Raw genomic sequence first — 56307 nt, 5'->3', positions numbered from 1 at the left:
CGCGGGCGTTGGCGAGGCCGTTGGCGCCGATCGGGCCGAGGTCGGGGAGCTGGAAGGGGGCGCCGTAGTTCTCGCACACATAGCCCCTGGCCGACTCGTCGAGCAGCTCCACACGGAAGCGCACCCCACGAGGGATCAGCGCCACCTGGCCCGGCTCCACATGGAGCAGCCCGAACTCCGTGCGCAGCAGCAGCCCGCCGCGCTCCGGGACGATCAGCAGCTCGCCGTCGGCGTCGCTGAAGACGCGGTCCATGGAGTCGGTGGCGTGGTAGAGGTGCACGGCCATGCCGGTGCGCTGGGTGACGTCGCCGTTGCCGCCGAGGGTCCACAGGCCGGCGAGGAAGTCGGTGCCCTCGACGGGCTCCGGCAGCGGGTCCCAGCGCAGCCGGTTGGGGTCCGGGACCGACTCGGTGAAGGGGGCCGTACGGATCCGGCCGTGGTGGGTGTGCGTGAACGCGGGGTGCGCGGCCGACGGGCGGATCCGGTACAGCCAGGAGCGGCGGTTGTGGGCGCGGGGCTCGGTGAAGGCCGTACCGCTGAGCTGCTCCGCGTAGAGGCCGAGGGGGGCGCGCTGCGGGGCGTTGCGGCCCTCCGGGAGGGCGCCCGGGACGGCCTCCGAGGCGTGTTCGTTGCCGAAGCCGGAGAGGTACACCAGGCCCTCGGCGGTCTTGCGTGCGTCGCCGCGTGTGCTCGCTGCGTCCCCGCTCTTCATGGTCGCTCCCTTGCGATCCGATTCCTATGGACTACCGTATGATTGCGGTTTCGGCGGCGCAAGAGGTCGTTCCGTGGAACCGATTTCCCCGCTCGTGACCTCCTCAGGGAGGAGGACGAGAACCAGACCACAGGGGGATTCGCGGTGTCGTACCCGTGTTCTAGGCTCCCGGGCATGTCGTGGACGCGGGGAATCCTTGCCGCGCTCGCGGTCTGTGTCGTACTGGTGACCGGATCCGTGAGTTGTGGCACCAGTGGGGCCAAGGGGCACAAGGACGGCCAGTCGGTCTCACCGGTGGGCAAGGTCCTCGACGACACCGACCAGGAGGGCCGGCACTACCGCGAGGTGGACAAGGACAACGCCCCCGAGGTCGCCATAGAGGTGCAGCCGGCCACCGACGACTGCTGGTCGGTGCGGCTGACCGTCGAGAACTTCGCCTTCTCGCCCAGCAACACCAAGGCCAAGGCGGTCTCCGGCCGGGGTGTGGCCGTCCTCTTCGTGGACGACCGCCCGGTCACCACCCTGCGCACCCCCACCTACCGGCTCGCGGCCGCGTACGTCCCGCAGGGCACCCACAAGGTCACCGCCCGCCTGTACGCCGACGACGGCACCGTGTGGGCCGTGGACGGCGACCCGGTGGAGAGCACGGCGGACGTCACGGCGTCGAAGCCGCAGCCGTCGACGAGCACGGGGAGCGGGACTCCCGGTGCGGAATCGACGGCGGGCGGGGACGGCACGGGGGCGGAGTCGGCGCCGAGCGCGGGTGACTCCGGGGTGCGGTTCGCGGCGATCACGGGCGGCGGCGCTTCCGGGCCGGCCTCCACGACGACGATCACCGGCGGAAGCGGCTCCGTGACGGCCCCCTACACGACCGTTCGCGGAAGCGGCTCCGGGGCGGCCTTCATAGCGACAATCACCGGCGGAAGCGGCTCCCCGGCCGCCGTCATCACGACGACCATCGGCGGCACCGGCTCCGGCACCGCCCCTGCCACGACCGCCGGCGGCACCGCCCCTGCCACGACCACCGACGGCACCGCCTCCGCCACCAAGCTCACAGCCGCTACCGACGACGCCCCCACCGGAACCCGACTCACGGCGACCGCCCTCGCCGACGCCCCCGCCACGCGCCTCGCGGCGATTGCCGGCGGTGGCCGGTGAGTGTCGTGGGCCCCCGGCCCCGTACCAGGTGGCGGGGTTCACCTGACCACGGCGGAAAGGCATCATGAAGCCCGTGCCCCAAGCGACCCCGCTTCGCCGCGCCCCCGTGCAGCGGCGCAGCGCCGAACGGCTGACCAGAATCCTCGACGCCTGTGCCGCCCTGCTCGACGAGGTCGGCTACGACGACCTGAGCACGCGCGCCGTCGCGCTGCGCGCCGGGGTTCCCATCGGCTCGGTGTACCGCTTCTTCGGCAACAAGCGGCAGATGGCCGACGCCCTCGCCCAGCGCAACCTCGAACGCTTCACGGAGCGGGTCACCGGCCGCCTCCAGAAGTCGGGCGAGGAGGGCGGCTGGCGTACGGCGATGGACGTCGTCCTGGACGAGTACCTCGCCATGAAACGCACCGCCCCCGGCTTCTCCCTCGTCGACTTCGGCAACCAGATCCCCGTCGGCGCCCGCCACGCCGAACCCAACCACCGCGTCGCCGACCGCCTCACCGACCTCCTGTCGGGCTACCTCGCCCGCGAACCCGACGACGACCTGCGCCGCACCTTCCTGATCGCCACGGAAACCGCGGACACCCTCGTCCACCTGGCGTTCCGGATGGCACCGGAGGGCGACGAGCGGATCATCCAGGAGGCCAGGGAGATGTTGCGGGCGTATCTGGCGCGCGTTCTGGACTGAGCCCCGGCACCCCCTCCCGTCCGTCCATACCGGTCGGTATGCTCACCGGGACAGGCACCGCTGCCCCCGGGAGGACCCGTGTCCCGCACCGCTCTCCGCATCTGCCCGCTGTGCGAGGCCACCTGCGGTCTCACGCTCACCGTCGAGGGGACCCGGGTGACCGGGGCCCGCGGGGACCGTGACGACGTGTTCAGCAAGGGGTTCATCTGCCCGAAGGGTGCCTCCTTCGGGGCCGTCGACGGGGACCCCGACCGGCTGCGCACCCCCCTCGTGCGGCGGGACGGGGAGCTGCGCGAGGCCACCTGGGCGGAGGCCTTCGACGCGGTCGCCGCCGGGATCCGGGGCGTGGTCGAGCGGTACGGGGCGAACTCGGTCGGGGTCGTCCTCGGCAACCCCAACGTGCACACCATGGCCGGCGCCCTCTACCCGCCGGTGCTGCTCGCCGGGCTCGGGACCCGGAGCGTCTTCACCGCCTCCACCGTCGACCAGATGCCCAAGCACGTCTCCAGCGGACTGCTGTACGGCGACGCCAACGCCATCCCGGTGCCCGACCTCGACCGCACCGACCATCTGCTCCTGCTCGGCGCCAACCCCCTGGAGTCCAACGGGAGTCTGTGCACCGCCCCCGACTTCCCCGGCAAGCTCAAGGCGCTCAAGGCCCGCGGCGGCACCCTCACCGTGGTCGACCCCCGCCGCACCCGCACCGCCCGGCTCGCCGACCGGCACATCGCCATCCGGCCGGGCACGGACGCGTTGCTCCTCGCCGCGATGGCGTACACGCTGTTCGAGGAAGAGTCGGTCGACACCGCGGAGTTGACCCCGCATCTGCAAGGGCTCGACGAACTCCGGGAAGCCGTACGGGACTTCACCCCCGAAGCCGTCGCCGGCGCCTGTGACGTCGACGCCGACACCATCCGCACCCTCGCCCGCGAACTCGCCGCCGCCCCGACGGCCGCCGTGTACGGCCGCATCGGCAGTTGCACGGTCCCGCACGGCACCCTCGCCAGCTGGCTCGTCGACGTGCTCAACATCCTCACCGGCAACCTCGACCGGCCCGGCGGCGCCCTCTTCCCGCAAGCGGCCACCGACCGCACCCCCCGGCCCGCAGGACCGAGCCACGGCTTCGCCCTCGGGCGCTGGCACTCCCGGGTCGGTCGACACCCCGAGGCCAAGGGGGAGTTGCCGCTCTCCGCGCTCGCCGAGGAGATCGACACCGCGACCGCGGAGGGCGAGCCGATCCGGGCCCTCGTCGCCGTCGCCGCCAATCCGGTCCTCTCCGCCCCCGATGGCGACCGGCTCGACAAGGCCCTCGGCTCCCTCGACTTCATGGTCAGCGTGGACCCGTATCTCAACGAGACCTCACGCCACGCCCACGTCGTACTGCCGCCGCCCCCGCCCTCCCAGAGCCCGCACCACGACTTCGCCTTCAACACCCTCGCCGTGCGCAACCAGGTCCGCTACACCCGCCCCGCGGTCCCGCTGGAGCCCGGCCGGATGGCGGAGACGGAGATCCTCGCCCGGCTGGTCCTCGCCGCCACCGGCATGCACGGCGCCGACCCCTCCGCCGTGGACGACCTGGTCATCGGCCAGACCCTCGGCAAGGCCGTCAAGGAGGCCCACTCGCCCGTGCACGGCCACGACCCGCAGGAACTCGCGGCCCTCCTCCATGGCGACACCGGCCCCGAGCGGCGGCTCGACATGATGCTGCGCCTCGGCCCCTACGGCGACGGTTTCGGCGTACGACCGGACGGGCTGAGCCTGACGAAGCTGCTCGCGCATCCGCACGGCATCGACCTCGGGCCGCTGACCTCCCGGCTGCCGCAGCCGCTGAAGACCCGCAGCGGCAAGATCGAGCTGCTGCCGGGGCCGATCGCGGACGACCTGCCCCGGTTGCGGGAGGCCCTGCGGCAGCGGGTCGACGGACTCGTCCTCATCGGCCGTCGGCATCTGCGCTCCAACAACAGCTGGATGCACAACGTCCCCGCCCTCACCGGTGGCACCAACCGCTGCACCCTGCACATCCACCCCGAGGACGCGCAGGGCCTCGGACTCGTCGACGGACAGCGGATCGGGATCAAGGGGGCCGGGGGAGCGGTGACCGCGCCCGTGGAGATCACGGACACGGTCCGGCGGGGTGTCGTGAGCCTCCCGCACGGCTGGGGCCACGACCGCCCCGGGACCCGTATGCGGCACGCGGCCCAGGACCCCGGCGTCAATGTGAACCAGCTGCTCGACGGCACTCTCCTGGACCCCCTGTCGGGCAACGCGGTGCTCAACGGAGTGCCCGTCGAACTGATCGCAAGTCCGTGACCTGGAGTTTTGCGCTTATTGCTCGCACGTCAACGTCTTGTTAACGCCAAACGAACGGACCTAACGTCAACGCACCGCCGGCCCTGGTGGGAGTTCAAGGGCGAACGTTAGGTATCCACTCATGTTGACCATCCTCGGCTTCGCCATGATCGCGACCTTCCTGGTCCTGATCATGATGAAGAAGATGTCGCCGATCGCGGCGCTCGTGCTGATCCCGGCACTGTTCTGTGTCTTCGTCGGCAAGGGCGCCAAGCTCGGCGACTACGTCATCGAAGGCGTCACCAGCCTCGCCCCCACCGCGGCGATGCTCATGTTCGCGATCGTCTACTTCGGTGTGATGATCGACGTCGGCCTCTTCGACCCCGTCGTGCGCGGGATCCTGAAGTTCTGCAAGGCCGACCCGATGCGGATCGTCGTCGGCACCGCGGTGCTCGCCGCGATCGTCTCGCTCGACGGCGACGGCTCGACCACCTTCATGATCACCGTCTCGGCGATGTACCCGCTGTACAAGCGCCTGAAGATGAGCCTGGTCGTGATGACCGGTGTCGCCGCCATGGCCAACGGCGTGATGAACACCCTGCCCTGGGGCGGTCCGACGGCCCGTGCGGCGACCGCGCTGAAGGTCGACGCCAGCGACATCTTCGTCCCGATGATCCCGGCCCTGGCCGTCGGTCTGCTGGGCGTCTTCGTCCTCTCGTACGTCCTCGGCATGCGCGAGCGCAAGCGGCTGGGCGTGCTCACGCTGGGCGATGTCCTCGTGGAGGAGAAGGTCGAGGAGAAGGAGACCGAGACGGTCCTGGTCGGCGCCGGTTCCGGCGGTTCCGGCGGCTCCGGCACGGGCAAGGCCGCGGTGGGCACCGGCGGTTCGGGCTCCGGCACCGACGCCGACGACGAGGCCGACGAGCAGAAGCGCTTCCAGGTCCTCGACCCCAACCGCCCCACCCTGCGCCCCAAGCTGTACTGGTTCAACGCGCTGCTCACGGTCGCCCTCCTCACCTGCATGATCATGGAGTGGCTGCCGATCCCGGTGCTGTTCCTGCTCGGCGCCGCGCTCGCGCTCACCGTCAACTTCCCGCACATCCCGGACCAGAAGGCCCGCCTCGCCGCCCACGCGGACAACGTCCTCAACGTCTCCGGCATGGTCTTCGCCGCCGCCGTCTTCACCGGCGTCCTCCAGGGCACCGGCATGGTCGACCACATGGCCCGCTGGATGGTGGACGTCATCCCCGAGGGCATGGGCCCGCACATGGCCCTGGTCACCGGCATCCTGAGCCTCCCGCTCACCTACTTCATGTCGAACGACGGCTTCTACTTCGGCGTCCTGCCGGTGCTCGCCGAGGCCGGCGCCGCGCACGGCGTCACCCCGCTGGAGATGGCCCGCGCCTCCCTCGTCGGCCAGCCCCTGCACATGTCGAGCCCGCTCGTCCCGGCCGTGTACGTCCTGGTCGGCATGGCCAAGGTGGAGTTCGGCGACCACACGAGGTTCGTGGTCAAGTGGGCCGCGCTCACATGCCTGTTGGTCCTCGGGGCAGGGATCCTCTTCGGCATCGTCTGACCGCTCCAGGAACGACTTCGGAACAACCCTTCGGAACAACCTTCCACGGAGGACTCGCACATGGCGCCCGGTGGGAACCGCGGCTGGCTGCTCCGCCTCGTCATCGCCTTCAGCTTCACGCAGGGGGCGGTGTCGATGGCACGGCCCGCCGTCTCCTACCGGGCCCTCGCGCTGGGCGCGGACGAACGCGCGATCGGTGTCATCGCCGGTGTGTACGCGCTGCTGCCGCTGTTCGCCGCCGTACCGCTGGGCCGCCGTACGGACCACGGGCGGTGCGCGCCGCTGCTGCCCGTCGGAGTGGTGCTCATCTCCGGCGGGTGCGCGCTGAGCGGGGCCGCGAACTCCCTGTGGACGATGGCGGTCTGGAGCGGGGTGATGGGGCTCGGCCACCTCTGCTTCGTCATCGGCTCCCAGTCCCTCGTCGCCCGCCAGTCCGCCCCGCACGAACAGGACCGCAACTTCGGCCACTTCACCATCGGCGTCTCCCTCGGCCAGCTGGTGGGTCCGGTCGCGGCAGGCGCGCTGATCGACGGTTCCGACCGGGCGGGCACCAGCGCACTCGCGCTGTTCGTGGCGGGTGCGGGGGCGGCGGTCGCGTTCACCTCGCTGTGGCGCATCGAGCACCGCGACCCGGCGGCCAAGTCCCGTACCGCGCCCGGCGACCGGGTCCCCGTCGGACGCATCCTGCGGTCCCGGGGCGTGCCCGGCGGCATCTTCGTGAGCCTGTCCGTGCTGTCCGCCACCGACATCCTGACCGCCTACCTTCCGGTGGTCGGCGAGCACCGGGGCATCGCCCCCTCGGTGGTGGGCCTGCTGCTGAGCCTGCGCGCGGCCGCCACCATCGCCTGCCGACTGGTGCTGACCCCGCTGCTACGGCTGCTGGGGCGCGCGCTGCTCCTCACCGTGACGTGTCTGCTGGGGGCCTTCCTGTGCGCGAGCATCGCGCTGCCGGTTCCGGTGTGGGTGCTGGCGGTGATGCTCGCCCTGCTCGGTTTCTGCCTCGGGGTCGGACAGCCGCTGTCCATGACGACGGTGGTCCAGGCCGCCCCCGACGGCGCCCGCTCCACCGCCCTCGCCCTGCGGCTGACCGGCAACCGCCTCGGTCAGGTCGCCGCCCCGGCCACCGCGGGACTGGTCGCGGGGGTCGCGGGAGTGGCGGCGCCGTTCGTGATGCTGGGCGGGCTGCTGCTGGTGTCGTCGGGGGTCGCGCTGCGGTCGTCGGCCCGGGGTGACGCCGGGGCCGTAGCGGCAACGGGGGAGCGGCCCAAGCGCACGGGATTGCGCCGCACGAGCGATATCTGACGGCGCGCCGGGCGTCGATGCGGCCGACCTTCGCACATATGAAGGAGAGTCCTCCCGAAAGAACGATTTGTATGAAAATCGTCTGAATCGGAGGAGCGCGCATGCCCAGCCTGACACTCCCACATGGTCTCCGCGCCCGCGCGGGTGCCACTGTCGTCCTCACCGCCCTCGCCGCGTCCGGCGCCTCATGGGTGATGGCGCCGACCGCGTCGGCCGCAGGTGAGAACGGCGACATCAGGATCCACCGCGTGGGCGTGCCCTACGGCGTCTCGAAGGACGACCCCAGGGTCTGCAAGTTCTACCTGGATGCCGTCAACTTCGACTCTCTCACCACCATCGCCTACACCATCACGCCGCAGCCTCCGCTGGCCTCGGCAGCGGTGGTGACCGGTGCCGTCCAGCTCGCCGGGGGTGCCGGCCACACCGACCCGCTGGGGGTGGCGGACGGACAGTACAAGGTCTCGTGGACCGTGACGGGTGTCACCAAGGACAAGATCTTCCGCGTCAACTGCCGCGACGAGAAGCGGGACGGGGGGCGTCGTCCGGGCGACCAGATCGAGGACCAGCAGCAGGCTGGCGGGGGTTGGGGGCAGAACGACCCCAACGGCCCGAAGGGCGGTGTGCACGCGGGCGGTGGCGGTCTGGTCGACACCGCGGCCGCGTACGCGCCGGTGGCGGGCGCCGCGGCGGTCGGGCTGGTGGCGGTCGGCGGCGTCGCGTACTTCCGGCAGAACCGCCGTCGGCCCCATGGCGCCGCGTAGGCGCAGACGCAGGCCCTGGTACCGGACCCGCGCCTACCGTCTCACCAGGACGGCTCTGCTCACGGTCGTCCTGGTGACGACGGGGGTGCGGTGCACGGCCGACGACGGGCCCACCCTGCCGGACCCGGTGGCGGCCGCGGGGCCGGACGCGGACGCGGGTGTGGCCGGTGGGTCGGATGCGGAGGTGGCGGCCGGCTCGGATGCGGAGGTGGCCGGTGGGGCGGGGGCGAAGGCGGCTGTCGGGTCGACCCCGTCCGCTGGCCGCCCGCCGCGGAGCACACCATCGCGCACGCGCACGCGCACGCTCACGTCCCCGCCCCGCCCGCTGCCCCGGTCCCGGCCGACGTCCTTGCGCATTCCGTCCCTGGGCATCGACGCCCCGATCATCGCCCTGGGGCTCATCAAGGGCCGGGAACTGGCGACGCCACCGGTCGACAAGCCGAAGCTGGTGGGCTGGTACCGGGGTGGCCCGACGCCCGGCGAGTCCGGCACGGCGATCGCCGTGGGCCACCGGGACACGATGACGGGCCCCGCCGTCTTCGCCGGGCTCGCCCAGGTGAAGCCGGGCAAGGTGATCGAGGCGCGGCGCGCGGACGGCCGTACCGCCGTGTACGCCGTGGACCGGGTGAAGATCTTCGACAAGGCGGGCTTCCCCGACAAGGAGGTCTACGGCCCGTCCCGGCGCCCCGAACTCCGCGTGATCACCTGCGGCGGCCTCTTCACCAGACGAACGGGCTACACCAGCAACGTCGTCGTCTTCGCCCACCTGGTCCGAACCCGCGAGCCCCAGCCCCGCTCGACCGTGACCTCCGGTCCCCAGAGTCCCGGCTCCCGTAGTCCGGAGCTCCAGACCCCCGAGCCGCGGAATCGCGGGCCTCAGTCTCCGGGGCCCCAGACACCCGGGCCGCAGACTCCAGAGCCTCAAACCCCCGGGCCGCAGACACCCGCGTCCCAGGCCCCCGTGCCTCCGGCCCCCGAACCCCAGGCCCGCGAGCCCTAACGCACGGGCCGCAGACTCCGGAGCCCCGGCCCCCGGGTTCGAGAGCCCCGAGCTCGAGAGCCCGGGGCTCCCACCCATAGAGGATCACAACCGCTCGCTGAATCTGATCGTCCGCTTTCTCATTGACTGGACGGGAACGCCGGATCCCGCCCAGTCTCTTCCCCCCGCCGGGTGCATTCCGTTAACTTCCGTGACGCACAGCCCCGTGCGAGTCGGCCGGGGTCATTCGATCGCGGAGCACCAACGCCTGAATCAGCCCCCGGGGGCACTGCCATGACACGCGCCATCTCCCTGCACGACGTGAGCAAGACCTACACCCGAGGCACCCGGGTGGTGGACCGTCTCTCGCTGGACGTCGCGCCCGGCGAGTTCCTCGTCCTGCTCGGCCCCTCCGGTTGCGGCAAGTCCACCGTGCTGCGCATGATCGCCGGCCTGGAGGAGATCACCGAGGGCGAGCTCAGGCTCGACGGCGAGTACGCCAACGACCTCGGGCCCGCCGAGCGGCGCATGGCCATGGTGTTCCAGAACTTCGCCCTCTACCCGACCATGACGAGCCGCGCCAACATCGGCTTCCCGCTCCGCATCGAGGCCCCCGGAGAGGACCCGAGCGCCCGCGTGGACGCCACCGCCCGCATGCTCGGCATCGAGGACCTCCTCGACCGCTACCCGGGCCAGCTCTCCGGCGGTGAACGCCAGCGCGTGGCGATGGGCCGGGCCATCTCCCGCCACCCCTCCGCCTTCCTGATGGACGAACCGCTGTCCAACCTCGACGCCAAGCTCCGCAACCACCTGCGCGCCGAGATAGCGAGCCTCACCCGCGAGCTGGGTGTCACCACGGTCTACGTCACCCACGACCAGGCCGAGGCCATGTCGCTCGGCGACCGGGTCGCCGTCCTGCGCGGCGGCGTCCTCCAGCAGGTCGGCTCCCCGCGCTCGGTGTACGCCCTGCCCCGCAACGTCTTCGTGGCCGCCTTCATCGGCACCCCGCGCATCAACCTCCTGCGCGGCCTGGTCCGGGCCCCGCTGGACGGCGCCATGACCATCAGCCTCGGCAAGCAGTACCTGCGCCTGCCCGAACCGCTGTCCCTGGACCACCAGTTGCTCCGCGTGCAGCAGGGACGCGAGGTGATCGTGGGTCTGCGCTCGGAGGCCATCCGCATCGCCCACCCCGCCTCCGCCCGCCCGGGCGAGATGCCGATCACCGGCCTGGTGGAGCACGTGGAGTTCCAGGGGCACGAGATCCTCGTGCACTTCAACACCGGCTCCCGCCCGGCCGTCGTCCCCGACCTGGAGGCCGCCCGCCCCGCCGCGCGCCCTGCCGTCCGGCGCCGCCGCGACGGCAGGGTCCTGGACCGCCTCAGAGAACGCGCGGGCTCTCTGCGAGCAGGCCCGGTCGTGGTCCTGGAGGACGCTCCGGACCCCGAGCCCGCCCCGGCCGACCCCCGCCTCCCCGGCGACCTGGTCGTCCGCACCACCCCGGACATCGACCTCCGCCGCGGCATGCAGGTCCCCCTCCTCGTCGACATCTCCCACCTGTTCGTCTTCGACCAGCACGGCGAACGCATCTGCCCGTCCCCGGACCACCTGCCGGACCTGGACGAGTGAACTGCACGCGCGTCGACGGGACTTGGTGCCGGGCGCCCGCTAGGCAGAACCCATGGAACCGCACCGCACCCGCAGCACGGGACCGCACCACACCCGCACCATGGCACAGCACCACACCCGCACCGGAGAACCGCACCGCACCCGCACCAGGTCCACCCTGACCGTCGCCGCCCTCCTGATCGCCGCCGCCGCACCCACCGCCCACGCCGGCCTCGCCGAGGCCGACAACGCGGCGCCGGAGCGAGGGGCGCCGTACATCGAGACGCAGTTGTTCTTCGGCACCGAGCGCCCCGACGGCGGGCCGGCCGTCACCGACGCTCAGTTCACGGCCTTCGTCGACACGGAGGTCACCCCGGAGTTCCCCGACGGGCTCACCGTGCAGAACGGGCGCGGGCAGTGGCGGGACGTGAGCGGGGAAATCGAGAAAGAGCGGTCGTACGAGCTGATCCTGCTGTATCCGGTGGCGCGGGCCGCGCAGAGCGACCGGAGGATCGAGGAGATCCGGCGGGCGTACGAGAAGGCGTTCGGGCAGGAGGCCGTGGCGAGGGTGGACGAGCGAGCCCGCGTCGACTTCTGAGGTCCCTGGAAGGTCCGGTTGTGATGTCCCTGGAAGGTCCGGTTGTGATGTCCCTGGAAGGTCCGGTTGTGATGTTCGTCGGCAGCCCGGCCCCGCCCTGGCGCCGAAAAACTATCGCCGCTAGTTTGTGAGCCGGACTTCGTCAGGCACTTTGGCAGCTGGACTTTGTGATCCGGACGACGACACGGCCCAGCCCGGGAGGACGCACCATGAAGGCGCACGACGGCATGTACATCGACGGCGAGTGGCGACCGGCCACCGGCCCGGACGTGATCGAGGTCGTGAATCCGGCCGACGAACAGGTCGTCGGACGGGTCCCGGCGGGCACCGCCGAGGACGTCGACCTCGCCGTACGGGCCGCCCGCGCCGCCCTCCCGGCCTGGGCCGCGACCCCTCCGGCCGAGCGGGCCGCCCGGCTGGCCGCCCTCCGGGACGTGCTGGCCGCCCGCAAGGACGAGATCGCCGAGACGGTGACCGCCGAACTCGGCTCGCCCCTGAAGTTCTCGCAGAACGTGCACGCGGCCGTCCCCGTCGCGGTCGCCGGCTCCTACGCCGAGCTGGCCGCGACCCACCCCTTCGAGGAGAAGGTCGGCAACTCCACCGTCCACCAGGAGCCGGTCGGTGTGGTGGCCGCGATCACCCCCTGGAACTACCCGCTGCACCAGATCGTCGCCAAGGTCGCCCCGGCGCTCGCCGCGGGCTGCACGGTCGTCCTCAAGCCCGCCGAGGACACCCCGCTGGTCGCCCAGCTCTTCGCCGAGGCCGTCCATGAGGCGGGCGTCCCGGCCGGTGTCTTCAACCTCGTCACCGGCCTCGGCCCGGTCGCCGGCCAGGCCCTCGCCGAGCACCCGGACGTCGACCTGGTGTCCTTCACCGGCTCCACCGCGGTCGGGCGGCAGATCGGCGCGACCGCGGGTGCCGCGCTGAAGAAGGTCGCCCTGGAGCTCGGCGGCAAGTCCGCCAACGTCATCCTGCCCAGCGCCGACCTCGCCAAGGCGGTCAACGTCGGCGTCGCCAACGTGATGTCCAACTCCGGCCAGACGTGCAGCGCCTGGACCCGGATGCTGGTCCACCGGGACCAGTACGACGAGGCGGTCGAGCTCGCCGCCGCCGCTGCCGCGAAGTACGGCGAGCGCATCGGCCCCGTCGTCAACGCCAAGCAGCAGGCACGGGTGCGCGGTTACATCGAGAAGGGCGTGGCGGAGGGGGCCCGGCTGGTCGCCGGTGGTCCCGAATCCCCGCGCGAGCAGGGCTACTTCGTCGCGCCGACCGTCTTCGCCGACGTGACGCCCGAGATGACCATCGCCCAGGAGGAGATCTTCGGCCCGGTCCTGTCGATCCTGCGCTACGAGGACGAGGAGGACGCCCTGCGCATCGCCAACGGCACGGTCTACGGCCTCGCGGGCGCCGTCTGGGCCGGCGAGGAGCCGGAGGCGGTGGCCTTCGCCCGCCGGATGGACACCGGGCAGGTCGACATCAACGGCGGCCGCTTCAACCCCCTTGCCCCGTTCGGCGGTTACAAGCAGTCCGGCGTGGGCCGCGAGCTCGGCTCGCACGGTCTCGCCGAGTACCTCCAGACCAAGTCCCTTCAGTTCTAGGAGCCTTCCCGTGGTTCGTGCCGCCGTCCTTCCCGCCGTGGGCGCTCCCCTGGAGGTCACCGACATCGACCTCCCGGACCCCGGCCCCGGTCAGGTCCGGGTCCGGCTCGCCGCCGCCGGGGTCTGCCACTCCGACCTGTCCCTGTCCAACGGCACCATGCGTGTCCCCGTCCCGGCCGTCCTGGGCCACGAGGGCGCGGGCACGGTCGTCGCCGTGGGGGAGGGGGTCACCGGGGTGCTGCCCGGCGCCGGAGTCGTCCTCAACTGGGCCCCCTCCTGCGGCAGTTGTCACACCTGCTCGCTCGGCGAGGTCTGGCTGTGCGCCAACGCCCTCAACGGCGCCGCCGACGTCTACGCCCGCACCGCCGACGGCACCGACCTCCACCCCGGCCTGAACGTCGCCGCGTTCGCCGAGGAGACGGTCGTCCCCGCCTCCTGTCTGCTGCCCCTCCCCGACGGCATCCCGCTCACCGACGCGGCCCTCCTCGGCTGCGCGGTCCTCACCGGCTACGGCGCCGTCCACCACTCGGCGCGGGTCCGCGGGGGCGAGACGGTCGCGGTGTACGGCGTCGGGGGAGTGGGCCTGGCCGCGCTCCAGGCGGCCCGGATCGCGGGCGCGTCGAAGATCGTCGCGGTCGATGTCTCCCCGGAGAAGGAGGAGTTGGCCCGCGCCGCCGGAGCCACCGACTACGTGATCGCCGCCGAGAACACCGCCCGCGAGATCCGGGGCCTCACCGGCAGGCAGGGCGTCGACGTCGCCGTCGAGTGCGTCGGCCGCGCCTCGACCATCCGCACCGCCTGGGACTCCACCCGCCGCGGTGGCCGTACGACGGTCGTCGGCATCGGCGGCAAGGACCAGCAGGTCACCTTCAACGCCCTGGAGATCTTCCACTGGGGCCGCACCCTCGCGGGCTGTGTCTACGGCGACTCCAACCCCGCCGAGGACCTCCCGGTGCTGGCCGAGCACGTCCGGGCGGGCCGCCTCGACCTCGGGATGCTGGTGACCGAGCGGATCGCGCTGGACGGGATCCCGGCGGCCTTCGACAACATGCTGGCCGGCAAGGGCGGCAGGGCATTGGTGGTGTTCTGACCCGCGGGTTGCCCGGGGCCCCTCTCGGGTGCTTCGGGCAACCTTCCCGCACACCCGTTGACCCCATACCGTCCGGTCAGTATGTTCAGCCGCCAACGTCCCCACGCACCCATCGGAGTGTGCACTGCATGGACACGGCCCCTTCCGCTCAGCCCACGTCCGTCACCGCGCCGGCGACTCCCCACCGCCGTCGCGTCGCCACCGCGGCCGCGCTCGCCTCCGCCGTCGAGTGGTACGACTACTTCGTCTTCGGCATAGCCGCCGCCCTGGTCCTGGGCGATCTCTACTTCCCGGCCGGTGACTCCACCGCCGGCGTCCTCGCCGCCTTCGCCACCTTCGCCGTCGGCTTCCTCGCCCGCCCGATCGGCGGCATCGTCGCCGGCCAGCTCGGCGACAAGCGCGGCCGCAAGCCCATGCTGGTCCTCGCGCTCACCCTCATGGGCCTCGCCACCACGGGCATCGGCCTCCTGCCGACCTACGACACGATCGGCGTCGCCGCCCCGATCCTGCTCGTCCTCCTGCGCGTCGTGCAGGGCGTCGCGGTCGGCGCGCAGTGGGGCGGCGCGATGCTGCTGGCCACCGAGTACGCCCCCGAGGGCAAGCGCGGCCTCTACGGCAGTGTCGTCCAACTCGGTGTCCCCATCGGCGTGGTGACCGCCAACACGGTCTTCCTGCTGGCCGGGGCGTTCACCTCGGACAGCGCCTTCGCGGCCTGGGGCTGGCGGATCCCGTTCCTGATCGGCCTGTTCGTCCTCGCGCTCGCCTGGTACATCCACACCAAGGTCGAGGAGACCCCCGCATTCCGGCAGGCGGAGCGGGAGTTGGCCGAGAAGGAGAAGACCGAGCAGAACTCCCCGCTGCGCACGATCCTGCGCCACCATCTCGGCACGGTCCTGCTGGCCGGTGGCTCCTTCGCCGTGAACACCGCGACCTTCTACATCCTGATCACCGGAGTCCTCGACTACACGACCCGCGAGCTCGGCATGAAGAAGAGCGCGGTCCTGATGGTCTCGCTCTGCGTCAGCCTCACCCAGCTGGTGCTGATCCCGGCCGCCGCCGCGCTCTCCGACCGCCTCGGCCGCATCCGGATCTACGCCCTCGGCGCGGCCGGCATCGCCCTGTGGGCCGTACCGATGTTCCTGCTCATCGACACCGGATCTCTGCTGTGGCTGGCGGTCGGCACCTTCGTCGCCGGATGCTTCCTGAGCATCATGTACGGCCCTCAAGCCGCCCTGTTCGCCGAGCTGTTCACCCCGGAGATGCGCTACACCGGGGCTTCGCTCGGCTACCAGATCGCCGCCGTGCTCGGCGGTGGGCTCGCGCCCTTCCTCATGGTGCTGCTGCTGGAGGCCACGGGGACGTCGATGGCGGTGTCCGGATACATCATCGGGCTCTCGGTGATCGCGCTCCTGTGCATCAAGGTCCTTGCGGGCAGGGCCCGTTCACGCGGGATCTGAGGCCTTCTCGGGCCGCGGTTCCGGTGCCGTCACCGGGACCGCGGCCGTTCGCGCGCGGGAGCGCGACCGCGACACCGCGACGCCCGCCAGGCACAGCGCCCCGCCCGCGAGGGTGAGCAGCCCCGGCACCTCGCCGAGCGCCAGCCAGGACATCAGGACGACCAGGGCGGGCACGGCGTACGTGGTCGCGCCCATGCGGCTGGCCGTCGTACGGGCGAGGGCGTAGGCCCAGGTGGTGAAGGCCAGGGCGGTCGGGAAGACGCCCAGGTAGACCATGTTGAGGGTCGTGGAGGCCGGGGCGTCGGCCGCCTCCGACACCAGCTGCCCGGCGAAGGGCAGGCAGGCGACGGCTCCGACCAGGCAGCCGAAGGTCGTGACCTGCAAGGGGCTCGCCGACCCGAGGGCGGGCTTCTGGGCGACGACTCCGCCGGCGTAGGCGATCGCCGCGAGCAGGCACAGGACCACGCCGAGCACCGAGGAGCCGCCGTCGTCCGACATCGACAGGCCCACGGTGACCGCGCCCGCGAAGGACACCGCCATGCCGGCCAGCAGGCGGGGCGGCATCGCGTCCCCGAGGAGACGGGCGCCGAGCAAAGCGATCAGGATCGGGCCGATGTTCACCACCAGCGCCGCGGTGCCGGCGTCGACCTGCTGTTCGCCCCAGTTCAGGACGACCATGTAGAAGCCGAACCAGAGGACGCCGGAGATCGCGATGCCGCGCCAGGCTTCGCGCGGGGGGCGTCCTTCTCGCCGTATGAGACAGATCGCGCCCAGGGCGAGTGCGCCGGAGAGGAGGCGGCCGAGGGCCAGGGCGCCGGGGGAGTAGGCCTCGCCCGCGCTGCGGATGGAGACGAAGGCGGAGGCCCAGAGGATCACGGTCACCGTGGCTGCGGCGGCGGCGAGGAGGTCGGTGCGGCGGGGGTTCATCATGCTCCTGAGGGTAGGAAGGTGCGTGTGCGGAAGCTCGCGGATTTCGGACGGGTGCGTTGCCGTCTGCGGGTTCGTCGTGGCTGGTCGCGCCCCGCGGCGGAGCCGCACATCGGACACAGTCCCGCGCCCCTATAGGGCGCGTTCAACGCAATGTGGATTCATCGATTCCCAAGAGCTCCTTCAGCGCCTGTTCGCCTGTTGCCGTCACCTTCACCGCTCGTTCCGAGCCGATACGGATGCACCAGCCCTCTGTGAGGGCGTGGTGGCACAGTGCCGCTCCCGCGACCCCCGCCAGATGCGGGCGGCGTTCCGTCCAGTCGAGGCAGGCTCGGGCCAAGGGGCGGCGGCCGGTGCGGTGGAGAGGGATGCCGTTGGCCTCGAACCACCTGAGGCCGGCCTCCGTGAGGGCGAAACTGGTGTCCTGGCTGAGTAGTTGACGGTATGTCAGGGCGTCCGTCACCGCGATGCCCACGCGTCCCGCCAAGTGGTCGTAGCACGTGCGCCCCCTCGCCATCGCCGAGCCCGCGCTCGACTCCCGCAGGCTCCGCGGGGGTTGGACGGTGTCCGGGGAGATCTGGGCCGCCAGGTCCTCCACCAGGTGGGCCACCCTCGCGTCGGCCAGGCGTACGTACCGGTGGCGGCCCTGGCGCTCCTGCGTCAGCAGACCGCCCGCGACCAGCTTGCCGAGGTGCTCGCTGACGGTCGACGCGGCGACGCCCGCGCGGCGGGCCAGCTCGCCCGCCGTCCAGGCCCGGCCGTCCAGCAGGGCCAGCAGACAGGCGGCCCGGGTCTCGTCGGCGATGAGGGCGGCGAGCCTCGCCAGCTGGGGTGCCTGCGGGTCCTTGGACATGCGTCCAGCATGCGGGAGGGATGCTTCGGCGCCCACCGAAATATGGCTACACGGGGCGTCCGACCTGCTCGTATTGCTGTGCGAGACCGTCCAGCAGGGCCCCCAGACCCGTCTCGAAGGCCCGCTCGTCGATCTTCTCCTGCTGTTCGGCGAGGAGGTGGGCCTGACCGAGGTGGGGATAGTCGGCCGGGTCGTACGCGCTCGCGTCGTCGACGAAGCCGCCCGCGAAGGAGCCGAGCGCCGAGCCCATGATGAAGTAGCGCATCAGCGCGCCGATGGAGGTGGCCTGCGCCGGGGGCCAGCCCGCGTGGACCATCGCGCCGTAGACCGCGTCGGCGAGCCGGAGCCCCGCGGGGCGGCGGCCGGGGCCCTGGGCCAGGACCGGCACGATGTTCGGGTGGTCGCGCAGGGCCGCGCGGTAGGAGACGGCCCAGTCGTGCAGCGCGGTCCGCCACGGGCGGCCGTCCTCGAACATCGACAGGTCGACCTGGGCGCTGACCGAGTCGGCGACCGCCTCCAGGATCTCGTCCTTGGTGCGGAAGTGGTTGTAGAGGGACGGGCCGCTGACCCCGAGCTCCGCGGCGAGTCGGCGCGTGGACAGGCCCGCCAGGCCCTCCGAGTCCACGAGCGCGCGGGCCGTCTCGACGATCCGGTCGGTGCTGAGGAGGGGCTTGCGCGGTCGGGCCATGGCGCACATAGTAGGGCTGCGCATGGCAAACTAGCAGTGCTAATTTAACGTCGTAACTCTCTTAGTGGGGTGATCCCGTGGTCGACCTGGGGCTCAGCGAGGAGCAGACCGCCGTCCGGCGGCTGGCGCGGGACTTCGTGGACCGTGAGATCGCTCCCCATGTCGTGGCCTGGGACCGCGCCGAGGAAGTGGACCGTTCGATCGTCAAGAAACTCGGTGAGGTGGGGTTCCTCGGGCTGACGATCGACGAGGAGTACGGCGGCTCGGGCGGCGACCATCTCGCGTACTGCCTGGTCACCGAGGAGCTCGGGCGGGGTGACTCCTCGGTGCGCGGGATCGTGTCCGTGTCGCTGGGGCTGGTGGCCAAGACGATCGCGGCCTGGGGGAGCGAGGAGCAGAAGCGGCGCTGGCTGCCCGGGCTCACCTCCGGGGAGTACGTGGGCTGCTTCGGTCTCACCGAGCCGGGGACCGGCTCCGACGCGGGCAACCTCGCCACGCGTGCGGTGCGGGACGGCGACGAGTACGTCATCGACGGCACCAAGATGTTCATCACGAACGGCACGTGGGCCGACGTGGTGCTGCTGTTCGCCCGCTCGACGGACGCGCCCGGGCACCAGGGCGTCTCCGCGTTCCTCGTGCCCACCGACAGCCCCGGTCTGACCCGCCGGACCGTCCACGGCAAGCTCGGTCTGCGCGGGCAGGCGACCGCCGAGCTGGTCCTGGAGGGGGTGCGGGTGCCGGCCTCCGCGATGCTGGCTCCCGAGGGCAAGGGGTTCTCCGTCGCCATGTCCGCGCTGGCCAAGGGGCGGATGTCGGTGGCGGCGGGGTGCGTGGGCATCGCGCAGGCCGCGCTGGACGCGGCCGTCCGGTACGCCGGTGAGCGCGAGCAGTTCGGCAAGCCGATCGCGGGGCACCAGCTGGTCCAGGAGCTGATCAGCGACATCGCCGTCGACGTGGACGCGGCGCGGCTGCTGACCTGGCGGGTGGCCGATCTGATCGACCGTGGGCTGCCCTTCGCCGTGGAGTCCTCCAAGGCCAAGCTCTTCGCCTCGGAGGCGGCGGTGCGAGCCGCGAACAACGCGCTCCAGGTCTTCGGCGGTTACGGCTACATCGACGAGTACCCGGCGGGGAAACTGCTGCGGGACGCGCGCGTGATGACCCTCTACGAGGGCACGAGTCAGATCCAGAAGCTGGTGATCGGGCGGGCGTTGACGGGTGTGTCGGCGTTCTGAGTACGGTCTGAGTACCCGAGCGGATGTGGCCGGGGCCACGGACGGCCGAGACTCTGGCCATGAGTGACACACCGGTCAAGCAGCAGAACACGGCGGCCTTCTACGGACAGGCCGTCGCCTCCTTCGCCGTGGCCATGGCCGCCACCGCGATCGGCATCTTCCGGCTGAACGCCGACGCCTGGGTGCGCGGCTTCCTCGCCATCGCCGTCCTGTACCTCGTCACCTCGGCCTTCACCCTGGCCAAGGTCATCCGCGACCGCCAGGAGGCCGGCCAGATCGTCAGCCGGGTCGACCAGGCCCGCCTGGAGAAGCTCCTCGCCGAGCACGACCCCTTCGAGAAGCTCTGAGGCACCCACCCCTTCGAGACGCTCTGAGGCACCCCACCCTGTCTGCCCTGCCCGCCGTTCCCCGCGCCTGAGCGGGGACGCTAAGCGGTTGCTCAGGTTCGGCGGTATGGTGGGGGCTCTGACAGTGGGAGAGGGGCGTGCGATGAGTACGGCGGAGGAGACGGCCGGCGGCGAGACGTCGGCGTGGGGTGAGGTCACGCCCGACGCGGCACGGCGGCTGCTCATCGCCGCCGTGGAGGCGTTCGCCGAGCGCGGCTACCACGCCACCACGACCCGCGACATCGCGGGCCGGGCCGGAATGAGCCCCGCCGCGCTCTACATCCACTACAAGACCAAGGAAGAGCTGCTCCACCGCATCAGCCGGATCGGCCACACCAAGGCCCTGGAGATCCTCCAGGTCGCGGCCCGCCGTGAGGGCACCGCCACCGAGCGGCTCACCGACGCCGTGAGCTCCTTCGTCCGCTGGCACGCGGGCGGCCGCACCACCGCCCGGGTCGTCCAGTACGAACTCGACTCCCTCGGCCCCGACGCCCGCGCCGAGATCCTCGACCTGCGCCGCCAGTGCGACGCCGTGGTGCGCGGCATCATCGAGGACGGCATCGCCTCCGGCGAGTTCGACGTCCTCGACGTCAAGGGCACCACCCTCGCCGTGATGTCGCTGTGCGTCGACGTGGCCCGCTGGTTCAACATCGACGGCCCCTGGACGCCCGACGAGATCGGCGCGCTCGACGCCGACCTCGTGCTGCGCATGGTGGGCGCGGCGAAGTAGCCGCTCGGAGGTGGTGGCGGGAGATCAGAGGTAGTAGCGGGAGACCGACTCCGCCACGCACACAGGCTTGTCCCCGCCCTCGCGCTCCACACTGAAGGCGACGGTGACCTGCACGCCGCCCGCCACGTCGTCGACGCCGGTGATCCGCGCGGTGGCGCGCAGCCGGGAGCCGACGGGGACCGGCGCCGGGAAACGGACCTTGTTCGTGCCGTAGTTGACGCCCATCTTCACGCCCTCGACCTTGATCAGCTGAGGTCCGAAGAGCGGCAGCAGGGAGAGCGTGAGATAGCCGTGCGCGATGGTCGTGCCGAAGGGGCCCGCGGCGGCCTTCTCCGGGTCGACGTGGATCCACTGGTGGTCGCCGGTGGCCTCGGCGAACAGGTCGATGCGCTTCTGGTCGACCTCCAGCCAGTCGGTGTACCCGAGCTCCTCGCCCACCGCCGCCTTCAGGTCGTCCGCGCCCGTGAAGATCCTCGGCTCTGCCATGTCCCGGCCTCCTTGCCGCATGTGTTTCTAAGCGACTGCTTAGCATGGTCGGCCGGAGAGCCCCTGTCAACGGACCGCGAGGGTGACGACATCGGTAGGGTTCGAGGGGTGCCCCAGATTCCCGAGAAGATCCACGAACTCACGGTCGGCCAGCTCGCCGCCCGCAGCGGCGCCGCCGTCTCCGCCCTGCACTTCTACGAGTCCAAGGGCCTGATCAGCAGCCGCCGCACCACCGGCAACCAGCGCCGCTACTCCCGGGACGCGCTGCGCCGGGTCGCCTTCGTGCGGGCCGCGCAGCGGGTCGGCATCCCGCTGGCCACGATCCGCGAGGCCCTCCTGGAACTCCCCGAGGAACGCACCCCCACCCGTGAGGACTGGGCACGGCTCTCCGAGGCCTGGCGCTCCGAACTCGACGAGCGCATCCGGCAGTTGAACCGCCTGCGCGACCACCTCACCGACTGCATCGGCTGCGGCTGCCTCTCCCTGGACACCTGCGTCCTGTCCAACCCGGACGACGTCTTCGGCGACCGCCACACGGGGTCGCGCCTGCTGGTGGAGCAGGGCGGGGGACGGCAGCGGAACGGGGGCGGCGAGCGGCAGACGCGAGAATCGTCCGAGTAGTCGGCGGGGGGCGCGTCATGGGGCCGGACGCCTCATGCAACCGGACGCCTCATGGAGCCGGGGGCCTCATGGAGCCGGGGGCCGGATCGCGCCGGTCCGGAAACCCGCTGGCCGCCCCTCCCCGCCCCTGGTAGCGTCGCGATCTTCGGCCGGTGGCAGCACCGTGCGCGGAGTCCTGACGGGATCAACTCCCATGACGTCACCGGCCCTTGACGCGGCCCTCGCCGACATCGAGACGGTCTTCAACGGCTTCACCAGCCCGGCCGAGCGGGCCTGCGGGCTCTGCCACCTGCCGGAGGAGGCCGCGTACCTGCGCACGCCGAACACCCGGATCCCCGTCGACGTGCTGCGGATGTACACCTTCGAGGTGTCCGACCACTTCGACGACCACGCGGCCGCGATGCGCCGACTGCTGCCGCAGGGCGCGCGGGCGCTGGTCCTGGGGGAGATGGAGCCCATCGGCCTCGGCTTTCACGGGCTCGCCGTGGTCGACTGGCGCGCCTGGCCCGCCGAGCAGTCCGCCGCCGTGGAGGCGTTCGTGCTGGCCTGGTGGCAGGAGGTCCTCGCGGCGCCGAGCCCGCCGTACTGGATCGTCGAGATCTTCGAACTGTGCGTCTCGATCCTGCGCTCGGTCACCCCGCTGCTCGACCGCTGGCACGCGAGCCCGGTCGCCGACGGGCATCTCGCCGAGTGCGTCGACTGGTGGCTGGAGAAACTCCTCGTCGACGACTCGCCGTTCCACTGGTTCCTCCACGGCGACGAGGCCGCCACAGCCGATCTGCGGGCCTGGCTCTCCCGGCACGCCCCCGACCGACTGCTCGCCCGGGACGAGCCCCACCTCGCGATCCGCGCGGAACTCCTCGGCCTGCCCTACGACGAGCGGTGGGCGCATCCGTACTGGGCCAGTGCCCCGGCGATCAACTGAGCGTTGGACAGCGCCCGTTGCCCGTCCGGCAGGACCAGCGTGTCCTCCAGGCCCATCCGGGTCGCCAGGCCCAGCCGCCCGGCCAGCCGCAGCACCGGCCAGGCGCCGCCGTCCTCGCCGTGCAGCAGCACCGGGCGGCCGTGGGCCGGGCCCAGGTCGGCGAGCAGGGCGCGTGCCGTGGCCTCCGCGGTGTCCGGTGCCGTGTCCGTCACCTCCGCGAGCACCCGCAGCACCCTCGGTCCGAGCGGTGAGCTCGCGAACCGGGCCGCCGCGTCCGTGCCCGACCAGATGCCGGCCTCCACGCCGACCCCCAGGTCGAGCAGCGCCGCGGCCAGCGACTCGGCGCCCGGCTCGTGCCAGTTCACCGAGGCGTGGTCGGGCAGCACGGTCCAGCCGCGGACACGGGCGAGCCGGGCCTCGGGGTCCGGTTCGGCCCAGGCGCCGGTGGTCACGCCCACCGGGACGGACACCCGCGACCTGATCGCCTCCAGCGTCGCCGCCACCACGCGCGGCGACAGACTGTCCTGCCCGCACGGCGTCTTGGGGTGGACATGGATGTCCGTGGCGCCCGCCGCCACGGCCTCGGCCGCCGACTCGGCCAGCGCCGAGGGCGTCAGCGGAACCGCGGTCCCGTCGGCCGCTCCGCGCGGACCGTTCAGACACACCTGCACCATCACTCGATGATGCCAGCCGGCCCTGACAGCTCGATGATGCCGGCCGGTCCTGACAGTTCGACTCCGGCAAAACAGGGGGTGCGGCATCCCCGGCGCACCCCCAGCGCGCACCTGCTCTAGGCCGACACCAGCAGCCGTCCGCGCCTGGCGTCCGCCAGGGCCTCGGGAGTGAGCACGGGCCGCGGCACCAGGATTCCGCAGTCCGCGCAGACCGGACCGGTCGAGGGTTCGTGGTCCAGGTCGTACTTCCAGACGAGCCGCTCCCCGTCGCACACCGGGCACACCGCGCCCGGCTCGCGCTCCAGCGCGGAGATCAGCCGGCGCAGCACCTCGGCCAGCGGTTCATGGGGGTGGACCCGGGGGTCGTCGCACCACGCGACACCGAACCCGCCCCAGGTCAGCCGGTGCCAGTCGTCCACACTGCCCGGCCTGCGCAACCCGTCGTGCTTCTCCTTCTTGCGTCGCTCGGCGAACTCGACCTCATAGGCCAGCCAGACCGAACGCGCCTCCTCCAACTCCTCCAGTGCGGCCACGAGCCGCGCTGGGTCGGGGGAGCGGTCCTCGGGACCGAAACCCGCCCGGGAGCACAAATGGTCCCAGGTCGCCCTGTGCCCGTAAGGAGCGAACCGCTCAAGGCACTTGCGCAGTGAGTAGCGCCGAAGCGCCAGATCGCACCGCGGATCTCGCACCTGTCTCGCCAGACTCCGGAAACCGGCCATCGCCCTGCACCTCCGTCACACCTGCACCTGTACTTCGGTCACTTCGGCGTCGTCGTTCGGACGTCGCCGAATAGACGTATCGACAAGCGATTTGGCTCCATCCGATTTCCGATGCCCTCCATAAGCCCACGCACCCCTGCCAAAACTTGACGCATGTTCATCTTCAATCCCGGGGATACCGGCGGTAACGTCCCCGCACATCCTCGTCGGTTGGAGCTGCCATGCCACGGCGTAACTCGCGCACCCTCCTTGACAGACTGAGAACTCCCGGCAGACTCTCCGGGTTCCTGAAGTCGGCTTCCATATGCGTCCTGGTTGCGGGTCTTTTGTCCCCGCTGGCGCAGACGACCGCCACCGCGGCGGCTCCCAACGACTACTGCGGCGGCCAGTGCTCGGACATCCTGCCGCCCGGCGAGAACGGCAACGCGACCCTCGCGCAGATCCTCCTCAACCAGGCCTTCGGCAGCCAGCCCGACCACGCCGAGGACCAGCTCGGCCCCTACGCCAACCTGGCCAAGGGCTACCCCACGCTCACCAACTCCACCATCAACACGTTCTTCAACGACGCCTCCTTCGGGGTCGCCTCCGACCAGGTCGCCTCCACGCTCAGCCCCGCCGGCCGCACCGACGTGACGATCGTCCGTGACAAGAAGACCGGTGTGCCGCACATCACCGGTACCACCAGATACGGCACCGAGTTCGGGGCGGGCTATGCGGCCGCCCAGGACCGGCTGTGGCTCATGGACGTCTTCCGGCACGTGGGCCGCGGCCAGCTGACCGGCTTCGCGGGCGGGGCGGCCTCCAACCAGGGCCTGGAACAGCAGTTCTGGCGCAACGCCCCCTACAGCGAGGCCGACCTCCAGGCCCAGATCGACAACGCCGTCGCCACCAACGGCGCCCGCGGCCAGCAGGCCCTCGCCGACGCCAACGCCTACCTCGCCGGCATCAACGCCTACATCGACGCCTCCGACAGCGGCCGCTACTTCCCCGGCGAGTACGTCCTGACCGGGCACAAGGACTCCATCACCAACGCCGGCACCATCGACCACTTCAAGCTCACCGACCTGGTCGCGCTGGCCTCCGTCATCGGCGCCCTGTTCGGCTCCGGAGGCGGCGGCGAGGTCAACAACGCGATCTCGCTGCTGGCCGCCCAGCAGCAGTACGGCGTGACGAAGGGCACCGAGGTCTGGGAGTCCTTCCGCGAGCGCAACGACCCCGAGGCCGTCCTCACCGTCCACAACGGCGAGAGCTTCCCGTACGCCACCAAGCCCGCCGACCCGCAGGGCGAGGCACTGCCGGACTCCGGTTCGGTGACCACCGAGCCGCTGGTCTACGACGCCACGGGCACCGGCGCCGACCAGAGCGCGAGCGCGGCCTCCGCCACGGCCACCGCGAACGCCCTCACCTCCGCCAAGCGCGGCATGTCCAACGCCCTGGTGGTGAGCGGGAAGTACACGGCCAGCGGCCACCCGGTCGCCGTCTTCGGGCCCCAGACCGGCTACTTCGCCCCCCAGCTCCTGATGCTCCAGGAGATCCAGGGCCCGGGCATCAGCGCCCGCGGGGCCTCCTTCGCCGGTCTGAGCATGTACGTCGAACTCGGCCGCGGCCAGGACTACTCCTGGTCCGCCACCACCTCCGGCCAGGACATCATCGACACCTACGCCGTCGAACTGTGCCAGGACGACTACCACTACCTGTACCACGGCACCTGCACGGCCATGGACAAGATCGAGCAGAAGAACTCCTGGACCCCGACCACGGCCGACGGCACCGCCGCGGGGTCGTACACGATGAGGGTCTGGCGCACGAAGTACGGCCCCGTCGAATACCGGGCGACCGTCGGCGGCAAGAGGGTCGCCTACACCACCCTGCGCTCCTCCTACATGCACGAGGCCGACTCGATCATCGGCTTCCAGATGCTGAACGACCCGGACTACGTCAAGAGCCCGCAAACCTTCCAGAGCGCGGTGCAGCACATCAACTACACCTTCAACTGGTTCTACGCCGACTCCGCGCACACCGCGTACTACAACAGCGGCGACAACCCGGTGCGCGCGAGCGGCGTCGACGCCGAGTTCCCGGTGTGGGCGCAGACGGCGTACGAGTGGCGGAACTGGAACCCGACCACCAACACCGCCGACTACACCCCGGCCTCCGCGCACCCCAACTCCATCGACCAGGACTACTACATCTCCTGGAACAACAAGCAGGCCAAGGACTACACGACCGCGCCCTGGGGCGACGGGTCCGTGCACCGCGGCAACCTGCTGGAGGACCGGGTCAGGAAACTCGTCGCCGCGGGCGGGGTCACCAGGGCCTCGCTGGTGAAGGCCATGGCCGACGCGTCCCTGGCCGACCTGCGCGCCGAGGACGTCCTGCCCGACCTGCTGAAGGTGATCAACAGCTCCACGGTCACCGACTCCACGGCGGCGGCCGCGGTGACCAAGCTCCAGACGTGGCTGACAGCGGGCGGCAAGCGCACCGAGACCTCGGCCGGCTCGAAGAAGTACGCCGACGCCGACGCGATCCGCATCCTGGACGCGTGGTGGCCCCTGCTCGCCAAGGGCATCTTCGAACCGGGCCTCGGCACCGCCCTGTACACCGCCTTCCAGGCCAACCTGCCCGTCGACGAGTCCCCGTCGGCCGCGCACGGCCCCACCGGCGCCCACGCGGGCAGCTCCTTCCAGTACGGCTGGTGGAGCTACGTCGACAAGGACGTCCGCGCGGTGCTCGGTGAGAGCGTGCAGGGCCCGCTGGCCGACAAGTACTGCGGTGGCGGCAGCCTCAGCGCCTGCCGGGACATCCTCATCAGCACCCTGAAGACCGCGGCCGGCAAGACGGCGGCCCAGGTGTACCCGGGCGACAGCCTGTGCTCGGCGGGCGACCAGTGGTGCGCCGACTCGATCGTGCAGCGCACCCTGGGCGGCATCAAGCACTACAACATCAGCTGGCAGAACCGTCCGACCTTCCAGCAGGTGGTGGAGTTCACCTCGCACCGGTAACAGACGCGAGGAGCAGGGCTGTTGGCGGCGGGTCAGTGGATACGGCCCGCCGCCAGCACCAGTCGGGCCAGCTCCCGGTGGCAGATGTCGCTGTGCGCGCCCGAGGGCGGCCCGCCCTGCCTGACCACGGCCGCCACGTCGACGTTCACACAGCCCTTCGCGGGCAGCTGGGTGACGAGGGCGTCGGCGAGCTTCAGGGCCTTCGTGCCCGGCACCGCCTGCACCCCGTCGTGGCCCATCGCGCCCCACTTGGCGCCCAGCATCCGGCCGATGTCGAAGGCCGCGACCCCCTGCGCGTCCCCCGCCATGCGGGAGGCCAGCGGATACAGGGTGCCCAGCGCCGAGTCATGGCTGGAGTAGCAGCACACCAGCGGCCCGTCGACGCGGTTCTGCTGCCCCTGCAGCACCCCTCCCGCGCGCGTGTCGTGCGGCAGCCGGGCCGCGAACGCGTAGTGGGAGAAGGCCCCTTGGAGCAGGGTGACCGACTTGACCGTGTGCACTCCCTCCGGCAGCCCGCGCAACGCGAACGACACCAGCCGCCCGCCGAAGCTGTGCCCCACCAGATGCACCCGCACCCCGGGCGCCCGCTCGGCGAGCTGCCCGATCACCCGGCCGAGCCCGCGCTCACCGACCGTGCCCGCGCGCCGCTTCATCGCGTAGTACGTCCCCTGCCGCAGCAGTTCGTGCGCCCCGTCCCACGGATTGGGAATCGCGAACTCCCGCGCCCCGTCGGGGCCTTCGAGGTGCGCGATGGCCTGCGCGAACTCCTCGCACACGGTCGCCGTGGACCCGCCGAGGATCTCCGGCTCGTCCTGCGGCACCCCCTCGGCGAGCGTGTCCGCCGCGAACAGCGCCTGCGGCCCCGGCGGCACGACCTCCACCAGCAGCCGCACCAGCCGCCCGAACTCCTCCAACTCGGCCTCTTCACGGGGCTGTTGGTCCAGCATCCTGGCCAACCGGTCGATCACCGTGGCCCGGCCGGGAAAGGTCTCCAGGAGGGCGTGCCGGGTGTCCTTGTCGAGGACCGGGCGCGGCGGCATCTCGGCTGCCACGGCCCTCGGGAAGTCCGGGATCGGCTCGTCCGAGAACCGCATCGACGGCCATACGACCCCCACGTACCCGAGCTTCGCCGCCGGCGCGAGCTCCGGGAACGGGGCGAAGAAGTGGCTGTAGAGCCGGGTCGCCCCCGAGCGGTCGCTGTTCCAGCCGTGCGAGAAGACGACCAGGTCCTTGACGCCCCGGGCCACCACCTGCGCGAGCAGCCGGTCCCGCCGGCCGGTGTCCGGGTCGCCGTCCGCGTCGAACGTCAGCTCCCAGTACGGCGTCACACTCATCGCCGGATCCGCCATGACAGACCCCCTCGTCCCCCGTAGTGGTGCGCATCGTCCTACTACCGGGCGAAGTTGGCCATACGTCATGGCTCATCCGTAGAGGAGGTAATTCTTTCGAATCCGTCGCAACGCCCGCAGTTCGTCCTGCCGGCCGGCCGGCCCCCGCGGGGCGCTTCAGCCGCCCTTCCTTCCTACATACCGACCGGTTAGTCTGGGCTCGCAGTCGAGCCGCAGTCGAAGGAGACCGATGGTGGGAGCCTTGCAAGGTGCCGGAGTGGTTGTGACCGGGGCGGGGGGTGGCATCGGGGCTGCGCTTGCGCGGCGGTTCGCCGCGGAAGGGGCTCGGGTCGTCGTCAATGACCTGGATGCCGGGCGGGCCAAAGCAGTCGCCGAGGAGATCGGGGGGATTGCCCTGGCCGGCGATGCCTCCGCGGTCGTTCCCGACGCGCTGGACGCTCTCGGCGGCAGCGTCGACGTCTACTGCGCCAACGCCGGGGTCGCCTTCGGCGGGGACTCGCTCGACGAGAACGCCTGGGCCACCTCCTGGGACGTCAACGTCATGGCGCACGTCCGGGCCGCTCACGCGCTGCTGCCGGGGTGGCTGGAGCGGGGGAGCGGGCGGTTCGTGGCGACCGTGTCCGCCGCCGGGCTGCTGACCATGATCGGGGCGGCTCCCTACGCCGTCACCAAGCACGGGGCGCTCGCCTTCGCCGAGTACCTGTCGCTGACGTACCGGCACCGCGGGATCAAGGTGCACGCGATCTGTCCGCAGGGCGTGCGGACCGACATGCTCGCCGCCACCGGAACCGCCGGGGACCTGGTGCTCAAGCCGACCGCCGTGGAGCCCGAGGACGTGGCCGAGGCGCTGTTCCGGGGGATCGAGGAGGACCGGTTCCTGATCCTTCCGCATCCGGAGGTCGCCGAGTACTACCAGGCGCGGGCCGCCGCGCCGGACCGGTGGCTGGCCGGGATGAACCACCTTCAGCAGAAGTGGGAGGACGTGCGATGACAGGCTCGCGGTACGCGGCCAAGCCCTGGCTCGGGCTGCTGAGCGAGGCCCAGCGCGCTCCGATCGCGCCCGACGACTCGCTGGTGCACGCCCTGCGGCGGGCCGTGGCCGAGGCGCCGGAGCGGCCCTTCCTCGCGTACTTCGACGGACGGCTGAGCTATCGCGAGGTCGACGAGCTCAGCGACTCGGTCGCGGGTCACCTCGCCGCTCGCGGGCTGGAGCGCGGGGATCGGGTGGCGATCCTGCTCCAGAACTCCCCGCTCTTCGTGCTCGCGCTGCTGGGCGCCTGGAAGGCGGGCGCGACCGTGGTGCCGGTCAACCCCATGTACAAGGCGGGGGAGGTCGGGCATGTGCTGCGGGACGGCGAGGTGGCCGCGCTGATCTGCTCCGACCGGGCCTGGGAGTCGTATCTGCGCGAGACGGCGGCCGGCTCGCCGGTGCGGATCGCGCTCACCGGGTGCGAGCTGGACTTCCAGACCCGCGGCGACGCGCGCGTGCTCGGTTTCGAGCGGCTGCCACAGGCCGAGGACGCCGACGACCTGGTCACGGTCGCGCGGGCCGGGCACAAGGCGCCCGAGGGCCGGGACGTCACCCCCGGCGACATCGCGCTGATCAGCTACACCTCCGGCACCAGCGGCACCCCCAAGGGGGCCGTCAACACGCACGGCAACATCATGCACAACGCCGAGCGGCAGCGGACCGGGCTGCCGCTGCCCGAGGCGCCCGTGTACTACGCCCTGGCGCCGCTGTTCCACATCACCGGCATGGTCTGCCAGCTCGGGGCGTGTCTGAACAGCGTGGGCACGCTCGTGCTGACGTACCGCTTCGAGGCGGGCGTGGTGCTGGAGGCCTTCGCCGAGCACCGGCCGCACTACACCGTCGGCCCGTCGACCGCGTTCATGGCGCTGGCCGCCCACCCGGACGTGACCCGCGAGCACTTCTCGTCCTTCGTCAACATCTCCTCCGGCGGGGCCCCGCTGCCACCCGCCCTGGTCGAGAAGTTCCGGGCCGGCTTCGGGCCGTACATCCGCAACGGCTACGGGCTGACCGAGTGCACCGCGCCCTGCGCCTCCGTGCCGCCCCAGCTGGAGGCGCCCGTCGACCCGGTGTCCGGGACGCTCGCGGTGGGCGTGCCGGGGCCCGACACGGTCGTCCGCATCGTCGACGACCAGGGCGCCGAGGTGCCCTTCGGGGAGCAGGGCGAGATCGTCGTACGGGGACCGCAGGTCGTGCCCGGGTACTGGCGGCGGCCCGACGCCACCGCCGAGACCTTCCCGGACGGCGAGCTGCGCACCGGCGACATCGGGTTCATGGACCCGCAGGGGTGGCTGTACGTCGTCGACCGCAAGAAGGACATGATCAACGCGTCCGGCTTCAAGGTGTGGCCGCGCGAGGTCGAGGACGTGCTCTACACGCATCCGGCGGTGCGCGAGGCGGCCGTCGTCGGGGTGCCCGACGGGTACCGCGGGGAGACCGTCAAGGCGTACATCAGCCTCCGTCCGGGTGCCGAAACCGACCCCGATGCGCTCGCCGCCTACTGCAAGGAGAGACTGGCCGCCTACAAATACCCGCGGCAGGTGGAGATCCTGCCCGACTTGCCCAAGACGGCAAGTGGGAAGATCCTCCGTCGGGAACTGCGTTCCCCACCGCAAGGCAGTGAATGACCCCTAGGAAGGCAGGTGGCGGCACAGTGCCCAGGACGACGGACGGAGACGGTACGCCCGTCCCCCAGCGGCTGCTGGCCGCCGCCACCCGGCTCTTCGCCGAGCAGGGCTACGACCGCACCTCCGTGCAGGAGATCGTCGAGGCGGCCGGAGTCACCAAGGGGGCGCTGTACCACTACTTCGGCTCCAAGGACGACCTCCTGCACGAGGTGTACGCGCGCGTGCTGCGCGTCCAGCAGGAGCGGCTCGACGCGCTCGCGGGCACCGACGAGCCGATCGAGAAGCGGCTGCGGGCCGCCGCGGCCGACGTCGTGGTCACGACGATCGAGAACCTCGACGACGCGATGATCTTCTTCCGGTCCATGCACCACCTCAGCCCGGAGAAGAACAAGCAGGTGCGGGCCGAGCGGCGCAAGTACCACGAGCGGTTCCGCGCGCTGATCGAGGAGGGCCAGTCGGCGGGCGTCTTCGCCACGGCGACCCCGGCCGACCTGGTGGTGGACTACCACTTCGGGTCCGTCCACCACCTGTCCACCTGGTACCGCCCGGACGGACCGATGAGCCCGCAGCAGGTGGCCGACCATCTGGCCGACCTGCTGCTGCGGGCCCTGCGGCCCTAGCGGTCGGTCACAGGTACTTCTTCAGCTCCCGGCGCGCCAGCGACCGCTGGTGCACCTCGTCCGGGCCGTCCGCGATCATCAGGGTGCGGGCGCCGGCGTACAGCTCGGCCAGCGGGAAGTCCTGGCTGACACCGCCCGCGCCGTACAGCTGGATGGCCCGGTCGATGATGTCGACGACCGCGCGGGGCGTGGCGATCTTGATCGACTGGATCTCGGTGTGGGCGCCCCGGTTGCCGACCGTGTCCATCAGCCAGGCCGTCTTCAGGACCAGCAGCCGCAGCTGTTCCACGGTCACGCGCGCGTCGGCGATCCAGTTGTGGACCACACCCTGCTGGGCCAGCGCCTTGCCGAAGGCCGTCCGGGAGACGGCCCGGCGGCACATCAGCTCGATCGCCCGCTCCGCCATGCCGATCAGCCGCATGCAGTGGTGGATCCGGCCGGGGCCGAGGCGGGCCTGCGCGATGGCGAAGCCGCCGCCCTCCTCGCCGATGAGGTTCGACGCCGGCACGCGCGCGTGGTCGAAGATCACCTCGGCGTGGCCGCCGTGGTAGTGGTCCTCGTAGCCGAAGACCCGCATCGCCCGCTTGACGGTGACGCCGGGGGTGTCCCGGGGGACCAGGATCATGGACTGCTGGCGGCGGATGTCCGCGCCGTCCGGGTCGGTCTTGCCCATCACGATGAAGATCTTGCAGTCCGGGTTCATCGCCCCGGAGATGTACCACTTGCGGCCCGTGACGACGTAGTCGTCGCCGTCGCGCTGGATGTACGTGGTGATGTTGGTGGCGTCCGAGGAGGCCACCTCAGGCTCGGTCATCGCGAACGCCGAGCGGATCTCACCGGCGAGCAGCGGCTCCAGCCACTGCTTCTTCTGCCGCTCGTCGCCGAACTGGCTCAGCACCTCCATGTTGCCGGTGTCCGGCGCCGCGCAGTTCAGCGCGGTGGGCGCGAGCTGCGGGGAGCGGCCGGTGATCTCGGCGAGCGGCGCGTACTGGAGGTTGGTGAGGCCGGCGCCGTACTCGGCGTCGGGCAGGAAGAGGTTCCACAGGCCCTGCCTGCGCGCCTCCGCCTTCAGCTCCTCCACCACGGCCGGGGTGTCCCAGGGCGAGTCCAGCAGGGCGCGCTGCTCCTCCACGACGGCCTCGGCGGGGTAGACGTGCTCGTCCATGAAGGCGAGCAGCTTGGCGCGCAGCTCCTCGGTGCGTGCGTCGAACGCGAAGTCCATGCGGATCAGCCTTCCTGGATGCCGTCTTGAAGCGTGGTCAGACCGTGCTGGATGAAGACCGGGACGAGGTCGCCGATGCGGTCGAAGCCGCGGCCCACCGTCTGGCCGAGGGTGTAGCGGTAGTGGATGCCCTCCAGGATCACGGCGAGCTTGAACCACGCGAACGCCGTGTACCAGGACACCGCCGTCACGTCCCGCCCGGAGCGCTCGGCGTACCGCGCGATCAGCTCGGTCGGGTCCGGGTGGCCCGGGGCCTCGGCGGTCGTGGAGACCGGGGAGTCGGGCATGCCCAGTGGCATGCTGTACATCACCAGCAGGCCGAGGTCGGTGAGCGGGTCGCCGAGCGTCGACATCTCCCAGTCGAGGATCGCCTTGATGCGATCGTCGTCGCCCATCAGGACGTTGTCGAGCCGGTAGTCGCCGTGCACGACCGTGGCCGCGGGGGACTCGGGGAGCCGGCGGCCGAGGGTCGCGTGCAGCTCGTCGATGCCGGCCAGGTCGCGGTTGCGGGAGGCGTCCAGCTGCTTGCCCCAGCGGCGCAGCTGGCGGTCCAGGAAGCCCTCCGGGCGGCCGAAGTCCGCGAGGCCGACCTCGGCGGGGTCCACCGCGTGCAGCTCGACGAGGGTGTCGACGAGGGAGAGCACGGCGTCGCGGGTGCGCTCGGGGCCGAGGGGGGCGAGCTGGTCGGCGGTGCGGTACGGGGTGCCCTCGACGTACTCCATGACGTAGAAGGGCGCTCCGAGCACCTCCTCGTCCTCGCAGAGCAGGACCGGGTCCGGGACGGGTACGTCGGTGGGGTGGAGGGCGCTGATCACCCGGTGCTCGCGCTTCATGTCGTGCGCGGTGGCGAGGACATGGCCGAGCGGGGGCCGTCGTACGACCCAGCGCGCGGTGCCGTCCGAGACGGCGTACGTCAGGTTCGACCGTCCGCCCTCGATCAGCCGGCCGGTGAGGGGGCCCTGCACCAGGCCGGGGCGCTCGCGGTCGAGCAGGCCGCGCAGCCGGTCGAGATCGAGGCCTGGCGGATGGTCGGGGCTCATCGGGGCTCCTTACGCGCGCGTGAACGTTTTCGACCATCATGCCGACTGGTCGGTATGTCGTCCAGAGGGGACGCTGAACGTGATCCGGCCCACGATAGGCCGACAGCTCCCCGCGGGGTGCGGCGGGGAGCTGTCGGTGGAGCCTCTCGCTGTGTTCCGGTCGGGTCAGTGGTCGTCCCAGTGGCCCTCGTGCTCGGCGTGCCGGTGCCCGTCGTGGAGGTAGTCGACGTGGTCGCCGTGCAGGACGCTCTCGTGGCCGCAGTCCTGGCCGTGCCGGTGCTCGTGACCGTCGTGCGAGACGTGCCCGCCGGCCTCGCACTCGTCCCAGTGCCCGTCGTGCGCCCGGTGCAGATGCCCGTCGTGCGCGTAGTCGACATGCCCCTCGTGCGGCACCTCGGTGTGACCGCAGTCGGGACCGTGGACGTGCGCGTGGGAGGCGTGCTCGTGGTGGAGGGTGGTCATGATGCTCCCCTTGTGAAACGACGGTCGATGACGTCGGACAGGCTGCCACGAATAGGGGGCATATCAGGCGATTCGGGTGGTGTGGCGTGGGGGGTGCTGGAAGGCGGGTCGGGCCGAGTCCTGAGCGAGGCGAGCCGGCGTGGCCGGCCGGCCACGCCGCCCGGCCCACGTCGACCGCACTCCCCAGGGGCGCGGGGAACTGCGCGCCCAGCCCCCACGCACGCGCAGCCGCCGGACGACCGCACTCGGCACCCTCGGTGTGCGCGGAGGCACGACCGTCGGCCCCGCCGCCCGGCAGCCGTCGACCGCACTCCCCAGGGGCGCGGGGAACTGCGCGCCCAGCCCCCACGCACGCGCAGCCGCCCGACGACCGCACGCGGCACCCCCTGACCCCCTCAGAACACCAGCGCCGCCCCGCAGACCGCCATCGCCACCGTGCACAGAACCGCCGCCGTCGCGTGGATCGGGGCGAGGCCGGTCGGGGTGTCGGGGCCGGCCAGGGTGCGGATGCGGAGGTGGGCCAGGTGCAGGAAGCACAGCCAGAGGGCGCAGCACAGCGCGCAGGCGACCAGGGCCGCGGGGGACGGGCCGCCGTGCAGCGCGGTCTTCACGGCGAGGACCGCGGCCACCGTGCCCGAGAGCGTCGTACGACGCCAGGCGAGCCGGGTGCGCTCCGGCTGGAGACCCGGGTCGCGCTCCCCGGCCGCGCCCTCACTCACCCCTCCCACCCGACGAGCACGACGACGACCATGGCCACGGCCACCACCGCGACCACGAGACTGAGCAGCGCCGGGAACCGGGACGCCGGCAGATCCTCGCCCCGCCGCATCGCCCGCTCGCACCGCACCCAGTGATTGACCGCCCGCAACGAGCACAGCACCCCCGCCGCGAGCAGCGCGAGCGCCAGCCCGACCCGCCAGCCCCACCGCAGGTCCGGCAGGAACTGGTCCACGGCGAAGCCGCCGCCGATCAGGGCGAGCGCGGTCCGCAACCAGGCCAGGAAGGTACGTTCATTGGCCAGCGAGAACCGGTAGTCGGGGGTACGGCCCTCCTGCCGGACCTCCTCGGGGGCGAACCAGACGCGGACGTTCCGTGCGAAATCGATCACGCGCACGAGCCTATCGGCCCCGCTGCCGGAACCCGGCGCCGGTGGTCACCAGCTGATCTTCGCCGCCACCGGCAGATGGTCGCTCCCCGTCGCGGGCAGCACCCACGAGCTCTCCGGCGTCACCCCCCGGACCAGGATCTGGTCGATCCGCGCCACCGGGAACCCCGCCGGCCAGGTGAAGCCGAAACCGTCTCCCGCCGCCTCCTGGGCGGAACGCATCCGCGCGGTGAGCCCGGCGAACGCGCGGTCGTCCACCGTGCCGTTCAGATCACCGAGCAGCACCACCCGCTCGTTCCGCTCGCCCGCCACGGCCGTGTCGATCGCCCGTACCCCCCGGTCCCGCTGCGCCGTCCCGAAACCGTCCCTCGGCGTCACCCGCACGGACGCCAGGTGCGCCACGTACACCACCAGCGGCCCCCGGGCCGTGGCCACCGTGGTGCGCAGGGCCCGGTTCGTCGCCCGGTCGGCCCCGGCCGGCTTGGTGGCCGCCAGCGGACCGTAGTCCATCTCGATGTCGACCGCCCGGGTGTCCGACAGCGGCAGCCTGCTCCACAGCCCGACCGTGCCCAGCATCGTGTGGAAGGGGTACGTCGTCGCCAGCTCCTTCTCGTAGACGGCGCCGGCCTGCGGGGTGATCTCCTCCAGCGCCAGCACGTCCGCTCCGGCGGCGACCAGGTCGCGGGCGGTGCCGGCCGGGTCGGGGTTGTCGGCGCCGACGTTGTGGCCGACCAGGGTGAGGTCCCCGCCGGAGTGCGACCTGTCGCCGAGCAGCCCGCCGAACAGGTTCAGCCACACCGTGACCGGCAGCAGCAGCGCGACCACCGCGGAGGCGGAGCGCCGCAGCAGCGCCCCGGCCAGCAGCACCGGGACGAACACGCCGAGCCACGGCAGGAAGGTCTCCAGCAGACTGCCCAGCTGCCCGACCCGGTTCGGGACGCTCCCGTGCAGCAGCATGAGCAGACCGAGCAGCAGCGCCGACGCGGCGAGCACCGGGCCCCGCCGCCAGGGCTCCGGGCGCAGCCCGAGGCGGACCAGCCGACGGACGCCCGCACGCCAGGCCCCGGAGTGGGCCGGCCGACGGGCGGAAACCTCCTGAGCGGCCGTCCTGGTGCGTGCCGGGGTCGGGATGGGAGCAGTCATGCCGTCAGTCAAGGCGGCGCGGTGTTGCCGGACCGTATGCGGATTTCGATACGCCGCCGATATACGGCGGTTCGTAGCATCGGACCATGCGTGTGCTGATTGTCGAGGACGAGCCCTATCTGGCGGAGGCCATCCGCGACGGTCTGCGCCTGGAGGCGATCGCGGCCGACGTGGCGGGCGACGGCGGGACCGCGCTGGAACTGCTGGACGTCAACACGTACGACATCGCCGTCCTCGACCGCGACATCCCCGGGCCCTCCGGTGACGAGATCGCCGAACGCATCGTCGCCTCCGGCAGCGGGATGCCGATCCTCATGCTCACCGCGGCCGACCGCCTCGACGACAAGGCCTCCGGTTTCGAACTCGGCGCCGACGACTACCTGACCAAGCCCTTCGAACTGCGGGAACTCGCACTCAGGCTCAGAGCGCTCGACCGCAGACGCGGCCACAGCCGGCCGCCGGTGCGCCAGATCGCGGGGCTGCGCCTGGACCCGTTCCGCCGAGAGGTCTACCGGGACGGCCGTTTCGTCGTGCTGACCAGGAAGCAGTTCGCCGTGCTGGAGGTCCTCGTCGCCGCCGAGGGCGGGGTCGTCAGCGCCGAGGAGCTGCTGGAGCGGGCGTGGGACGAGCACGCCGACCCGTTCACCAACGCCGTCCGCATCACCGTCTCGGCCCTGCGCAAGCGGCTCGGCGAACCCTGGGTCATCGCCACCGTGCCGGGCGTCGGCTACCGCATCGACCCGCAGCCGGGCGCCGGGGACGTGGGGGCGGCCCGTGGATAGGCGGCCCGGGATGAGCGTCCGCCTCAAACTCACCCTCAGCTACGCCGGGTTCCTCATGGTCGCTGGTCTTCTGCTGCTCGCCGCGGTGTGGCTGTTCCTGCTGCGGTACGTCCCCGACCGCGCGATGCTCTACAACCCCGACGACGGGCCCACCGGCGGTGTCTTCCCGATCCGGTCCGCCCTGCTGGGGGTGTTCGCCCCGAGGGCGGCCGCGGTGCTGGCGTTCCTGCTGGTGTTCGGCCTGGTGGGCGGGTGGATCCTGGCCGGCCGGATGCTGGCCCCGCTGACCCGCGTCACGGAGGCCACCCGCTCGGCCACCCACGGCTCGCTCTCCCACCGGGTCCGGCTGCCGGGCCGCAAGGACGAGTTCCGTGAGCTCGCCGACGCCTTCGACGCGATGCTCGCCCGGCTGGAGGCGCACGTCGCCGAACAGCAGAGGTTCGCCGCCAACGCCTCGCACGAGTTGCGCACCCCGCTGGCCGTCTCCAAGGCCCTGCTCGACGTGGCCCGCGCCGACCCGCACGCCGACACCGGCGAGGTCATCGAACGCCTGCACTCCGTCAACGCCCGGGCGATCGCCCTCACGGAGGCGCTGCTCCTGCTCAGCCGCGCCAACCAGCGGTCCTTCTCCCGGGAACCCGTCGACCTGTCCCTGCTCGCGGAGGAGGCCACCGAGACGCTCCTGCCGCTCGCGGAGAAGCACGGGATCACGGTCGAGACCGTCGGGGACGTCGCCCCGACCAGTGGGTCCCCCGCGCTTCTGCTCCAGCTCACGACGAACCTCGTGCACAACGCGATCGTCCACAACCTGCCCGGCGAGGGCGTCGTGCGGGTCACGACCGGCGTCCGGGGCGGGGTGGTGGCGCTGACGGTCGACAACACCGGCGAGAGACTCAGCCCGGAGCTGGCCGCCACCCTCACCGAACCGTTCCAGCGCGGCACGGAGCGGGTTCACACGGACCACGCGGGCGTCGGGCTCGGTCTCGCGATCGCCAAGACCATCACCCACGCGCACGACGGCACCCTCGCCCTCGCGCCGCGTCCCGACGGCGGGCTCAGCGTCACGGTGGAGCTTCCGGCGGTCGGCGCCCTTTCGCCCCTGCCGGTCAGCCCATCGACCGGTACGCCTTGAGCCGCTCGTAGGCCGCCAGTCCGTCGGGCACCCACTCCCAGTCCCGCAGCCGCAGCTCCACCTCGTCCTCCGGCAGGAAGGCGTGCCAGGCGACCTCCTCGACCTGAGGGCTGACCGGGAGCTCGCAGCGGACCTCGTAGACCGCGGACCACCAGGTCCGACCGGCCCCGTCGTCGTAGAGGAACTTGAAGAGGAACTCCGGGCGGGGCAGTCCGCTCACCCCGAGCTCCTCCTCCGCCTCCCGCAGGGCCGCGTCGTCGTACGACTCGCCCGCGCCGACGACTCCGCCCACGAACATGTCGTGGAGCGAGGGAAAGACCAGCTTGGTCGAGGTGCGCCGGTGTACGAACAGCCGCCCCTCGGCGTCCCTGGCCTGCACGAACACGCACCGGTGCCGCAGCCCCTCGGCGTAGGCGGCACCGCGCGGGGACTGGGCGACGACGTTGTCGTGCTCGTCGACGATGTCGAGGATCTCGTCAGCAGCGCTCATGGGCCCCATCCAAGCAGGGGCGGTCCTCACCCGGGCCTGGGCCCCACGGGCGCCCCACCCCTCAGCTCGGCTGAAGGTCCCGCGCAGGTTCCAGCCGACCCGCCCCGCGCGGCATCGCCGGATGCATCCCCAGCAGCACGATGCCGACGACGACGGCCGCGAGGCCCAGCGCCTCCCAGGTCAGCGCCCCCGTGTCGGTGCGCAGGCGGTCGCCCAGGAAACCCACGCCGCAGACGATCCCGGCGAGCGGCTGGGCCGCGGTCAGCGCGGGCAGTGACATCCGCAGCGGCGCGGTCTCGAACGCGCTCTGCACCAGGACGAGCCCGGTGACCCCGAGGGCCAGCACGGCGTACGGCTGCCAGCCGGTCAGCAGTTCGACGAGGCCGCCCTCGGTGAAGCGCTGGCCGCTGACGCGGGTCAGGGCGTCCTGGACGCCGTAGAGCAGACCGGCCGCCAGGGACAGCAGGACCGGGCCCGAGCTCAGGCGGGAGCGCTTGGCGAAGGTCGTGAGCAGCAGGGCGAGGCCGATCATCGCGCCGATGATCAGCCAGTGCCGGAAGGGGTCGGTGACCGCGGTGCCGCCGCGCGGCTCGCCCGCCACGATGAACGCGCTCACCCCGCCCGCGAGGAGGGCCAGCCCCGCCCAGCCCTGGCGGCCCAGCGGCTGCCTCGTCTGCCGGCGGGACAGCGCGAGGGCGAAGAGCAGGTTCGTGGCGAGCAGGGGTTCCACCAGGGAGACCTCGCCCTGGCCCAGCGCGATCGCGCCGAGGACCATGCCGGCCACCATCAGGGCGATGCCGCCGAGCCAGCGCGGCACCTTGACCAGGTCGAGCAGCAGCCGGGGCGAGAGGAAGTCGCTCAGCGGGGCCTGACGGGCCGCGTTCTGCTGCAGCACAAAGCCGAAGCCCAGGCAACAGGCAGCACTCACGGCGAGAGTCAGAACCAGAACCGACACGCTGTCTACCTCGATCGTCCGGCCGGGCGGCGGGTGGTTAGTCGCCGACTGTAGCGTCCCAGTGCCCGGCTTGCCCCTGGGAGTACCCGCATTCGGACCGTCGATTCGGCCCTCGCGCCTGTCCGGGCGGCGGGGGTTCCCGCCATGGTGCGGTGCGGGGGAGGGCCGCGCCATGGCGTACGCCACAGACGCCGGGCCTTGACCCGGTCCCACCAGCACCGGAGTATCACAACTTCCCCTCAGGTGTGGAGAGTTGACGCGTGTAACGCGCCTTCGACTCTTGACGGAAACCCCCGGTGAGGGGTTGGCTGTCCGTGATCAGTCGATGGCGGTGCGAATCGGCCAGCCGAACCCACCCGCATCGACTGTCCCTGCCTGCCCGTATCCGCGCAGGCACCCCTCCCGCCCCACCCGTCACGCCCCATGTTCCGTGAGGACAGCCCACACGGTGTCGCCGCCCCCGCCCCCCTTCGGCCGCAGTCGAAAACGCGCCGCGCAGGCCTTCGACGCGGCCCTCGACGACGCCGAACTCATCGAGGCGCGCGCCGCGCTGGCGCAGGGCAGATGGCAGGCGGTGCGGTCGCTGCTCGCCCGCACCGGTGACGACTGGGACCGGCGCGGCCACCGGGTGACGGTGCTCGCCGCGGAACCGTACAGCGAGGCCTGGGCCCGGGACTGGCTGGTGGCCGAACCGGACGCCCCCGACGCCGCCGTCCTCCTCGCCCTGTCTCTGGTCCAGCGCGTCCAGCGCGGCAAGGGCAAGCCCGCCGACGCCCGCGAGGCCTGCCGGACCGCGGCCCTGCGCGCGCCCGCCGACCCGACCCCCTGGCTCGGCCTGCTCCTGCTGGAGCGCGACCTAGGCGCGGCCGACGAGGTGTCCGACGTGTTCGGCGAGATCAGACAGCGCTACGCCGACCACCACCACGCCCACCACCTGATGGTCGCCCGGCTGGCCGAGCGCCGCGCCGAGGCCGGACCCGACCCGCTGCACGAGGTGTACGACTTCGCCAAGTGGGCCGCCGAACAGGCACCCGCCGACTCACCGCTCGCGATCCTGCCGGTCATCGCGCACGCCGAGCGCTACCGGGCGCTGGCCGCCGCCGGTCACGAGCCGCGCGACCCCGCCGCCTCCGGGCACTGGACCGGCCGCCGGGCCCGGCAGGTCATGAAGTCGGCCTTCGACTGGTGGCTGGAGTGGGAGCACGAGGACCACCCCCGCCGACTGGTCGACCTGAACTTCCTCGCCCACGCGAAGGTCTGCGAGGGCCGCGGCGCCGAGGCCGCCGCCCTCTTCCACCGCATCGGCGAACGCCCCACCCCGGCCCCCTGGTCCTATCCGGACCGCGAGCCGTACTCCGCCTTCCGTGCCGCCCGCGACAGCGCGCTCGGCACGGTGTAGCACCCCCGAACCCCAGAAGGACGGTCCGCATGACCACCGACAGTTCCAGCACGAGCAGACCAGGCATCAGTACGTTCAAGGGCGAGGACCGCGCGCTGCGGGCCGGCCGGCTCGGCACCGGGGGCCTGCTGCTCTCCGTCCTCGCGGCGACCGCGCCCCTCATGGTCGTCGCTGGTGTCATGCCCACCACATTCGCGGTGATGGGGATCGTCGGCCAGCCCCTGCTCTTCGTCGTCCTCGGTGTCGTCCTCGTCCTGTTCAGCGTCGGCTACGCCGAGATGAGCCGGCACGTCCACAACGCGGGCGCCTTCTACGCCTACATCTCCCGCGGCCTCGGCGGCACAGCGGGCGCGAGCGCGGCCCTGGTCGCCCTGGTCGCCTACAACGCCCTCCAGGTCGGCATCTACGGCATCTTCGGCTTCGAGGTCTCCGGACTGTTCGCCACCTACGCCGACCTGTCGGTGGCCTGGTGGATACCGGCCCTGGTCGCCGCCCTGGTCGTCGGCGCGCTCGGCTGGCTGAAGATCGACGTCAACGCGCGCGTGCTCGGCGTCCTGCTGATCATCGAAGTCGCCCTGGTCGTCATCTTCGACATCGCCGCCGTCGCCGACCCGGCGGCCGAGGGCCTGTCCCTGCACGCCTTCAACCCCGACACGCTCAGCGGCGCGGGTGTGGCCACCGCTCTGTGCTTCTGCATCGCGGCCTTCACGGGCTTCGAACAGGCGCCGGTGTACGCCGAGGAGACCAGCCGGCCGCACATCCTCGTACCGCGCGTGATGTTCCTGGCCGTCAGCGGGGTCGCCGTGTTCTTCGCGCTCAGCAGCTGGGCCCTCACCGTCGCCACCGGCCCCTCGGCGATCGTCGCCGAGTCCCAGAAGCAGAGCGCCGGACTGCTCTTCGGCCTCACCGAGTCCCGGCTCGGTGGCACCTTCACCGACGTCCTCCACTTCCTCTTCGTGACCGGCATGTTCGCGGCCCTGCTCAGCTTCCACAACGTCGTCGCCCGCTACGCCTTCGCCATGGGCCGCGAGGGCCTGCTGCCCGCCGCCTTCGGCCGCACCAACAGCGCGAGCGGGGCGCCCGCCACCGGTTCGCTGCTCCAGACCGTGGTGTCCGTGGTGGTCGTGGCCGTCTTCGCGATCGCCGACGACAAGCCCACCGGCGACCCGACCGAGCCGGTCCTGCACCTGTTCACCTGGTTCGGCAACATCGGCTCCCTCGGCGTGATCGTGCTGATGGCGGCCGCCTCCGCCTCCGTGATCGTCTTCTTCGTGCGGCGCGGCGCCGTGGCCGCCCAGGCCTGGCGGCTGGTCACCTCCGCCCTCGCCGGCATCGCCCTGCTGGTGATCGCCGTCTACACGGTGAAGGACTTCGACGTCCTGGTCGGCGCGGGCCCGGACTCCTCGCTGAGCTGGGTACTGCCCGGCATCATCGGCCTCGCCCTGCTGGTGGGCCTGGCCCAGGGGCTCCTCCTGAAGGCCCGCAATCCCGAGGCGCACGCCCGGATCGGGCTCGGCAACGAGGCCTTCCAGCTGGAGAAGGCGGCCGAGGAGACGTCGTAGCACTCTGAGAGGGCCGTGAGAACTCGTTACGGAAGTCTGACGAGCACCCGCGATTCCTGGTCCCGCCGGGGTCGCGGGTGTTCGAATGGGTACGTGAACTCCGAACACCCCGAGGAGCAGCCCGGCAGGCCGATCGGCCGCCGCGTCCTCCTCGGCACCCTCGGCCTGGGCGCCCTCGGCGTGGTCGCCGCGCCCACCCTGCAACGCGGACTGGAGGCCTTCCTCGGCAGCGCCGCCGACAAGGACCCCACGGGCCTGACCGGCCTGCTCCCGAACGGCGGCGGCTTCCGCTACTACTCGGTGACCTCGTCCGTCCCGCACAAGAACGCCTCGAACTACCAGCTCAAGATCGACGGCCTGGTCTCCCGCCCCCGCACCTACACCCTGGCCGACCTGCGGGCACTGCCCCAGACCAGGCTGGTCAAGGACGTGCAGTGCGTGACGGGCTGGCGGGTCCCGGACACGCCCTTCGAAGGCGTACGGCTCTCCGCGCTGCTGGACGCCGCCGGAGTGACCGCCAAGGCGGGCGCCGTCCGCTTCACCTGCTTCGACGGGGCGTACTCCGAGAGCCTCACCCTCGACCAGGCCCGCCGCCCGGACGTCCTGGTCGCCCTGCGCATGCAGGACAAGGAGATCGGCCACTCCCACGGCGGCCCGGTCCGCCTCTACGTGGCGCCCATGTACTTCTACAAGTCCGCCAAGTGGCTCTCCGGCATCACCGTCACCGAGGACGTGGAGCCGGGCTACTGGGAGGACCGGGGCTACGACGTGGACGCCTGGGTCGGCAAGTCGAACGGGCGGGACGATGAACCTACGAGTTGACGCCCCGCCCCAGGCCCGGATCCGGCGCTTCGGCCGCTCCCAGAAGTGGGTGCACCGCACCACGGCCGCCCTGATGGGCATCTGCGTGGCCACCGCCGCCTGCCTTTACATCCCCCAGTTCGCCGAACTCGTCGGCCGCCGTGAGCTGGTGGTCCGCGTCCACGAGTGGGCGGGCCTCACCCTGCCCGTACCGGTCCTCCTCGGCCTCGCCTCCCGCGCCTTCCGCGCCGACCTGGGCTTCCTCAACCGCTTCGGCCCGCACGACCGCGTCTGGCTGCGCGCCGCCCTGCGCCGCGACAAACGCCGCGCCTCCCGCCCGGCCGGCAAGTTCAACGCGGGCCAGAAGATCTACGCCGCCTGGATCGCCGGCGCGACCCTCGTCATGCTCGGCACCGGCCTCCTCATGTGGTTCACCCACCTCACCCCGATCCAGTGGCGCACCAGCGCGACCTTCGTCCACGACTGGCTGGCCCTGACGATCGGCATCGTTCTGGCGGGTCACATCGGGATGGCACTGGGGGATCCGGAGGCGCGGCGGGGGCTGCGCACCGGAGAAGTGAGCCGGGAGTGGGCCGAAAGCGAACACCCCCTGTGGCGGCCGTAGCCGACAGGGGGTGCCGCAGGGGTCGTACCGCTAGATGACCAGGGAGAGCAGCAGCACGATGCCGCCCGCGACCACCGAGATGATCGTCTCCATCAGGGACCAGGTCTTGATGGTCTGCGGGACGTCCAGGCCGAAGTACTCCTTGACCAGCCAGAACCCGGCGTCGTTGACATGGCTGAAGAAGAGCGAGCCGGCGCCGATGGCGAGGACCAGCAGGGCCGTCTCCCCGGTCGACATGCCCTCCGCGAGCGGGGCGACCAGGCCGGCCGCGGAGATCGTGGCGACCGTCGCCGAACCGGTGGCGAGCCGGATCGCGACCGCGATCAGCCAGGCCAGCAGCAGGGCCGGGATCGACCAGTCCTTGGAGATGTCCAGGACCATCTGACCCACCCCGGAGTCGATCAGGGTCTGCTTGAAGCCGCCGCCCGCGCCGACGATCAGCAGGATGCCGGCGATGGGCGCGAGCCCCTTCTCGACGAGCGGGGAGAGCCGGTCCCTGCCGAAGCCGGCCGGGCGCAGCAGCGTGAAGATGCCCACCAGGACCGCGGCCAGCAGGGCGATCATCGGGGAGCCGACGACGTCGAAGACGCGCTGGGTGAGGTTCTCGGGGTCGTCGATGACTATGTCGACCAGTGCCTTGGACAGCATCAGGACGACGGGCAGGAGAATCGTGGCGAGCGTCGGACCGAAGCCCGGGCGCTTCTCCAGTTCCTCCGAGGCACGCTGAGGGATCATCCGGTCCGGTGCCGGCACGTCCACCCAGCGGGCGGCGTACCGCGAGAACACCGGCCCCGCGATGATCACCGTCGGAATGGCGACCAGGACACCGAGCGCGAGCGTGACACCGAGGTTGGCGTCGACCGCGTCGATCGCGACCAGCGGGCCGGGGTGCGGCGGCACCAGGCCGTGCATCACGGACAGACCCGCGAGGGCCGGGATGCCGATGCGCATCAGCGAGTAGTTGCCGCGCTTGGCGACCATCAGCACGACCGGGATCAGCAGCACCACACCGACCTCGAAGAACAGCGGCAGACCGATCACCGAGGCGATGAGGACCATCGCCCACGGCATCGAACGGCCGCCCGCCTTCTCCAGGATGGTGTCGACGATCTGGTCGGCCCCGCCCGAGTCGGCGAGCATCTTGCCGAGGATCGCGCCGAGCGCGATCAGCACACCGACACCGGCGACCGTGGTGCCGAGACCGGTGGTGAAGCTGGTGATGACCTTGTCGAGCGGCGCTCCGGCGACCGCGCCGAGCACCAGCGTGCCCAGGGTCAGCGACAAGAAGGCGTGCAACTTGAACTTGGTGATGAGTACGACGATGACGGCGATGCCCACCAGGACGGCGATGCCCAGCTGAGCGTGACCGGCCGAGGTGATCGGCTCCGGTGCGTCCGCTGCCAGCATCTCGACGCTGAGTCTGGTCACGGGGGTTCCCTTGCAGGTACGGGGGTGTTCTTCGGAAGGGGAGTGTTACGGGAGTTCGGTGAGCGCCTTCGCGGCCCGCCCGGTGATCTCCTCCGGGCTGCCGGACACGTCCACCACGACCCCGGCCTCGTCCTCCTGGAGGGGCTGGAGCGTGGCGAACTGCGAGTCCAGCAGCGCGGTGGGCATGAAGTGGCCCTGCCGGTGCGACATCCGGTCCTCGATGAGGGCCCGGTCGCCCGCCAGGTGCACGAAGACGACCCCGGGCGCCTCGGCCCGCAGCCGGTCGCGGTACGACCGCTTCAGCGCCGAGCAGCTGACCACCCCGCCGAGCCCCGCCCGCCCCTGCGCCCAGGAGCCGATGGCGTCCAGCCACGGCCACCGGTCGTCGTCGGTGAGCGGGGTGCCGGCCGACATCTTGGCGATGTTGGCGGGCGGGTGGAAGTCGTCGCCCTCGGCGTAGGGCACGCCGAGCCGGGCCGCGAGCAGGGGACCGACGGTGGTCTTCCCGGTGCCCGCGACGCCCATGACCACGACGACATGGGGGGTGTTCATCGCTGCCTCACTGTCTGCTGTCGTCCACGACATGTCTTCGACATCTGATGCCGACGCCACTGAAACCCATTAGGTAGGACTATTCAAGAGTCTGTGACAAATAAGTCTGACTTTTTCCGGGCGTGACGCGCCCCGTACTCTGAGTGCATGAGCACATCGGGCCGGGGGCTGCACGGCCAGGTACTGGAAACCCTCGGCCCCGCGATCACCGCGGGCGAGTACCCGCCGGGCAGCGTTCTGCGCACCGACGAACTGGCACAGCGTTTCGACGTCTCACGCTCGGTGATGCGCGAGGCGGTCCGGGTCCTGGAGTCCATGCACCTGGTCGAGTCCCGCCGCCGCGTGGGCGTCACGGTCCGCCCCAAGGCCGAGTGGAACGTCTACGACCCCCAGGTCATCCGCTGGCGGCTGGCCGGTGCCGACCGCCCCCAGCAGCTGCGCTCACTGACCGTGCTGCGCTCGGCGATCGAGCCGGTGGCGGCGGGCCTGGCCGCCAAGCACGCGACCGCCGAGCAGTGCGCCGAACTCACCGAGTGCGCGCTCGGCATGGTCGCGAACTCCAAGGGCCACCGCCTGGAGGGCTACCTCTTCCACGACATCGCCTTCCACCGCGTGATCCTCAACGCGTCGGGCAACGAGATGTTCGCCCGCCTCGGGGACGTCGTCGCCGAGGTCCTTACCGGTCGCACCCGGCACGAGGTCATGTTCGAAGACCCCGACCCCGCCGCCGTCACCCTGCACGTCCGCCTCGCCGAGGCGATCCGCGCGGGCGACGCGGGCCACGCGGAGGCGCTGACCCGCGAGATCGCGGAGGGCGCGCTTCAGGAACTGGACATCCTGGCCCCCTAGTCGAGAAAGTCGCCGTCCACGTACACCCAAGCCCCGTCGACCCGCTCGAACCGGCTGCGCTCATGCAGCGAACCGCCCTTGAAGGAGGCGCGGAACGTCACCGTGCCGGTGGTGTGGAAGGCCGAGCCGTCGGCGCCGTCGAGGATCTCCAGACCGACCCACCGCATCCCGGGATCGAAGTCCACGCCCGGCGGCCGGGTCCGCGGATGCCAGGTCCGCAGCAGATACCCCTCGTCCCGCTTCACGAAGGCGCAGTACCGCGACCGCATCAGCGCCTCGGCGGTCGGCGCGGCGGCCTCACCCCGGTGGAAACGCCCGCAGCAGGCGTCGTACGGCTCCGGAAGACCGCAAGGACAGCCGGGCCGCGGCCGTGCGCTGCGGCGGCTCACGGCTGCACCGGGCCCGTGTTGGTGGGCGGGTGCGCCGGCCGGGCCGGACCCAGAGTCGGCAGCGCGGGCAGGGCCGTCCCGTGCACCCAGGCCCTGAACAGGCCGTCCAGGGACTCGTCCGCGTAGCGGTTCACATGCGCCGCGAGCGTCGAGGTGGTCACGGCCCCGCCCCGGTGCAGCCCGGCCCAGCCGCGCAGCATCCGGAAGAACGCCTCGTCGCCCATCGCGCAGCGGATCGCGTGCACGGTGAGTCCGCCCCGCTCGTAGAGCCGGTCGTCGAACATCGACTTGCGTCCCGGGTCCGCGAGCCGCAGGTCCTGGGGGAGCGAGGACAGCAACCGGTGCGCGGCGGCGGCGAGTTGCTGGGCCGTACGGCCGCCCGAGCGCTCCGACCACAGCCACTCGGCGTACTTGGCGAACCCCTCGTTCAGCCAGATGTGCCGCCAGTCCGCGATGGACACGCTGTTGCCGAACCACTGGTGGGCCAGCTCGTGCGCGACCAGCCGCTCCGAACCCCGGGCCCCGTCCACGTGGTTGGCGCCGAACAGCGACAACCCCTGGGCCTCGACGGGCACATCGAGCTCCTCCTCCGTGACGAGCACCGCGTACTCGTCGAAGGGATACGGCCCGAACAGCTCCTGGAACAGGTCCATCATCTGCGGCTGCCGCGCGAAGTCCCGGGAGAACTCCGGCAGGAGATGCGCCGGGATGTGCCCGTGCTGCGGCACCCCGCCGGGGCCCGGGTCGCCGAGCAGCACCGTCTGGTACTTGCCGATCGCCAGCCCGACGAGATAGCTGGACGTGGGCGCGGCCTGCTCGTACACCCACGTCGTCGTGGAGGCGCGGGTCGTACGCGTCAGCAGCCTGCCGCCCGCCACCACCGCGTACGCCGACGGCGTGGTGACCGAGATCTGGTACGACGCCTTGTCCGCGGGCCGGTCGTTGCACGGGTACCAGGACGGCGCCCCGATCGGCTGGCTCGCCACCAGCGCCCCGTCCTCCAGCTCCTCCCAGCCGAGCCCGCCCCACGGGCTGTTCACCGGCTTGGGGTTGCCCGACCAGTGCACCTCGACCGTGAACGCGGCCCCCGGCCGCACCGCCTTCGCGGGCCGGACCCGCAGCTTCCCGCCGCGGTGCGTGTAGTGGGCCTGCCGGCCGTCCACCCGCACCCGGCCGATCTTGAAGTCGGACAGGTTGAGCATGAACTCGGTGAGCGGCGAGCGCCCCGCTATGGCGTTGATCCGGGCGCTCCCGGCGAGCCGGTTCGGGGCGGGGCGGTAGTCCAGCGCGAGCTCGTACCGGTGCACCCGGTACCGGGCGTCACCGTGGTCCGGGAAGTACGGGTCCGAACCCGCCGCCTGCTGAACTGCCACTGCCGCTTCCGCTCCCTGCGCCGCGTCGCCACTCGGATCCGCCGGTACACCGCTCACCGACTCCGGGTGGCCCGCGTTCAGGGACGCCATGCCTCGATCGGGTTGCCGAGCCAGCGGGTGTCGTCCGGGACGGACTCCGCGGCCATGACGAGCGACGCGGGACCCAGCGTGGTGCGGGCCCCGACCGTGCTGCCGGGCAGCACGATCCCGCCAGGGCCCAGCGTGGCGCCCTCACGGAGAACAACAGTATCCGTCCGCAAGATCCGGTCGTGGAAGAGGTGGGTCTGGAGCACACAGCCACGGTTGACCGTCGCCGCGTCCTCCAGCGTCACCAGATCGGTCTCCGGCAGCCAGTAGCTCTCCACCCAGACGCCCTTGCCGATCTTCGCGCCGAGCCCCCTGAGCCACGCCGTCATCAGCGGCGTACCGGGCACCGAACCCGCGAGCCACGGCACCGCCAGCACCTCGACGAAGGTGTCCGCGAGCTCGTTGCGCCACACGAAGCCGCTCCACAGCGGGTGCTCCCCCGTGCCGTGCCGCCCCACCAGCAGCCACTTCGCCACGATCGACACCAGCCCCGCGGCCGCCCCCGCCGCGAGCAGCACCGCACCGGCCAGCAGCCAGGCCCACGGCCCCAGCAGGCACAGCGCGGCCACCGTCAGCACGGCCAGCCCCGCCGAGCAGAGCACCGGCACGATCCGGCACAGCTCCACCAGACCGCGCGCCCACAGCAGCCCCGCCGACGGCTCGTACGTCCGGCTCTGATCACTGTCGGCCGCGCTGCGCGGCAGCTTCACCGGCGGCAGCCCGAGGTACGACGTGCCCTTCTTGGCCTTCTTCGGCGTCGCCGACAGCACACCCACCAGGCCGCCGTCCGGCACGGTCCGCCCCGGCGCGGTCATCCCCGAGTTCCCGAGGAAGGCCCGCCGCCCGATCTCCGCGCGCCCTATCCGCACCCAGCCGCCCCCCAGCTCGTACGGCGCGGTCAGCGTGTCGTCGGCCAGGAACGCGCCCTCACCGACCGTGGTCAGGCTCGGCAGCGCCAGCACGGTCGACACCTCGGCCCCGCGCCCGATCCGCATCCCGAGCAGCCGCAGCCACACCGGCGTGACCAGCCCGGCGTACAGCGGGAACAGCGTCTCGCGCGAGCGGTCCATCAGCTGTGTCACGGTCCAGGCCTGCCACCCGATGCGGCTGTGCGTCGGATACGTCCCCTCGCGCAGCCCCAGGCTCAGCAGCCGTACGGCGACGAGCAGCAGCAGCGCGTAGGCCAGGCCGAAGGCCAGCGTCGCCGGGACCAGGGCCAGGGCCACGCCGGAGACGGTCAGGTCCGCCGGGTCGACGAGCACACGGGCCATGAGCAGGGACGCCCCGGCCGCGAGCACCGGCAGGGCGCTGAGCGCGAAGCCCGTCACGCCGTACATCACCCGCCACCACGTGCCCCGCACCGGCCGCTCCTTCGGCCAGTTCCGCTTGGCCTTGCCGAGCTTGACCGCCGGTGCGCCCGCCCAGCGCTGTCCGGTCGGGATCTGCCCGGTGACCGCCGAGCCGGGGGCCACCTCGGCCCGCTTGCCGACCCGGGCGCCCGGGAAGAGCATGCTGCGCGTGCCGACGACGGCGTGCGCGCCCACCTTGACCTGGCCGATCTCCAGCCGGTCGCCGTCCAGCCACCAGCCGGACAGGTCCACCTCGGACTCCACGGCAGCGCCCCGGCCCAGCTTGAGCATGCCGGTGACCGGAGGCAGCGAGTGCAGATCCACGTCCTGGCCGATCCTGGCGCCCAGCGCCCGCGCGTACCGCTCCAGCCACGCGCCGGTCAGCGAGGTCGCGCCGGTGAACTCGGCGAGCCGCTCGGCCGTCCACAGCCGCAGGTGGACGCTGCCCCCGCGCGGGTGGCGGCCCGGCCGGACACCGCGCAGCAGCAGCCGCGCCCCACCGGCCGCCAGCGCGAGCCGCCCGGGCGGGCTGAAGAGCAGCAGGCCCCCGGCCCCCACCAGCCACCAGGAGGCGTTCGGCAGCCAGGAGTACGGCAGGACATTGCCGAGCGCGGCCAGCGGCACCATCCACCGCAGGCCCATCAGCGTGAACAGAGGAATCAGGACCAGGAGTTGGACCATCCGTGCCGTGACCGGTACGGGCGAGATCACCCGTGCGGCCCCGTCGTCCTGGACGGACTCCTCCAGGCGCCGGGCCAACTTCCGCAGCGTGGGCTGCTGGTAGATGTCGAGCACGGCCGCGCTCGGGTAGCGGGTGCGCAGCCGGGTGGTCAACTGGGCGGCGGCCAGGCTGGAACCGCCGATCGCGAAGAAGTCGTCGCGGGCACTGCCGACCGGAATGCCGAGGACCTCGGCCCACTGCTCCGCGAGCCAGGCCTCGGTGCCGTACAACTCCTCGGCCTTCACGGCCGTTTCCAGCCCCTCCAGCGGCCAGGGCAGCGCGTTGCGGTCCACCTTGCCGGAGGTCCGGGTCGGCAGGTCCTCGACCGGGGCCAGCAACGGCACCAGGGCGGCGGGCAGTTCGGCCCGCAGCTTCTCCACGGCGGCCGTGTGGTCCCAGCCGTCCTGCGTGACGACGTACCCGACCAGGAGCTGGTTGCCGCTGCGGGCGGTGCGCACGGCGGCGGCCGCTCCCGCGACCCCGGGCAGGGCCTGGAGCGCCGCGTCGACCTCACCGAGCTCGATCCGCCGGCCACCGAGCTTGATCTGCTCGTCGGCCCGCCCGAGGAAGACCAGCCCCTCGGGCTCCGCCTTCACCAGGTCACCGCTGCGGTACGCCCGCTCCCAGCCCAGCGACGTCAGTGGCGCGTACTTCTCCGCGTCCTTCTCGGCGTCCAGGTACCGGGCGAGCCCGACCCCGCCGATCACCAGCTGGCCGCTCGCGCCCATCGGCACGGGCTCCCCGGCCTCGTCCACGACGGCCAGCTCCCAGCCGTCCAGCGGCAGCCCGATCCGGACGGGCTCCTCGCCGGACATGAGCGAGGCACAGGCCACCACGGTCGCCTCCGTCGGCCCGTAGGTGTTCCACACCTCACGCCCCTCGGTGACCAGCCGCTGCACCAGCTCGGGCGGGCAGGCCTCACCGCCGAAGATCAGCAGCCGTACGTCGTTGAGGGTCTCGGGCTCCCACAGCGCGGCGAGCGTCGGCACCGTCGAGACGACCGTGATCTCCTGCTCCACCAGCCAGGGCCCGAGGTCAGCGCCGCTCCTGACCTGCGAGCGCGGCACCGGCACCAGACAGGCGCCGTAGCGCCAGGCCAGCCACATCTCCTCGCAGGAGGCGTCGAAGGCGACCGACAGCCCCGCCATGACCCGGTCACCGGGACCGATGGGGTCCTCGGTGAGGAAGAGCGCGGCCTCGGCGTCCACGAAGGCGGCCGCGCTGCGGTGACTCACCGCGACGCCCTTGGGCTTCCCGGTGGAGCCGGAGGTGAAGATGATCCAGGCGTCGTGCTCGATGCCGGGCCGGGCCGCGGGGACGTCGGCGCGACCGTGGACGGTCAGCTCGTGCCCGGCGCCGACCACGGCCCGCACCCCGGCCTCCCCGAACACCAGCTCGGCCCGCTCGTCGGGGTCCTCGGCGTCGACGGGGACGTAGGCGGCACCCGCGGCGAGGACGGCGAGAATCGCCACGTACAGGTCGGTGGTGCCGGACGGCACCCGGACGCCCACCCGGTCGCCGAGCCCGACCCCGGAGGCGGCGAGCCTGCGGCGCAGCCGCTCCACCTCGGCGGCGAGGGCGCGGTAGCTGAGCCGGGTCGTCCCGTCGTCCAGGGCGAGCTCGTCGGGGTAGGACCGCACCGACGCGTCGAGCACGTCGACGAGGGTGCGGGGGGAGGCGGCGGGGCCCCCGGAGAAGCGGGCGGTGTCGCCGAACTCTTCGCGGATCTCTGCGCTGAGCTCTTCGTTGAGCAGGCCGAGAGCACTGCTCTCGTGTATGGCTGCCATCGGTCCTCGCGTCTCGATCCCGGAGACCTCCGGGGCGCTGGCGGGCCCGCAGGTCTGCCTGGGGTTGTCCGGCTCCAGCTCGTAACAAGCCGGAAATTTTAGTACGACGCTAGGTTCGCGCCATCGAAACGGCGACTCGGGACGGCCGTACGGGTGCCTGGCGCGGCTGACGTACACCCTCTGACCTGGTGATCTTTACAGCGAGCGAGAGATGCCCCACATACAGCGAACACAAGGGCGAATACGACGAATCCCCCCGGCCGCCTGAGCGGCCGAGGGGATTCGGCTGGTGTCCGAGGGGGGACTTGAACCCCCACGCCCGATAAAGGGCACTAGCACCTCAAGCTAGCGCGTCTGCCATTCCGCCACCCGGACAAGGTGTCTGTCGTGCGGGGTTCTCCCCGCGGCGACGAAGGAAACATTACCAGGCTTTCGAGGGGCCCCGATCACCCCCCGGACCAGCTCCGGACCCGCCCCGATCACCCCCGGCCCCGGCCCGGGGCCCCACGTGAACGGCGTGTGACGGGCCGGGCCCCGTCTTGGGACGGACCGGGGCGCGGGGAGAGGATGTGGGGAACCACCAGCAGTGACAGCGGGAGGAACAGCGTGAGCGACACGGACACGGCCAGGGGCGTCACCGGCGAGGACGAGGTCGTGGACCTCTGCCGCGAGCTGATCCGGATCGACACCAGCAACTACGGCGACCACTCAGGGCCGGGCGAGCGCAAGGCGGCCGAGTGGGTCGCGGAGAAGCTCGCCGAGGTGGGCCTCGACCCGCAGATCTTCGAGTCGCACCCGGGACGCGCCTCCACCGTGGCCCGGATCGCCGGCGAGGACCCGTCCCGGCCCGCGCTGCTGATCCACGGCCACCTGGACGTCGTACCCGCCAACGCGCAGGACTGGACCCACCACCCGTTCTCCGGCGAGGTCGCGGACGGGTGCGTGTGGGGGCGGGGCGCCGTCGACATGAAGGACATGGACGCGATGACCCTGGCGGTCGTCCGCGACCGGCTGCGCAGCGGGCGCAGGCCGCCCCGGGACATCGTCCTCGCCTTCCTCGCCGACGAGGAGGCGGGCGGCACGTTCGGCGCCCGGCACCTCGTCGACCACCACCCCGAGCTCTTCGAGGGCGTCACCGAGGCGATCAGCGAGGTCGGCGGCTTCTCCTTCACGGTGAACGAGCAGCGCCGGCTCTACCTGATCCAGACGGCCGAGAAGGGCATGCACTGGATGAAGCTGACCGTGGCCGGCACCGCAGGACACGGTTCGATGATCCACCGGGACAACGCCATCACCGAACTGTCCGAGGCGGTCGCCCGACTGGGCCGGCACAAGTTCCCGGTCCGGGTCACCAAGACCACCCGGGCCTTCCTGGACGAACTCGGCGACGCGCTCGGCACCGAGCTGGACCCGGAGGACATGGAGGGCACCCTCGCCCGGCTCGGCGGTATCGCCAAGCTCATCGGCGCGACCCTCAGCAACACCGCCAACCCCACCCAGCTCGGCGCCGGCTACAAGGTCAACGTCATCCCCGGCGAGGCCACCGCACATGTCGACGGGCGCTTCCTGCCCGGCCACGAGGAGGAGTTCCTCGCCGACCTCGACAAGATCCTCGGCCCCAAGGTCCGGCGCGAGGACGTGCACTCCGACAAGGCCGTGGAGACCACCTTCGACGGCGCCCTCGTGGACGCCATGCAGTCCGCGCTGGTCGCCGAGGACCCGGCCGCCAAGGCGATCCCCTACATGCTCTCCGGCGGCACCGACGCCAAGTCCTTCGACGAGCTCGGCATCCGCGGCTTCGGCTTCGCGCCGCTCAAGCTCCCGCCGGAGCTGGACTTCGCGGGCATGTTCCACGGCGTGGACGAGCGGGTGCCGGTGGACGGGCTGAAGTTCGGTGTGCGGGTGCTGGACCGCTTTATCGACGCGAGCTGATGACGGGTGTCGGGGCGGCCATTCCGCTGTTGACGCGGATATTCGGCCGGGCGTGCGAGATCGTCCGGGAAGAGTGAATGCGCTCATAAGCTCGTATCCCCATTACTCCCTCCTCGTTACAGGTGATGCGATCCGCTGCTTGGGATCGCATTGCCAACAAGGAGGAATAATGATCAAGAAGGTCGTCGCCGCTGCGGCTGCCACTGGTGGCCTGGTTCTGGCGGGCGCGGGCCTTGCCGTCGCCGATGCGGGTGCGCAGGGTGCCGCCGTGGGCTCCCCGGGCGTGCTGTCCGGCAACGTCGTCCAGGTTCCCGTGCACGTCCCGGTGAACGTCTGCGGCAACACGGTTTCCGTGATCGGTCTGCTGAACCCCGCCTTCGGCAACACGTGCATCAACAAGTGACGTTGTGCCTCGCCCTCAGTTAAACAGGGCTGAGCCCGTCGGCCCCGGAGTGCACGCCATGCGCTCCGGGGCCGACCGGCCTTTTCGAAAAGAAAAGAACCGCTTGGCAGCGGTATTTCGAGACAAGGTCGAAGGCAGGGAATCAGTACATGCGACAAGTCACCCGTAAGGGCCTGATGACAGTGGCCGCCGCGACGGGCGTGATCGCCGCCGCGGGAGGCGCCGCCCACGCGGACTCGGGCGCGAGCGGATCGAGCGCGAACTCGCCCGGCGTGCTGTCGGGCAACACGGTCTCCGCGCCGGTGCACGCGCCGGTGAACGCCTGCGGCAACACCGTGGACGTCGTCGGGGTCCTCAACCCGGCGATGGGCAACAGCTGCGGCAACAAGGGCGGAAGCAGGGGCGGAGGCCACGGATCGCCCGGCGGCCACGGCGACTCGGGCGGGTACGGAGACTCGGGCGGCTACGGCGACTCGGGTGGGTACGGAGGACACGGGAGCCACGGCGGCCAGGGGCACGGCGGCCATGGCGGGCACGGCGGATCCAGGGGCTCGGGAGGTCACGGCGGGCACGGCGGCTCCGGTGGCTCCGGGGGCTCGCACGCCGGCGGTCACACCGGTGGCTCGCCCGGCGTGGGGTCGGGCAACCACGTCGAGGTGCCGATCGACGCCCCCGTGAACGTCTGCGGGAACAGCGTCGATGTCATCGGCATCGGGAACCCCGCCATGGGCAACGACTGCGGCTACGGCTCCGGCGGGCACCACACCCCGCCCGGCGGCTCCCAGACGCCGCCCGGATCGCCGGAACAGCCGGGCAGCCCCGGGCACCCGGGAAGCCCTGAGGTGCCCGGTCCGCCCGGCACCCCGGGCACTCCGCACGCCCCCGGAGCTCCGGGCGGCCACGGCAACCACCCCGGCACCCAGACCGTGACCCAGCCCCTGGGCAGCGCGCAGCTCGCCCGCACCGGCAGCGACCTGCCGATCGGCCTGGCCATCCCGGTGGGCGCCGGGGCGCTCCTGGCGGGCGCGGTGCTCTACCGCAA

Annotated in this window: 51 protein-coding genes, 1 tRNA gene and 1 pseudogene (1 of these 53 only partly in view); 31 read left to right on the top strand and 22 right to left on the bottom strand. The window is 71.8% G+C overall.

The features are described from left to right. Nucleotides 1-712, bottom strand: the 5' portion of a protein-coding gene (hmgA, locus tag ACFULQ_RS12190) for a homogentisate 1,2-dioxygenase (RefSeq protein ID WP_383541772.1). The gene continues 638 nt to the left of window position 1, outside the view; the window shows 712 of its 1350 coding nt (coding positions 1-712); it begins with the start codon at nucleotides 710-712; its stop codon lies beyond the left edge, outside the window. 174 nt (nucleotides 713-886) lie between these two features. Here hmgA and ACFULQ_RS12185 point away from each other — a divergent pair, with 174 nt between their 5' ends. The 12 genes and pseudogenes from ACFULQ_RS12185 to ACFULQ_RS12130 all read left to right on the top strand — a co-directional run bounded on the left by ACFULQ_RS12185 (nucleotide 887) and on the right by ACFULQ_RS12130 (nucleotide 15810). Then, nucleotides 887-1870 carry a hypothetical protein gene (locus ACFULQ_RS12185; RefSeq protein ID WP_383541769.1) on the top strand — a complete coding sequence of 328 codons (984 nt, stop codon included), beginning with the start codon at nucleotides 887-889 and terminating at the stop codon, nucleotides 1868-1870. A gap of 64 nt (nucleotides 1871-1934) precedes the next feature. Beyond that, nucleotides 1935-2555 carry a TetR family transcriptional regulator gene (locus tag ACFULQ_RS12180; protein ID WP_383541766.1) on the top strand — a complete coding sequence of 207 codons (621 nt, stop codon included), beginning with the start codon at nucleotides 1935-1937 and terminating at the stop codon, nucleotides 2553-2555. 78 nt (nucleotides 2556-2633) lie between these two features. Continuing rightward, nucleotides 2634-4865, top strand: a complete 2232-nt coding sequence (locus ACFULQ_RS12175; protein ID WP_383541763.1) for a molybdopterin oxidoreductase family protein — start codon at nucleotides 2634-2636, stop codon at nucleotides 4863-4865. Nucleotides 4866-4986: 121 nt separating this feature from the next. After that, nucleotides 4987-6420, top strand: coding sequence for a CitMHS family transporter (locus ACFULQ_RS12170; protein ID WP_383541761.1), 1434 nt, complete (start codon nucleotides 4987-4989; stop codon nucleotides 6418-6420). Between the two features lie 60 nt (nucleotides 6421-6480). Continuing rightward, complete coding sequence (locus ACFULQ_RS12165; RefSeq protein ID WP_383541758.1) at nucleotides 6481-7722, top strand: MFS transporter; 1242 nt, start codon at nucleotides 6481-6483, stop codon at nucleotides 7720-7722. A gap of 101 nt (nucleotides 7723-7823) precedes the next feature. Next, nucleotides 7824-8483, top strand: a complete 660-nt coding sequence (locus ACFULQ_RS12160) for a hypothetical protein (protein WP_383541756.1) — start codon at nucleotides 7824-7826, stop codon at nucleotides 8481-8483. Continuing rightward, nucleotides 8470-9270: pseudogene (locus tag ACFULQ_RS12155) on the top strand (class F sortase); the annotation flags it as partial. The gene ACFULQ_RS12160 and the pseudogene ACFULQ_RS12155, both read left to right, overlap by 14 nt. Nucleotides 9271-9756: 486 nt before the next feature. Beyond that, entirely contained in the window at nucleotides 9757-11088 is a 1332-nt protein-coding gene (locus ACFULQ_RS12150; protein WP_383541753.1) for an ABC transporter ATP-binding protein, read from the top strand. A 100-nt stretch (nucleotides 11089-11188) separates the two neighbouring features. After that, nucleotides 11189-11665, top strand: a complete 477-nt coding sequence (locus tag ACFULQ_RS12145; RefSeq protein WP_383541909.1) for a DUF3574 domain-containing protein — start codon at nucleotides 11189-11191, stop codon at nucleotides 11663-11665. Nucleotides 11666-11874: 209 nt separating this feature from the next. Next, entirely contained in the window at nucleotides 11875-13263 is a 1389-nt protein-coding gene (locus ACFULQ_RS12140; RefSeq protein ID WP_383541750.1) for an aldehyde dehydrogenase family protein, read from the top strand. Nucleotides 13264-13273: 10 nt separating this feature from the next. After that, on the top strand, nucleotides 13274-14353 hold the full coding sequence (locus tag ACFULQ_RS12135; protein ID WP_383541748.1) for a Zn-dependent alcohol dehydrogenase: 1080 nt from the start codon (nucleotides 13274-13276) through the stop codon (nucleotides 14351-14353). A 128-nt stretch (nucleotides 14354-14481) separates the two neighbouring features. Further along, complete coding sequence (locus tag ACFULQ_RS12130) at nucleotides 14482-15810, top strand: MFS transporter (RefSeq protein ID WP_383541745.1); 1329 nt, start codon at nucleotides 14482-14484, stop codon at nucleotides 15808-15810. Here the strand turns inward: ACFULQ_RS12130 and ACFULQ_RS12125 are convergent. The 3 genes from ACFULQ_RS12125 to ACFULQ_RS12115 all read right to left on the bottom strand — a co-directional run bounded on the left by ACFULQ_RS12125 (nucleotide 15796) and on the right by ACFULQ_RS12115 (nucleotide 18278). Next, nucleotides 15796-16737, bottom strand: a complete 942-nt coding sequence (locus ACFULQ_RS12125; RefSeq protein WP_383541906.1) for a DMT family transporter — start codon at nucleotides 16735-16737, stop codon at nucleotides 15796-15798. The two genes, ACFULQ_RS12130 and ACFULQ_RS12125, sit on opposite strands and share 15 nt — an antisense overlap. A gap of 145 nt (nucleotides 16738-16882) precedes the next feature. Continuing rightward, nucleotides 16883-17590, bottom strand: a complete 708-nt coding sequence (locus ACFULQ_RS12120; RefSeq protein ID WP_383541743.1) for an ArsR/SmtB family transcription factor — start codon at nucleotides 17588-17590, stop codon at nucleotides 16883-16885. A gap of 46 nt (nucleotides 17591-17636) precedes the next feature. After that, the gene (locus tag ACFULQ_RS12115; RefSeq protein ID WP_383541741.1) at nucleotides 17637-18278 is read right to left on the bottom strand and encodes a TetR/AcrR family transcriptional regulator; all 642 of its coding nucleotides are present in this window, start codon (nucleotides 18276-18278) and stop codon (nucleotides 17637-17639) included. A gap of 77 nt (nucleotides 18279-18355) precedes the next feature. Here ACFULQ_RS12115 and ACFULQ_RS12110 point away from each other — a divergent pair, with 77 nt between their 5' ends. The 3 genes from ACFULQ_RS12110 to ACFULQ_RS12100 all read left to right on the top strand — a co-directional run bounded on the left by ACFULQ_RS12110 (nucleotide 18356) and on the right by ACFULQ_RS12100 (nucleotide 20626). Next, complete coding sequence (locus ACFULQ_RS12110) at nucleotides 18356-19510, top strand: acyl-CoA dehydrogenase family protein (RefSeq protein ID WP_383541738.1); 1155 nt, start codon at nucleotides 18356-18358, stop codon at nucleotides 19508-19510. Between the two features lie 59 nt (nucleotides 19511-19569). After that, nucleotides 19570-19857, top strand: coding sequence for a YiaA/YiaB family inner membrane protein (locus ACFULQ_RS12105; RefSeq protein WP_330267970.1), 288 nt, complete (start codon nucleotides 19570-19572; stop codon nucleotides 19855-19857). Nucleotides 19858-19999: 142 nt separating this feature from the next. Continuing rightward, nucleotides 20000-20626, top strand: a complete 627-nt coding sequence (locus tag ACFULQ_RS12100) for a TetR/AcrR family transcriptional regulator (RefSeq protein WP_383541734.1) — start codon at nucleotides 20000-20002, stop codon at nucleotides 20624-20626. Between the two features lie 24 nt (nucleotides 20627-20650). On the opposite strand, the gene ACFULQ_RS12095 is transcribed toward ACFULQ_RS12100, so the two are convergent. Further along, nucleotides 20651-21112, bottom strand: a complete 462-nt coding sequence (locus tag ACFULQ_RS12095; protein ID WP_062241742.1) for a MaoC family dehydratase — start codon at nucleotides 21110-21112, stop codon at nucleotides 20651-20653. A 108-nt stretch (nucleotides 21113-21220) separates the two neighbouring features. On the opposite strand from ACFULQ_RS12095, the gene soxR reads away from it, so the two are divergent. Both soxR and ACFULQ_RS12085 read left to right on the top strand, forming a co-directional pair. Next, a complete protein-coding gene (soxR, locus tag ACFULQ_RS12090; protein ID WP_383541732.1) occupies nucleotides 21221-21733 on the top strand; it encodes a redox-sensitive transcriptional activator SoxR in 513 nt (170 codons plus the stop codon). A 193-nt stretch (nucleotides 21734-21926) separates the two neighbouring features. Beyond that, nucleotides 21927-22658, top strand: coding sequence for a hypothetical protein (locus ACFULQ_RS12085; protein ID WP_383541729.1), 732 nt, complete (start codon nucleotides 21927-21929; stop codon nucleotides 22656-22658). Here ACFULQ_RS12085 and ACFULQ_RS12080 read toward each other — a convergent pair. Continuing rightward, nucleotides 22604-23332, bottom strand: a complete 729-nt coding sequence (locus ACFULQ_RS12080; RefSeq protein ID WP_383541726.1) for a 3-keto-5-aminohexanoate cleavage protein — start codon at nucleotides 23330-23332, stop codon at nucleotides 22604-22606. The two genes, ACFULQ_RS12085 and ACFULQ_RS12080, sit on opposite strands and share 55 nt — an antisense overlap. Nucleotides 23333-23448: 116 nt before the next feature. Then, on the bottom strand, nucleotides 23449-24051 hold the full coding sequence (locus ACFULQ_RS12075; RefSeq protein ID WP_383541723.1) for a hypothetical protein: 603 nt from the start codon (nucleotides 24049-24051) through the stop codon (nucleotides 23449-23451). A gap of 221 nt (nucleotides 24052-24272) precedes the next feature. On the opposite strand from ACFULQ_RS12075, the gene ACFULQ_RS12070 reads away from it, so the two are divergent. Continuing rightward, complete coding sequence (locus tag ACFULQ_RS12070; RefSeq protein WP_383541721.1) at nucleotides 24273-27053, top strand: penicillin acylase family protein; 2781 nt, start codon at nucleotides 24273-24275, stop codon at nucleotides 27051-27053. A 32-nt stretch (nucleotides 27054-27085) separates the two neighbouring features. Here ACFULQ_RS12070 and ACFULQ_RS12065 read toward each other — a convergent pair whose 3' ends face one another. Then, on the bottom strand, nucleotides 27086-28402 hold the full coding sequence (locus ACFULQ_RS12065) for a serine-threonine protein kinase (protein WP_383541718.1): 1317 nt from the start codon (nucleotides 28400-28402) through the stop codon (nucleotides 27086-27088). A gap of 229 nt (nucleotides 28403-28631) precedes the next feature. On the opposite strand from ACFULQ_RS12065, the gene ACFULQ_RS12060 reads away from it, so the two are divergent. The 3 genes from ACFULQ_RS12060 to ACFULQ_RS12050 are packed head-to-tail and all read left to right on the top strand — an operon-like array spanning nucleotide 28632 to nucleotide 31677. Next, on the top strand, nucleotides 28632-29393 hold the full coding sequence (locus tag ACFULQ_RS12060; protein ID WP_383541715.1) for an SDR family oxidoreductase: 762 nt from the start codon (nucleotides 28632-28634) through the stop codon (nucleotides 29391-29393). Continuing rightward, complete coding sequence (locus tag ACFULQ_RS12055) at nucleotides 29390-31057, top strand: class I adenylate-forming enzyme family protein (protein ID WP_383541713.1); 1668 nt, start codon at nucleotides 29390-29392, stop codon at nucleotides 31055-31057. The genes ACFULQ_RS12060 and ACFULQ_RS12055 overlap by 4 nt, the downstream gene beginning before the upstream one ends. A gap of 26 nt (nucleotides 31058-31083) precedes the next feature. Then, the gene (locus tag ACFULQ_RS12050; protein WP_383541710.1) at nucleotides 31084-31677 is read left to right on the top strand and encodes a TetR/AcrR family transcriptional regulator; all 594 of its coding nucleotides are present in this window, start codon (nucleotides 31084-31086) and stop codon (nucleotides 31675-31677) included. A 7-nt stretch (nucleotides 31678-31684) separates the two neighbouring features. Here the strand turns inward: ACFULQ_RS12050 and ACFULQ_RS12045 are convergent, their stop codons facing one another. The 6 genes from ACFULQ_RS12045 to ACFULQ_RS12020 all read right to left on the bottom strand — a co-directional run bounded on the left by ACFULQ_RS12045 (nucleotide 31685) and on the right by ACFULQ_RS12020 (nucleotide 36649). Beyond that, on the bottom strand, nucleotides 31685-32899 hold the full coding sequence (locus ACFULQ_RS12045; protein WP_383541708.1) for an acyl-CoA dehydrogenase: 1215 nt from the start codon (nucleotides 32897-32899) through the stop codon (nucleotides 31685-31687). Nucleotides 32900-32904: 5 nt separating this feature from the next. Then, a complete protein-coding gene (locus ACFULQ_RS12040) occupies nucleotides 32905-33939 on the bottom strand; it encodes a phosphotransferase family protein (protein WP_383541706.1) in 1035 nt (344 codons plus the stop codon). Between the two features lie 165 nt (nucleotides 33940-34104). Further along, a complete protein-coding gene (locus tag ACFULQ_RS12035; RefSeq protein WP_383541703.1) occupies nucleotides 34105-34401 on the bottom strand; it encodes a hypothetical protein in 297 nt (98 codons plus the stop codon). Between the two features lie 395 nt (nucleotides 34402-34796). Then, nucleotides 34797-35120: a DUF202 domain-containing protein gene (locus ACFULQ_RS12030; protein WP_383541700.1), complete on the bottom strand. Its 324-nt coding sequence runs from the start codon at nucleotides 35118-35120 to the stop codon at nucleotides 34797-34799. Continuing rightward, nucleotides 35117-35509, bottom strand: coding sequence for a YidH family protein (locus ACFULQ_RS12025; RefSeq protein WP_383541698.1), 393 nt, complete (start codon nucleotides 35507-35509; stop codon nucleotides 35117-35119). The genes ACFULQ_RS12030 and ACFULQ_RS12025 overlap by 4 nt, the downstream gene beginning before the upstream one ends. 45 nt (nucleotides 35510-35554) lie before the next feature. Then, entirely contained in the window at nucleotides 35555-36649 is a 1095-nt protein-coding gene (locus tag ACFULQ_RS12020; RefSeq protein WP_383541695.1) for an endonuclease/exonuclease/phosphatase family protein, read from the bottom strand. Nucleotides 36650-36735: 86 nt separating this feature from the next. Between ACFULQ_RS12020 and ACFULQ_RS12015 the strand changes: the two genes are divergently transcribed. After that, on the top strand, nucleotides 36736-37431 hold the full coding sequence (locus ACFULQ_RS12015) for a response regulator transcription factor (protein ID WP_383541693.1): 696 nt from the start codon (nucleotides 36736-36738) through the stop codon (nucleotides 37429-37431). 10 nt (nucleotides 37432-37441) lie between these two features. Next, entirely contained in the window at nucleotides 37442-38563 is a 1122-nt protein-coding gene (locus tag ACFULQ_RS12010; protein ID WP_383541691.1) for a sensor histidine kinase, read from the top strand. Here ACFULQ_RS12010 and ACFULQ_RS12005 read toward each other — a convergent pair. Together ACFULQ_RS12005 and ACFULQ_RS12000 are read right to left on the bottom strand one after the other, a co-directional pair. Then, nucleotides 38538-39053 (bottom strand): NUDIX hydrolase, encoded by a 516-nt coding sequence (locus ACFULQ_RS12005; protein ID WP_383541688.1) that lies wholly within the window; start codon nucleotides 39051-39053, stop codon nucleotides 38538-38540. The two genes, ACFULQ_RS12010 and ACFULQ_RS12005, sit on opposite strands and share 26 nt — an antisense overlap. 61 nt (nucleotides 39054-39114) lie before the next feature. Further along, on the bottom strand, nucleotides 39115-40008 hold the full coding sequence (locus ACFULQ_RS12000; protein ID WP_383541686.1) for a DMT family transporter: 894 nt from the start codon (nucleotides 40006-40008) through the stop codon (nucleotides 39115-39117). 448 nt (nucleotides 40009-40456) lie between these two features. Between ACFULQ_RS12000 and ACFULQ_RS11995 the strand changes: the two genes are divergently transcribed. The 4 genes from ACFULQ_RS11995 (at nucleotide 40457) to ACFULQ_RS11980 (ending at nucleotide 44395) form a co-directional block, all read left to right on the top strand. Continuing rightward, the gene (locus tag ACFULQ_RS11995; RefSeq protein WP_383541684.1) at nucleotides 40457-41407 is read left to right on the top strand and encodes a hypothetical protein; all 951 of its coding nucleotides are present in this window, start codon (nucleotides 40457-40459) and stop codon (nucleotides 41405-41407) included. A 29-nt stretch (nucleotides 41408-41436) separates the two neighbouring features. Further along, nucleotides 41437-42969 carry an APC family permease gene (locus ACFULQ_RS11990; protein ID WP_383541682.1) on the top strand — a complete coding sequence of 511 codons (1533 nt, stop codon included), beginning with the start codon at nucleotides 41437-41439 and terminating at the stop codon, nucleotides 42967-42969. 93 nt (nucleotides 42970-43062) lie between these two features. Next, nucleotides 43063-43791: a molybdopterin-dependent oxidoreductase gene (locus ACFULQ_RS11985; protein ID WP_383541679.1), complete on the top strand. Its 729-nt coding sequence runs from the start codon at nucleotides 43063-43065 to the stop codon at nucleotides 43789-43791. Further along, nucleotides 43775-44395 carry a cytochrome b/b6 domain-containing protein gene (locus ACFULQ_RS11980; protein ID WP_383541676.1) on the top strand — a complete coding sequence of 207 codons (621 nt, stop codon included), beginning with the start codon at nucleotides 43775-43777 and terminating at the stop codon, nucleotides 44393-44395. Before ACFULQ_RS11985 ends, ACFULQ_RS11980 begins: the two co-directional genes overlap by 17 nt. 30 nt (nucleotides 44396-44425) lie before the next feature. Here ACFULQ_RS11980 and ACFULQ_RS11975 read toward each other — a convergent pair whose 3' ends face one another. Together ACFULQ_RS11975 and ACFULQ_RS11970 are read right to left on the bottom strand one after the other, a co-directional pair. After that, complete coding sequence (locus tag ACFULQ_RS11975) at nucleotides 44426-45823, bottom strand: GntP family permease (RefSeq protein ID WP_383541673.1); 1398 nt, start codon at nucleotides 45821-45823, stop codon at nucleotides 44426-44428. A gap of 45 nt (nucleotides 45824-45868) precedes the next feature. Next, entirely contained in the window at nucleotides 45869-46375 is a 507-nt protein-coding gene (locus ACFULQ_RS11970) for a gluconokinase (protein WP_383541671.1), read from the bottom strand. A gap of 147 nt (nucleotides 46376-46522) precedes the next feature. Here ACFULQ_RS11970 and ACFULQ_RS11965 point away from each other — a divergent pair, with 147 nt between their 5' ends. Then, the gene (locus tag ACFULQ_RS11965) at nucleotides 46523-47224 is read left to right on the top strand and encodes a FadR/GntR family transcriptional regulator (RefSeq protein WP_330267998.1); all 702 of its coding nucleotides are present in this window, start codon (nucleotides 46523-46525) and stop codon (nucleotides 47222-47224) included. Here ACFULQ_RS11965 and ACFULQ_RS11960 read toward each other — a convergent pair. The 4 genes from ACFULQ_RS11960 to ACFULQ_RS11945 all read right to left on the bottom strand — a co-directional run bounded on the left by ACFULQ_RS11960 (nucleotide 47221) and on the right by ACFULQ_RS11945 (nucleotide 53305). After that, the gene (locus ACFULQ_RS11960) at nucleotides 47221-47613 is read right to left on the bottom strand and encodes a YchJ family protein (protein ID WP_383541668.1); all 393 of its coding nucleotides are present in this window, start codon (nucleotides 47611-47613) and stop codon (nucleotides 47221-47223) included. The genes ACFULQ_RS11965 and ACFULQ_RS11960 overlap by 4 nt on opposite strands. Beyond that, nucleotides 47610-48986, bottom strand: a complete 1377-nt coding sequence (locus ACFULQ_RS11955; RefSeq protein WP_383541665.1) for a M1 family metallopeptidase — start codon at nucleotides 48984-48986, stop codon at nucleotides 47610-47612. The genes ACFULQ_RS11960 and ACFULQ_RS11955 overlap by 4 nt, the downstream gene beginning before the upstream one ends. 77 nt (nucleotides 48987-49063) lie before the next feature. Further along, complete coding sequence (locus tag ACFULQ_RS11950; RefSeq protein ID WP_383541662.1) at nucleotides 49064-52930, bottom strand: Pls/PosA family non-ribosomal peptide synthetase; 3867 nt, start codon at nucleotides 52928-52930, stop codon at nucleotides 49064-49066. A 287-nt stretch (nucleotides 52931-53217) separates the two neighbouring features. Then, nucleotides 53218-53305 (bottom strand) — tRNA-Leu (locus ACFULQ_RS11945). A gap of 231 nt (nucleotides 53306-53536) precedes the next feature. On the opposite strand from ACFULQ_RS11945, the gene ACFULQ_RS11940 reads away from it, so the two are divergent. From ACFULQ_RS11940 to ACFULQ_RS11930, 3 genes are all read left to right on the top strand, one after another. Then, nucleotides 53537-54862: a M20/M25/M40 family metallo-hydrolase gene (locus ACFULQ_RS11940; protein WP_383541660.1), complete on the top strand. Its 1326-nt coding sequence runs from the start codon at nucleotides 53537-53539 to the stop codon at nucleotides 54860-54862. 169 nt (nucleotides 54863-55031) lie between these two features. After that, nucleotides 55032-55265, top strand: coding sequence for a chaplin ChpH (gene chpH / locus ACFULQ_RS11935; RefSeq protein WP_007380902.1), 234 nt, complete (start codon nucleotides 55032-55034; stop codon nucleotides 55263-55265). Nucleotides 55266-55414: 149 nt separating this feature from the next. Beyond that, on the top strand, nucleotides 55415-56307 hold an 893-nt coding region (locus tag ACFULQ_RS11930; RefSeq protein WP_383541655.1), incomplete at its 3' end, for a chaplin.

This window comes from Streptomyces sp. NPDC057253 (assembly GCF_042669125.1).
GTDB lineage: Bacteria > Actinomycetota > Actinomycetes > Streptomycetales > Streptomycetaceae > Streptomyces.
Note: the sequence above shows the minus strand (reverse complement) of the source record. Positions and strands in the feature narration are given on the sequence as shown.

Coding starts and splice junctions, on each gene's coding strand:
- ACFULQ_RS11950 (WP_383541662.1), bottom strand. CDS start 52,930: ATGGCAGCCATACACGAGAGCAGTGCTCTCGGCCTGCTCAACGAAGAG.
- ACFULQ_RS11990 (WP_383541682.1), top strand. CDS start 41,437: ATGACCACCGACAGTTCCAGCACGAGCAGACCAGGCATCAGTACGTTC.
- ACFULQ_RS12035 (WP_383541703.1), bottom strand. CDS start 34,401: ATGACCACCCTCCACCACGAGCACGCCTCCCACGCGCACGTCCACGGT.
- ACFULQ_RS12095 (WP_062241742.1), bottom strand. CDS start 21,112: ATGGCAGAGCCGAGGATCTTCACGGGCGCGGACGACCTGAAGGCGGCG.
- ACFULQ_RS12020 (WP_383541695.1), bottom strand. CDS start 36,649: ATGACTGCTCCCATCCCGACCCCGGCACGCACCAGGACGGCCGCTCAG.
- ACFULQ_RS12085 (WP_383541729.1), top strand. CDS start 21,927: ATGACGTCACCGGCCCTTGACGCGGCCCTCGCCGACATCGAGACGGTC.
- ACFULQ_RS12070 (WP_383541721.1), top strand. CDS start 24,273: ATGCCACGGCGTAACTCGCGCACCCTCCTTGACAGACTGAGAACTCCC.
- ACFULQ_RS12140 (WP_383541750.1), top strand. CDS start 11,875: ATGAAGGCGCACGACGGCATGTACATCGACGGCGAGTGGCGACCGGCC.
- ACFULQ_RS12105 (WP_330267970.1), top strand. CDS start 19,570: ATGAGTGACACACCGGTCAAGCAGCAGAACACGGCGGCCTTCTACGGA.
- ACFULQ_RS12075 (WP_383541723.1), bottom strand. CDS start 24,051: ATGGCCGGTTTCCGGAGTCTGGCGAGACAGGTGCGAGATCCGCGGTGC.
- ACFULQ_RS11980 (WP_383541676.1), top strand. CDS start 43,775: ATGAACCTACGAGTTGACGCCCCGCCCCAGGCCCGGATCCGGCGCTTC.
- ACFULQ_RS12130 (WP_383541745.1), top strand. CDS start 14,482: ATGGACACGGCCCCTTCCGCTCAGCCCACGTCCGTCACCGCGCCGGCG.
- ACFULQ_RS12010 (WP_383541691.1), top strand. CDS start 37,442: ATGAGCGTCCGCCTCAAACTCACCCTCAGCTACGCCGGGTTCCTCATG.
- ACFULQ_RS12015 (WP_383541693.1), top strand. CDS start 36,736: ATGCGTGTGCTGATTGTCGAGGACGAGCCCTATCTGGCGGAGGCCATC.
- ACFULQ_RS11965 (WP_330267998.1), top strand. CDS start 46,523: ATGAGCACATCGGGCCGGGGGCTGCACGGCCAGGTACTGGAAACCCTC.
- ACFULQ_RS12055 (WP_383541713.1), top strand. CDS start 29,390: ATGACAGGCTCGCGGTACGCGGCCAAGCCCTGGCTCGGGCTGCTGAGC.
- ACFULQ_RS12115 (WP_383541741.1), bottom strand. CDS start 18,278: ATGGCCCGACCGCGCAAGCCCCTCCTCAGCACCGACCGGATCGTCGAG.
- ACFULQ_RS12165 (WP_383541758.1), top strand. CDS start 6,481: ATGGCGCCCGGTGGGAACCGCGGCTGGCTGCTCCGCCTCGTCATCGCC.
- ACFULQ_RS12125 (WP_383541906.1), bottom strand. CDS start 16,737: ATGAACCCCCGCCGCACCGACCTCCTCGCCGCCGCCGCAGCCACGGTG.
- ACFULQ_RS12005 (WP_383541688.1), bottom strand. CDS start 39,053: ATGAGCGCTGCTGACGAGATCCTCGACATCGTCGACGAGCACGACAAC.
- ACFULQ_RS12040 (WP_383541706.1), bottom strand. CDS start 33,939: ATGAGCCCCGACCATCCGCCAGGCCTCGATCTCGACCGGCTGCGCGGC.
- ACFULQ_RS12150 (WP_383541753.1), top strand. CDS start 9,757: ATGACACGCGCCATCTCCCTGCACGACGTGAGCAAGACCTACACCCGA.
- ACFULQ_RS12060 (WP_383541715.1), top strand. CDS start 28,632: ATGGTGGGAGCCTTGCAAGGTGCCGGAGTGGTTGTGACCGGGGCGGGG.
- ACFULQ_RS12065 (WP_383541718.1), bottom strand. CDS start 28,402: ATGGCGGATCCGGCGATGAGTGTGACGCCGTACTGGGAGCTGACGTTC.
- ACFULQ_RS12120 (WP_383541743.1), bottom strand. CDS start 17,590: ATGTCCAAGGACCCGCAGGCACCCCAGCTGGCGAGGCTCGCCGCCCTC.
- ACFULQ_RS12170 (WP_383541761.1), top strand. CDS start 4,987: ATGTTGACCATCCTCGGCTTCGCCATGATCGCGACCTTCCTGGTCCTG.
- ACFULQ_RS11970 (WP_383541671.1), bottom strand. CDS start 46,375: ATGAACACCCCCCATGTCGTCGTGGTCATGGGCGTCGCGGGCACCGGG.
- ACFULQ_RS12080 (WP_383541726.1), bottom strand. CDS start 23,332: ATGGTGCAGGTGTGTCTGAACGGTCCGCGCGGAGCGGCCGACGGGACC.
- ACFULQ_RS12185 (WP_383541769.1), top strand. CDS start 887: ATGTCGTGGACGCGGGGAATCCTTGCCGCGCTCGCGGTCTGTGTCGTA.
- ACFULQ_RS12180 (WP_383541766.1), top strand. CDS start 1,935: ATGAAGCCCGTGCCCCAAGCGACCCCGCTTCGCCGCGCCCCCGTGCAG.
- ACFULQ_RS12045 (WP_383541708.1), bottom strand. CDS start 32,899: ATGGACTTCGCGTTCGACGCACGCACCGAGGAGCTGCGCGCCAAGCTG.
- chpH (WP_007380902.1), top strand. CDS start 55,032: ATGATCAAGAAGGTCGTCGCCGCTGCGGCTGCCACTGGTGGCCTGGTT.
- ACFULQ_RS12100 (WP_383541734.1), top strand. CDS start 20,000: ATGAGTACGGCGGAGGAGACGGCCGGCGGCGAGACGTCGGCGTGGGGT.
- ACFULQ_RS12145 (WP_383541909.1), top strand. CDS start 11,189: ATGGCACAGCACCACACCCGCACCGGAGAACCGCACCGCACCCGCACC.
- ACFULQ_RS12160 (WP_383541756.1), top strand. CDS start 7,824: ATGCCCAGCCTGACACTCCCACATGGTCTCCGCGCCCGCGCGGGTGCC.